The organism is Pseudomonas sp. RGM 3321 (genome assembly GCF_022836805.1).
In the GTDB taxonomy this organism is placed as follows: Bacteria; Pseudomonadota; Gammaproteobacteria; order Pseudomonadales; family Pseudomonadaceae; genus Aquipseudomonas.
Genome location: NZ_JALHBH010000109.1, coordinates 1 through 57,671 on the forward strand (window position 1 = coordinate 1; position 57,671 = coordinate 57,671).

Below are 57,671 nucleotides of genomic sequence, written 5' to 3' on the forward strand. Positions count from 1 at the left end.
GCAGGAAATCCATCGGTTGTGCCGCCCTCTTCGCGGACAAGTCGGCTCCTACAAGGCATCGCAAACTCCAGTAGGAGCGAACTTGTTCGCGAAGGCTATATTCCTGACGCAGGAAATCCATCGGCTGGGCCGCCCTCTTCGCGGACAAGTCCGCTCCTACAAGGCCCCGCAAACTCCAGTAGGAGCGAACTTGTTCGCGAAGGCTATATTCCTGACGCAGGAAATCCATCGGCTGTGCCGCCCTCTTCGCGGACAAGTCCGCTCCTACAAGGCATCGCAAACTCCAGTAGGAGCGAACTTGTTCGCGAAGGCTATATTCCTGACGCAGGAAATCCATCGGCTGGGCCGCCCTCTTCGCGGACAAGTCCGCTCCTACAAGGCCCCGCAAACTCCAGTAGGAGCGAACTTGTTCGCGAAGGCTATATTCCTGACGCAGGAAATCCATCGGCTGTGCCGCCCTCTTCGCGGACAAGTCCGCTCCTACAAGGCATCGCAAACTCCAGTAGGAGCGAACTTGTTCGCGAAGGCTATATTCCTGACGCAGGAAATCCATCGGCTGTGCCGCCCTCTTCGCGGACAAGTCCGCTCCTACAAGGCCCCGCAAACATCCGTGGGAGCGAAGCTGTGCGGATAGAGGATTTGCCCTCTCCGGTCATTCTCGACATAGGTCAGGACGATAAACGCTTGGTCGCACGCCTGTCCGGCGATACCCATCTGCTGCTGGAAATCGGTGCGCCAGAGCTGGATCTGGTGCTGCGCCTGCGCGGCCATGCCTTGATGCTGGCGCTGGAGGCCAAGCAACTGGCGGGCGTGATTGACCTGACGCCAGGTATTCGCTCGCTGCAAGTCCATTACCGCCCCGAGCAACTGCCGCTTCGGCAATTGCTCGACATCGTCGCTGGAGAGTGGGACGCAGTGTGCGCAGCGAAAGACCTGCAAGTGGCGTCGCGCATCGTCCATCTGCCCTTGTCCTGGGATGACCCGGCCTGTCAGCTGGCCATAGAGAAGTACATGACCACCGTGCGCAAGGACGCACCGTGGTGCCCGAGCAACCTGGAGTTCATCCGGCGCATCAACGACCTGCCCAACCTTGACGAGGTGCAGCGTACGGTGTTCGACGCCAGTTATCTGGTCATGGGGCTGGGCGATGTGTACCTCGGCGCACCGGTCGCCACGCCGCTGGACCCGCGTCATCGATTAGTGACCACCAAGTACAACCCGGCGCGCACCTGGACCGCCGAGAATTCAGTCGGCATCGGTGGTGCCTACATGTGCGTGTACGGCATGGAAGGCCCCGGCGGCTATCAATTCGTCGGACGCACGCTGCAGATGTGGAATCGCTACCGCGACGTTGCCGCCTTCGAGGGCAAACCGTGGCTGCTGCGCTTTTTTGACCAGATCCGCTTCTACCCGGTCAGCGCCGACGAATTGCTACGCATCCGTCGCGATTTCCCGCTGGGCCGCTTCGATCTGAACATCGAACACAGCACCTTGAACATGGCCGACTACCAGGCCTTTCTGACCCGCGAAGCCGACGGCATTAAAGCATTCCGTGCTCAGCAAAAGTCCGCGTTCAACGCCGAACGCGAACGCTGGATCGCCAACGGCCAGGCCGACTTCCAGAGCGATGAAGGCGTCGCCCCAAACACCGAAGAATTGCCTCTGAAAACAGGCCAGCAAGGCGTCGACAGCCACATCGCAGGCAATCTCTGGCAGGTCCAGGTGCAACCCGGTGAGCGTGTCGAAGCAGGTGATGTGCTGGTGATTCTGGAGTCCATGAAAATGGAAATCCCCCTGCTCGCACCGGTCGCAGGTGTGGTGCAGGAGGTCCGGGTGCAACCCGGCTCGGCAGTACGCGCCGGACAACGGGTGGTGGTGCTGGCAGCAGGCTGAACCAATCAACTTTTCCAATTTTTCACTTTCAATGGAATCGCGTCATGAACGACACAGCACTGCCCAATGACCTGCGCCTGGATACCGTACGCACCACTTACCTGTCCGGCCAGATTTCCCCACGCCAGCTGATTCTGGCGCTACGTGAAAAAGCCGCAACGCTCAACGCGGATTATCACCTGTTCATTCACCTGCTAAGCCCGGCTGAACTGGAGCCCTATCTGGCCGCGCTGGAAAATCGCGATATTCATAGCCTGCCGCTGTACGGCGTGCCCTTCGCGATCAAGGACAACATTGATCTGGCCGCCATTGCGACCACCGCTGCCTGCCCGGCGTATGCCTACATGCCAGAGCGCTCGGCGACCATCGTCGAGCAATTGATCGCGCTGGGTGCGGTGCCCATGGGCAAGACCAATCTGGACCAGTTCGCCACCGGCCTGAATGGCAGCCGCTCACCCTACGGTGCCTGCCCTAACAGTGTCTTGAAAGAGTACCCGTCCGGCGGCTCAAGCGCTGGTTCGTCACTGGCCGTCGCGCTGGAAGTCAGTAGCTTCTCGCTGGGCACCGACACGGCGGGTTCGGGCCGCGTGCCCGCAGCATTGAACAATCTGGTGGGGCTGAAAGCCAGCAAGGGGCTGATTTCCACCGCAGGTGTCGTACCCGCTTGCCGTACGCAGGATTGCGTGTCGATCTTTACTGCCACAGCAAGGGAAGCCAGCCAACTGCTGGGGCTGGTTGCCACGCTTGATCCACGCGATGAGTACAGCCGATACAACCCGCAGTGGAATGACCTTTCGGCTTTCGGCGCACCTCGGCCGTTTCGCTTCGGCGTACCGCGCGCTGAAGACCTGGAATTCTTTGGTTGTACCGAAGGACAGAGGCTGTTCAGCGCGGCCATCGCCCATCTCACTGCGCTGGGCGGCGAAGCGGTCACGGTAGACCTGTCGCCGTTTCTCGAAGCTGCGCGGCTGTTGTATGAGGGCCCGTGGGTGGCAGAGCGCTACAGCGTAGCCGGGCAATTAATGGAAGAGCATCCCGACGCGGTATTACCGGTGATTCGCGACGTGCTGGCCAAGGCACCCCAGGTCAGCGGGGTCGATACGTTTCGGGCGCAATACCGTCTGCAGGCGCTCAAGGCGATGTGCGATCGGGCGCTTGAGGGGCTGGATTGTGTGGTAACGCCGAGCATCGGCCGCCCGGTAACTTCAGCAGAACTGGCTGCCGAGCCGGTGCTGCGCAATTCGGAGCTGGGCTATTACACGAATTTCGTCAACCTGCTCGACTACGCCGCCATCGCCGTACCCAGCGCCTTCATGAGCAACGGCCTGCCGTGGGGCATTACGTTGTTCGGACGGGCATTCACCGATCAATACCTGCTCAGCCTGGCCGATGCTTTCCAGCGGCACACCGAACTGCCTTTGATCGGCGGTGAAGCACCTCGATTGCCCGCGCCGAAGAGCGCAGCAGGTAACGATATGGCCCGGCTGGTGGTCTGCGGCGCGCACCTGGACGGACTGGCATTGAACAGGCAGCTCAAGCGACGCGGTGCCCGCTTGCTGGAGTCCACACACAGCTCAGCCGACTATAAGTTGTTCGCGCTGGCCGGTGGTCCGCCATTTCGTCCAGGGATGGTACGGGTGGCCGAAGACGGTGTGGCCATTGAGGTGGAAGTCTGGGAGTTGCCCAGTGTCGAGCTGGGGTCGTTTCTGACCGGCATTCCGGCACCGTTGGGCCTGGGTAAGGTGCAACTGGCCGATGGTCGCTGGGAGACCGGGTTTATCTGTGAAGCCTACGGCCTGACAGGTGCTCGCGACATCAGCCACCTCGGCGGCTGGCGTGCCCACTTGCAACAGATGTAAGCGAAAAGGCGGCATGCTCTGACGTGCCGCCCTGTCTGAAACGGCTCTGTTGCTTCAAAAGCCCTGTCACTACTACATAGTTATGTCATGTTCGGACGGCCTTGCCGACATAGTGCGCATCCACTCACTTCGACCGGCCGTCATGAACCACATCTGGAGTCCGCTTCGCCAGGACACCCTCTTTAAAGCCTCATCGTTTCTGCTGGAACAGCCAAGCGTTCTGCTGCCAGAGTACAGTAACAACCGACACGATACGCTCAATGCCTGGGTGCCCTTTGCACTGCCTGCGCTCCAGTTTCCACCCTGTGAACAGCCACTGCCGCCGCTGGCCGAAAAGCACGATACGCAAGATACGACCGCACGCATCGAACGCACGCTCGACGCACTGCGCAAAAGCCCGGGCTTCCATCTGATCGCCAACTCGGCCTTGCTCCTTGAAGCCTGCCAGCTGGATATGGACTTCCCGCCGACTCGAAAACACTATGTCCGCCAACAACTCGTCATGCTGCTCAAACAAAAGACCGGCAAGACGCTGGACCCGGACACGCTGCGGATCACGTTCAGCACGCAGACCCTGCCCGCACTGAACGACGAGGGGCATGAGCGTTACAGCATTGACATGTCGCTGACCAACGTAGCACTGGCGGTCTTCGATCCAGAACAGTTCGTGGCCCTGTATCGCAGTGAAATCATCGACACGCCTTTGTCCGAGGAAGCCCCGTCACTGAGCGCAAGGCAGGTGGTCAAGTGGCTCAGCGAGACACCGCTGGATCGCGACTACAGCATGACTCTGGAGGCTTTCAGGACACGATACACAGTCACCTGCCGCACTTTGTCTCGGTTGGGTTTTCTGGATGCGCTGGCTCGCCAGCTCTTCCACGGGCACATCAGCCGTGACGGCTATTTCCTGACGCTGGACGCCCTGGGGCTCAGCGAATTCCCAAGCGACATAGCGACACTGGAACAGAGCCGCCGCGGTGAGAAATCCGAGGTTCGAGTCTTGTCACTCAACGGCGAAACGGTGCCGGGAATTTTTCAGGTCAGGTCGAAAACCACCTCCCACTGTTTCATTCACATACTGGGTGCCAAGGGCAAAGTCATCGAATACATCAGCGATGATCCGGACCAGATGACCAACAGGCTGCTGGAGGCCCTGAATGCCTCAAGGCTCTATGGCTACGCGTTGCATGCGCTTGATCAGGACACAGGCATCGTTGCCAGTGCGCCGCTGCTCGCGGAAGACGTTTTTACCGAACTGACCCAGGCATTATTCGCCGAGGCACAGCTAAACAGCCAGAACATCGACCTGCTCAAGACTGTGTCGCGCAGCCTCAAGCTGGCCGGGGCGGTAGACCTCTGGCAGACCGCCCCTGACCTTCTGGAATACATCCCCTCGGCCTCCAGAATGGCTGCGCAGGTCATGGCAACTTATCTGCTGGAACATCACGGGCTGACGCTCAACCCCGACCACGTGTTCATCGCCTATCAACCCGGTAAATTGTTCAGCCCTCTGGGCGGAGCCCGCAATCCAGCCACGCATATTCACATGCCCGATGAAAAACCGATCAGCCTGAGCGAAGCGCTGGTGATCAACTACCGGGTGGATGCTCCCCAGGGCTATATTGATCACGACGGTATTACAGAGGTCTTTCTCGACACCACCGGCCAGGGCGTACGCGCTCAGGGCCAGAGTTTGGCGATCACGCCGCAGGCACTTGAAGACTATATCAAGGCATTCGATTTCCTGAGCTGGATGACCACACGTATTCAAGAATTCTGGGGACAACAAAAAGAAGCCATCGAACAGGCACTCAAATCAGCCTTTATCCATCAGGCGCTGATCAGCCTGAAGCGCGGCAGCCTCAAACGTAGCGGCTTCGATCAAGTCGTCGAAGCCCTCGCCCCCTCTGCGCCACATCACTGGCTGGCATTTGGTTTCTTCATTCAGGGCTCGCTGATCGACGGCATGGAACATCAATACACCGGGCTGTTGATTCTTGAGCAACCCGGTAAACCGAAGGTGCTCTACCAGCCAGGGTATCCCGAAGCCTTTATCGAGTTTACGGACGACGATGCACTTGAACGCTATCTGAACCTGAAGACCACCCACACGGACTGGCGTGAAGCCGTGATGCGCTACGTTCCTGTGCGCCATCACCAACGTCTGGACTACCTGTTCAAGCTATGGGGCGGCGTTCAGGCTCCCAGTCCGCCTGCCTCCATTTTGCGCCCGTGGACAGATGCGCTGTACAACCCTGACGCTCGAAAAGCCCTGCACCACTCATTGTGTGAAAAAAAGCTGGAGGGTTCGCCGTTCGGTTATCTGCATCAACTCCTGAAACAGAATTCGCTGGATGATGCAGAGGAGCAGATCGTGACCTCCGCACAGGTTTCGCTGGCGTACTGGACAGACCGCCTACACCACTTACAGCGTTTGTTGGTGCCCATGTCTCTGTTGCTGACACCGGCATTTGTTGCGTCGCTGGCAGCGGAAGTCGGCCTCACTGCACTGAGCGTTGCCTCCGCGCATTTGCCGGGCAGTCGTTACGCAGAAAGGAATCAGGCGCTGCTGGCAACATTATCGCTGGGCTTGTTACAGCTTGGGCCGCAGACACCCAGACTAGTACGCACACTGACTAAAATCGTCAAACCTGCTGGTCATACGGCGGGGGCGTTTTTAGCGTTGTCCGGTGGCTCACGAGGCTCCAGCCGTTTAGGCGCGCGGCCATTAAAACCGCGCCAGACACGACTGGAAAAATTCTTTCATACCGACGCCCTGCTAAAACGCTGGACTATCGCCAGCATAGCGTCGCCCGGTTTGGTGCCGGTTCATGCCTGGAAGCTGGGCCGCCATTTCCTGCTCTGGACGTCGGACAGAGGTCAGGCGCGGACACTGGTGGTCAGCACCCACGGGTACTACACGCCGTGGGCTGCAACAGTGAAGATCCCCAACGGCATAGAGATCCGAACCTACGCGCCGCATGGTTATGAATTGGTCGATCCCAAATTGCACCGTATCGTCAATAAGAATGCCCGGCCGTTTGCCATCTCTAATACAGCGGAAAATATTCTGATGCACTCAGTCGTCGCGCATGAGCCATTGCTGATGACTGACAAGATACTCGCGGGCACGTCGCTGCCTGGCAGGCTGAAAAACTACAGCCTGTCCAAGTTCCAGACAGCCAGTGACGAAACTTATGACGATATTGCACGGGTGGTAGGCAACTCGAACGCATCGCCCCTCAAAGGCTGGTTACCGCCAACACCAATGGATGTACTGACGGTACGCAACCGCTTCGGCAAGACGCCCCCGTCGTTGAGCGACCTGTTCAACAGCCTGTCGACACAGGGCATTCATTACGACAGGGTGCTGCTGGTGCACTGCCGGTGCGCAGCAATATCTGCACTGTTGCGCCGCGCACCGGTTTATCATCCCCCTGCAACATAGCCAATTGGCAGAAGCGCCTGAACCAACTGCCCCTATCATCGAGCAAGACAATCGCCATGAACGACACCCGCCTTTGCCCTCTGTGCGGCTTCAGCAACCAGTGCAGCCTGGCTGACCCGCGTACGGCAGACCAGGCCTGCTGGTGCTTTTCGGAAAGCATCGACCCTGCTTTGCTTGAAGCCTTGTCTGCGGACATTCGCGACAAGGCGTGTCTGTGTCCGCGTTGCGCAGGGATCCAGGAGGCCGCATCCGGCCAGCCTGCCGACCGGATCAACGAGTAAGATGCGCCACCCATCCCCTGCCAGCCACTATCGCCATGCGTCTTGATCGCTTCCTCAGTAACCTGCCAAGCCTCAATCGCAAAAGCGTGCGCCTGGCGCTGGCCAGCGGGCGGGTGCAGGTAGACGGGCAAACATCCAGCGACCCGCACCACGAAGTCCGCGAGTTCAGTTGCGTAGCGCTCGACGGGGAAATACTGCAAGCCGGCAAAGCTGCCCGCTATTTCATGCTGCACAAACCTGAAGGCTGCGTCAGCGCGACAGTTGATACACAGCACCCGACAGTCCTCGACTTGCTGGACGAGCCTGACAGACACGAGCTGCATATCGCCGGGCGACTGGACTTCAACACCACTGGCCTGATGCTGATTACCAACGATGGTCAATGGTCACGACGCATCACCCAGCCGCAGACCAAAATGCCCAAAGTGTATTACGTCGAGACCGAACAACCGATCGACGAACGCTACGCGGCCACCTTCGCTGCTGGAATGTATTTTTCATTTGAGAACATCACCACGCAACCGGCGCAATTAACCCTGCTGGGGCCACGTAGCGCACGCCTGACTATTGTCGAAGGTCGTTATCACCAGGTGAAACGGATGTTCGGTCACTTCGATAACAAAGTGCTGCGCCTGCACCGGGAGAATATTGGCGAGCTGGCGCTGGACTCCACCTTGGCACCCGGCAGCTATCGAGCGTTGCACGCTGCGGAAATCAGCCTGTTCTGAAAAGTCACAACCGTTTGGCGGATTACGCAAACAAGGTACGAATGGCACTTGCGGGTAAACGGATCGACTGCTTGACTGGGATTATCAGTCCTTATGCGACTGATGAGTCAACCCATTATTTCAAGAAACACTTTGTCGTATCGAGCCGCTGGCTCGCGACACATTGCCCGCCAATAACAATACCTGTCGAGCAGCTTATCGGATCGACATGGGCCTTTAATCGGCTATCGCCTGCCTGTCACGAAACTCGTGCAACGTTATGTGCACGCTTACCTGTTTACGCCAGGAGTTACACCTATGTCGCCAGAAAAAGCAGTGCTGGACATACAAGGACAGTTTCGGGTTTATACCGAGTTCTATCACACCGATGCCGCCGCAAAGACCATCATTCTGGTCAACGGCTCACTGGCCACCACCGCGTCATTTGCTCAGACCGTCCGCAACCTTTACCCCACATTCAACGTGGTGCTGTATGACCAGCCTTACTCGGGCAGGTCCAAGCCGCACAACGTGCACGGCGCGCCACTGACCCGGGAAGAGGAAGGTCAGCTTTTGCTGGAACTGATCGACCATTTCAACGCCGAGCACGTTCTGTCCTTCTCCTGGGGCGGCGCAGCTACGCTGGTTGCGCTGGCGCATCAACCAAGACGTATCGAAAGCGCGGTCATCAGCTCGTTCTCACCGGTCATCAACGGTGCCATGCGCGAGTACCTGGACAAAGGCCTCGATTACCTCGGCGCACATAGCCGTTACGACATGGGGCATCTGATCAACAACACTATCGGCAAGCACCTGCCGTCGCTGTTCAAGCGCGTCAACTATCGCCACGTCAGCAGCCTGGACGGTCATGAATATGACCAGATGCACTATCACTTCAGTCAGGTACTGGAGCTTGACCCGGACAACTACCTGACAGCAGGAAAGCGCATCAAGGCCCCGGTTCTGTTCATCAATGGCGCCTGGGACGAGTACACCTCCGCGAACGACGCCGCGCAGTTCTCCCGATACCTGCAGAACTGCAGCTTCAGCACCATCGAAGCCACAGGCCACTTCCTGGACATGGAACACAAGGCCGCCTGCCGCGACTCGAAACAGGCGCTCATGAACTTCCTGCAACCGGCACAAGCCTCATCCAGCGTCTACAACCGGGTTCAGGGCCACCATGCTTTCGCCTTCTGAAACACGTGAACGCCTCTCCGTCAGCCCACACGCATGTGCATCTGGCGGGGGGTGTGCGAGGGTGTGATCAGGAGGGAAATCGCTGCGCGGTGAAATTAGCGCTTCAAATCAAGGCAGGGTTCTGGTACAAAGTCAGCCGCTCAGAGCAGGTCCCAGAGCGGGTATAGTTTAGTGGTAAAACGAAAGCTTCCCAAGCTTTAGTTGAGGGTTCGATTCCCTCTACCCGCTCCATATTTTCTCCTTTATTATTAAGCTGTTAGCCCCACATCAGGGCTCCTTGACCCCGAGTAGGCAGCGCACTTCCCTCCCCAAGAAACACCCTCAAAGCCCACGCTTTCAGCCTTGAATCCCAAGTACGCATTGGCATTCTGATTAGCTGCCAATCCGCACCAAGGTGCAGCTTGAAACCAATTCCTTCCCTCCTCCCCACCAACCTTTGTTGACTAGAACCAACCGCACACTCTCTCTCCCCAAATCGGCGAATACCAATCCAGGTCAATGAGCACGAATCCAGATGATCGAACGCCAATCAAGGCCAGCGAACACAACTATGGTGAGCGCCAATAAACAATAAAAGGAGAGATAAGAGACTGAGCATCCGCGGGATACTCAAGGAGACACGATCAAAGGTCACTCATTGAAAGCCGTCACACGAGGCAAGAATGCTTCCGACGACGCTCCAAAGAGCTCCAAACCCAGACCTCAATCAAAGCCTCACCGCGCGGTGCATCAACCCCATTCGGCATCGACACCGAGGTGCGCTTTAATGCCAAAGAAATACATATTTCCTTTCTTTGTTTGATGCATTTCAGGGTCGCGCTTACCTTCCTTATTCTTGGTCGAGCTCCGCGCATGAATGATCGTCGCATCGACCACGGTGCCTTGGCGCAGCAACAAACCACGGTCGCCCAGGTAGCCATTAATGACCTGCAAAATACCACCCGCTAGCTCATGTTTTTTCAACAGCCAACGGAAGTTGAGGATCGTGGCTTCGTCCGGAATCCGATCCAGGTGCAGCCCGGCAAACTGGCGCAGGATATTGGTTTCATAGAGCTATTCTTCCGTCGTCAGGTCGCTATAACCGAACCAGTTCTACATCAGTGAACCCGCAGCATGGCCATCAACAGATACGCCGGACGACAGCCTTCGCCGTTCGGATAGTGCTGTTCAATCAGTTTGATCAAGCGTGCCCATGGCACGACCTGATCCATCTCGATGAGGAAGCGCCCGCGGCGGGTTTGCTTAAGTTTGTCGACGTATTCGGCATCGGCGAAGGACATTTGCTTCATTAGGCGTCTCGGTGGTTGAGATCAGGCATTCTGCCAAATTTGGAAGTCTTCTTCTGAGTTTCCCTAGGGACTAGGTCACAAGCAACTCTGCCAACACGGCGACAGATCAGATAGTACGACCTCCCCACCCCGTACATACATATATCTGTATTTTCGATTACCGCAGGAGGAAGCCTTCGATCCACGCGCGGTCAAAAGCACCCAACATATTTTTGCCTCTAGCAAAAATCATAACCCAGCGCTAAAATCCTGCAATACGTCAAACCATTCGATGCCAACCAGGTGTTTTAATAACTGCCTTTATCATATATAACTTTCAACAACGCAGGAGATAGTCACGCATGTATAAAAAAACAATCATAGTGAAGAGCCTTAGCGAGTACATCGACGCCATCGTCGAAATAAATAAAGAAACCAATACTGTTCATGGCACTGCTTACAGAGGCCAAGCCAACGCTAATTGGCCTATCATATCATCCCTCGCGAGAAGCCCGAGTACAAGATCCGGCGAGTTAATTGACCGGGCTAGTAAGGCGTTCAGAAAAGTCAATGCTGAACGGCATGCTTACAATTCGATGACATCGCAGACGAATTGGGACACCCTCGCCCTTGCGCAACACTACGGCATGCCAACAAGGCTGGTAGACTGGTCGCTCTCACCTTTAGTCGCATTGTATTTCGCACTGGACAGCGTGAAATATAAGAAACGTTCATTAATTGAAAACCAACACCTAGTAGATGAATTTTCTGACGCTGACACTATCCCTGTAGACACCGACTTTAACATCGGCATTGTGGAGCATGATGCGGCTGTTTTTGTCATACCGCCAGATGAACAAAGAAATGACATTTGGATTGAAGCTGACTCGTTGCCAGAAAACGTATTCGATGAGGTTGAGCAAGCCCGCGAAAATGGTTTTTGCTTCTTTACACCAAACTATTTCAACGATCGCTTAAGAGCGCAGAGCGGAATATTTACCATCGGCACCAAAGCAGATATTATTTTCCCGCAAGAAGTGGCTTACAAGATCATCATAAACAAACGAAGTATCGCCACCATATTCTCACAGTTAATCCTGATGAATGTCGGCTCAAAATTGATCTATGGCGACCTAGAGGGTTTATGCAAAGATTTGACATTCACTAACTTCGGGGGGTACTCAACGCGCTACAGCGACTAAAAACTTGACCCTATTGTCCTCCCATGCAGGACTATTCACTCACACAAGTTACTGGCTGTAAGCCTGCCCTACTTGTCGGTGAGGCAGTGAATTGGTGGTAGGTAAACTTAGTTTTTTGATTTCAAAAGAATCGAAGATGACTATCGAGCTACCGTACAGTGCTGGGGCTGATAGCGAGCGGAGTTCCAAGCCTGACCTGAAATTGACCGGATGCGTTGCCTTACGCCGCCCAGAAGCAGGGAACAACACACATGCGACAGAAACTGTAGCAATGGCTTCAGGCAAAAATTACGAGCTCGTTGATGAGCATGGCATGTGGTAGTGGTACGGGGAGCTTCTACGGCCTGCTCAGCACTGCCGACGCCTCGGCCCAAATCGCCGTGTAGACCCGTAAATAAATTTCGTAGCAGATGTCCACATCTGACAGATAGCGGCGTTTCGGACGCTACAAACTGATCGTATCCTTCGATTTTACAAAATATTGATATGTGCCACTGTAACGCCACTATTTGGTGATAGGATTCGAGCTTTCCCATGGATGGAATAGACAGATGAAGGCGCTGATCGACGTTATACCCACGGCTGAGCAGCTTGCGCTGTTCTCCCGAGTCACCTCTGGTGTTGATGTGATTCGAGGGGCTGCGGGAAGTGGGAAGACGACGACAGCCCTCCTCAAGCTACGCACTAGCGTGGCGTTCTATTTAAATCGCGCGCGGCGGCAAGTCGAACCTCGACCTGTCAAAGTCTTGGTTCTGACATTCAACAGAACGCTTCGGGGCTACATCAACGAACTCACCGAACGGCAACTGGGTCAAGAGCCTCTCATTTCGCTGGAAATTGCCACCTTCAACAAGTGGGCCCAGCGATTGACCGGCGCCCGGAACATTCTCGATCTGGAAGTTGCATCAGCCCATCTCCGACGACTCGCGGCTGCCGCAGGGCTTGAGTCTGAATTCGTTGTTGAGGAAGCTCAGTACGCTCTTGGTCGTTTCCACATTGATGAATTGGACGACTACTTGTCTGCACGTCGAGATGGACGAGGCGTGACGCCTCGGATGGAACGTCCGGCCAGGCAGCAGCTCCTTGAGCTCGTCATCCGACCCTATCTTGAATTCAAAGCAGAGCATGAACGGGTAGATTGGGGGGATCTGGCGTGCGACCTAAGCAACACCCAGCTTGAGCAATATGACGTAATCGTGGTGGACGAGACCCAGGATTTCTCGGCAAATGAGGTACGAGCGGTGCTCAATCAGCGCTCGGCAGACGCCTCAGTGACCTTCGTACTCGATAGTGCTCAGCGCATTTATTCACGCAACTTCACGTGGGTTGAGGTCGGGGTAAACCTGCGCCCGGAAAAGAGCCATACCCTGCAGACCAACTACCGGAACACCCGTCAGATTGCTCAGTTCGCGAGTGCCATGCTCACAGGGCTCCCGATCGACGACAACGGGACGATGCCAAATTACGCCACCGCAAGGGCTGATGGGCCAAAACCGATCGTCTTGAGAGGCTCGTACCCGAATCAGGTACGCGGAGCGATAGAGTTCCTTCGCGACATTGATCTCACCCAACAATCTGTAGCGTTTTTGCACTACAAAGGCTGGTTTCGGGATCTGATACCCGCTCTGAATCGTGCGGGTCTGCCCTTCGTCAATCTGACCGGCTCTCCTATATGGCCAGATGGGCCTGAGAACATTGCATTGTGTACGCTGCACTCCAGTAAGGGCTTGGAGTTCGATCACGTCATCATGATAGGCCTAGACGGTTCTGTTCTTCAGGTAGACATGCCTGATGATGAGGATCAAATCGATGTGGCAGAACACGAACCATCAGCGCGACTGCGCCGCCTGGTCGCAATGGGCGTGGGAAGGGCCAGGGAAAGCGTCCTGATTGGATTCAGGCCATCCGACGCGCCGGACATTATGCATTTCGTAGATGATGATCTGTATGAGGGCCGGGACGTATGACTATTCAGCAGCTTATTGCGGAGCGCGGCATCGAGTCCATCCTCCACTTCACCACCAATCGCGGCTCCCTTGGGCTCTTTGCATCAAGGGCGCTCAAATCTCGCCAGCGCCTTAACGCAGATCAACAGCTCAAGCACATCTTCCAACCTAATGCGCGCTACCGAGACAAGGATCGGGCCTGGCTGGATTATGCCAACCTTTCCGTCAGCCAAATCAATACTGCGTTCTTTAGAACGTGCTCCGGTAGCTGGCACAGGGAGAAGGATTTTTTCTGGTGCATTCTGGATTTCACGCCTGAAATACTGCTTCACGATGATGTCTGGTTCACGACGACGAACAACATCTACACCAACGTCGAGCGTGCAAAGGGCCCTGAAGGGTTGGAAGCCATATTCCAGACCCCAATTCATCAGTACCTAGCAAATTACTCACATCGTCCCGCCAATCATCCGAGTAATCTCCCGACCTGCAACCAAGCCGAGATCCTGTACCCCCAAGAACTGTCGACAGACCATTTGCAACATATCTACGTGCGTTGCGACAATGACAGTGACGAGCTAGCGGGTCAGATGGCTGCAACGGGGCATTCCCCTGTCAACGTAGTGGTTAGGCCAGAGCTGTTTGAAGGGATCAGGTGAGTAGAGCAATGTCAAAAAATAGGCTGCAACGCACAATTTCCTCGGCGCTATGGGCAGCCTACGGCGACGCCATGGGATTCCCGACGGAGCTTGCTTCCGAAAACCTTGTCAGCGAACGACTCGGTCAGCCACGCTCAACCAGAACGGAGCAATGGCAGAGGATCATTGGCGGTAGATTTGGCGCTCAGGTCGTCCTCCCCGCTGGAAGCTATTCAGACGACACTCAACTGCGTCTTTCGACCAGTCGCGCGATCTCAGGTCAAGGATATTTTGATGTAGAGGCATTTGCCAAAATAGAACTGCCTATTTGGCAGGTCTATGCGTTGGGAGCCGGACGAGGAAGCAAGTCAGCAGCGAGCTCACTTTGCAATCGGAGCACGAACTGGTTCAGCAACTTCTTCAACGGGTATGTGAATGGTGGTGGCAACGGTGCAGCGATGCGCATCCAACCTCACGTATGGGCCGCTGCAGACGTTACAAACAAGCCTTCCTATCTGGTTGATGTGATTCGCAACGCCATTTGTACTCATGGCCACATGCGAGGTATCGCGGGGGCTGTTGTGCATGCAGTTTCTCTAGCCCACGTATTCCAACACGGACGTGTGCCTAGTGAAACAGAGTGGTTCCAATTTACATCCGATATTCGGAGTATCCCTTCTCTGATCAAAAGCGATTCGGAGCTCGCAACGTTCTGGGCGCCTACGTGGGAGAAGGCTAGTAACACGTCGCTTCAGATTGCAGTAGATCAGGTTGCGGCTGAATGGGAGGCTTCTGTTGGTAACGCGGTTAACTGCCTGGCCAACAAATCGGCATCACCTGCTGAGCTTTATGTTGAGACAGTCACTAGTGAAAAGGGATTGAGCGCCGAAGAAAGAGGCTCAGGACTCAAGTGTGCCCTCTTCGCGAACGTCGCAGCACTTCTGGGCCAGCGAGTAGGCTCCCAGGAGATCATTGAGCAGGTCGTAAACTTGCTCAACAGCGATACTGATACGATCGCGACCATGGCGGGTGCATTGATAGGCGCAGCACACCCAGACGTCAGATGCTTGGGTGAAATCCAAGATGAAACTTACCTGCGCCAAGAAGCAAAGCGCCTGTACGCTATCAGTCAAGGTGGACGTGCTGAGAGCTTTACCTACCCAGACATGCTCTATTGGCAAGCTCCTAGGGCTGTGGTTGATTCGCTGGAAGTCACGCCAGCAGGCTTTGAACTCATGGGCCTAGGTAAGGTTACCCCGTCTGGCCGAATCTTCTCCGGCAAACAAAAGTCGGCAGTGTGGCAATGGTTTAAGGGGGCTTGGGGGCAGACATTACTCATTCGCTATCGCCCTGCACTATCAGGTAATGAAGAGGCCGTAGTAGAGACTCGGAAGGCATCGCGTCCGGTGAGTAATACAGTCGATATGTTTGATGAGCCCACTATGGTCAGTGAGAAGCAACCAGCCGTTGAAGCGCCTATTGAACGTCATAACGTATCGCCCGAGCTGAGTCCTCCTCCTTTAGAGTCGATACAGCCCTTACAATCGACACCGCCCGTAGAACCAGCACAACCCACGACGCATGCTGAATACGTCGCTCCGCGCGAGACGGGATATCTTGAGCCTGGCAGTCACCATTACAGTGGCCAGCCACAAGAGAGCATCGCCCCGCCCGACCTCGATGCACTGACCAATGAGGCGATCAAGACATTCGATCCAACGGTCATAGGCCAGCACCTGTTAGACCTCTCTGAACTTCCTAACGGAATTTATCTATGCGTGGCCTACTCATCGATCATCGCGAAGGCACGTGTGGCGCGTCTGCGCAGCAAACGCAGAGAGCAAGCCTGACTGACTTGGGAAGAGTCCATCGGGGATCCTCGTCCTTGGGGATCCAGGTCATCCAAGATGCGAAGGCTGAATGACCTGAGCAGGATCTGGAGCGCGCCACGGCTGCACCGTTACGCGTCACAGTTCCTGCGGTTTTAACCCTATCCGGAATGAGTCCTGACAAGTCGAAGCGGGGAAACCGGTATGTTCAGCAAATACCGTCCACTGACCCATTCAGGTGTCAGTCCTGATGCACCGAGCACCTTCTTCCAACTGGTGTAGTCGAGCAAGTCCAAAGCCCGCTGGACGAGCATGGGGGCCTCCAATGGTAGAAGGTCGTCGTATTCCTCAAACTTGGTGAATCCCTTGCGACTGAGGTGGGTAAACCCTGATTTCGCCTGCTCAGCAGTGAGCAGATCAAGCGCCCTACCCCGATAAATCAGCGCTTTGAAACTCACCTTCCAGCGCAACTTGAGTTCCTTCAAGGCATGCCAGTTGAGGTACCGACCTCGCATGGCAGGGAACTCAGAAGCAAAGCTTGCTCGCGGCATCAACAGCGCGCTTGCGAACTGATTCGCCTGGTCTTCTGTGTGCCTGCAGCCAGTCTCAATGCCTTGATGCATCACCAAATGACCGAGCTCATGAGCCAGATCGAAGCGCTGGCGGCCTGGGCTGCTTTTGGCAGTGCTACGAACGATCAAGGGCCGTTTGTTGAACAGTGAAAACGCATCCACGCGCTCGTCGACATCGGCGAGGTTAACGACGAGGACACCCACTTTTTCCGCCAACTTGGTCATGCTAGATATAGGCCCTAGGCCCAGCCCATGGTCGCGGCGAAATTTCTCAGCGATTCTCTCAATCTCATCTGCCGCAGGCGACGGCCCGTCGTAAGGCTTGAAACTTACCGGCGGAAAAGCAACCTCCTGCTCAAGCTCATCGACCAGCAGCTCAAACATCTCCACCTGAGCGGCAACGGTCTTCTTCAGCGTTTGCGATGAGGAACGCACGCTACGAAAATGGCACTGTTCAAGGTCTACTGACCCCCTGCGTGGGGTGAAAAAGAATCTCTCATCAACGCCCAGCAAATCGCTCAGTTGCTTAAGCTGAGTGGAGGAAGGGATCGCATTGATTTCCAGCTTGTGAGCGTACTGCCGGGTGACAGCGAGCAGGTCGCCGATGTCAGCCAGTGAACGGCCCGCAGCGCATCGCGCGAGCCGAAGTTTGTCCGGGGAAAACTCATCCCCAAGCGGCAAAAAGCCATTTCTATCATTCATCGATCTGGTCAGCGTCTATCGGTACATTCCGGTCGGCATCTTTGTCCCTGCGAATAGGGAATTGTTCCGGGATATCCACTTCCTCGGGCAAATCGATCGTACGAACGGACTGAAGAGGTGTGTAGTCATGCATCCACTGGCAAACGACATTTAGGTTGGTATCAAGTCCGAGCACCGTCACCGTCAGCTTTGGGTCTTCCATATTGCCGTCGCTGTCGACATAGAGGCGCCAAGTCAAATTGCTATCGTTCGAAGGGCCCAGCAGACTCGCTTGATACAGCTCGACTCGACTAGCCACCATGCGATGAGCTTTTTTGCGCACATTAGGATCGTCCATAACGACCTGCATCAGCACGCCATTGACGCTCGGGGTGTAATCCATCGTGTTGTTGGCGAGCTGGAACCATGGCATCGACTTATCACGATGCATGGTTTTAAAACGACCATGCACACGCCCGTACAGCAATGTCCCAACCGTCCAGTTCGTATCGTCTTCCGTTGATGCCGCTGCCAGGGCGAGATAGGCCGCTTCCAGTACGTTATGGCATACGATCCCCAGGTATTCAGGGGTCAACTTAGGCTCGAAATCACTTGGATGTTGGGTTTGGGGCATGCATGGCACTCCTAAAAGCGTGCAGATATGGATGGCTGTCAACCGGCATTTTTGTGCAAAATCCCGATTATGTCAACTGCATTGACATCGAATGCTGGAGGCTAATGGTAAGGCGACTGCTATAGCTGGGCTAAGTGCTGCGGAGACTCGGTCGAGCGGACTTAGACGACTGAGCGCTCAGGAGCACTCAATGCACATACCAGCCAGTCGCGACTGACCAGCTAGTGGTTTTAAGTACTCAGGAGAGTTGAGCGAAGGCCCGCGAACCCGACAGGAGCCGCAGCTCGAAATCGCGGCCCACAGTGTCGAGCATCGTGCTGGAGGCACCCCAGGCATGTTTCTGGACGACGCCATCCTAAAGTCGTCAGATATAGCAACTTTCCAGATCGTATATCTGACCCGAAATACCCTCGCCGAAACATGCGAATTTTTGTAACCTGTAGATGCCCAACTCCGCACTTGACACGTCTGCCAACATCAGGACATAAATACTTGACAAGCGGCGACTGATCGCTTCTGCTAAGCTATTAGCACAACGGAGTAATTTTCCAACGAAAAATCTAGGTGATCAATGGAACTGAGAACACACATCGATACCCTGATAGACGCCGAACTTGAAAAAAACATTGCCTTGTTGGGCCCAACGGAAGTAGCTCTAAATTTTTTGTTAGAACTGGTAGAACAGCAATACAGCCATGGAAACTTTGAAGCAGGTGAGAGCTTACGTCCCGCTCTTGATATTTATACGCCAAAAATCATTAATGGCCTCAAACCTGAACTCGCTTCCACGGGCCTTACGACGCTGGATTGGCCTAAGATTTTTTCGTTTTCTTCAGCGTATTATCATATACGCGATCTTATCTATTTGTCGTTCGACAACACAGAAGCTGTTGAATGGTCTAAAATTGACTCTACGATAAGTATAAAACTGCGAGATACTAGTTTCTCTGAGCAAATTGTATATGAGCACCAGCTATTTGCACTCAACTCAGCAGAACTCTTGGACGAAACATCTTTGTCAGAAGACGAGTTCCACGAATTACTCAGCACCACTGGGCGCTGGGACTATCACAACCCCAACATGGAAAAAATACTTACCGAAATCACTTTCAGAACCAACAAGAAAATACAGGGATTTTTCTCTTACATCTCAGAGGATAGCGAAGCCAGCCTGGGGAATTATAGCTACAGCGAATTCCATAAGGTTTATCACAGCCTACTGACATTCGCCATGTACGAAAGATACCACGCTTCAGCTAATAAATTATCATGTGTCATCACCTTGACCGAAGCCGAAATCAGCCACGAAGTAAGCAATATCACCAATGTCTCACTCGAAAAATGCTCAACTATTTTGAAAGACATCGCCATCAGCTCGCGCGGAACTTTCAACCACATACCAAAACAAAATAAATATTTCTTATTACCTTTCAGCTTTTCTTTGAAGGATGGCATTTCGTCGATACTGAAGCACTGTGCTGGCAGAAACGCCGATCATTTCTCTGGTCAATTCGCCGGCATAATCGGCGACGCTTTAGTAGAGGAAGTATCTCAATTATTTTCTCAGTTCAGAAATTTTAAAACTGAAAAAGAAATTCTTCTTCAAAGCTACGACACATCCCTGCCCGACATCGACGTTCTCGCACTATCTTACGAGCCATCGCTGGGGTTTCATGCATTTGCTTGCGAGGTGAAAAACAATCTACCCGCTACGTGGGCCAAAGAGTATTTAAAATCAAAAGGTAAGAAAGGCGCCATAACAAAAGCGCTAGAGCAAACTGAAAAATTAAAGGATTTCTTGCAAACAGCTCCGGGCATTGAGCTTTTGCAAGTGTTAATCCAGAAAAACTTTGCTCATCTCGACTTCAACAGACTCTTCCCAACAGGCTATTGCATCACGGTCGACTTCTTGATAATCACATCCCAAAGCATGGGGGCTTTTTTCCAGGATCGCGCAACCGCCATACTTAACAACACGATGCTGAGACATATCGTATCTCGAAGCGATGGCGATACAAATTTTATTTTGAGCCATCTCTGGGATATGCAGCGCTACATCAGATCTACCTACGAAGAAAAAATTGAGTCAATTGATTTAGAAGCCACCACCATCAAATTTAGCACCCCACGTATCAAAGGTTACATGAAGATTGAGCAGCACAAGTACCTTTCAGACGGAAAACTTGAGAGTCTCGAAGATGAGTCACTAAGTTCAAGCTATCGCTTCATTGACACTCTCGGCCTTACTGACATAGCCGAGCATCAGAAATTCTTTATCACCATTCGTTAGCACGCGAACATACACTGAGGACGAACCAGTAGAGACATTCGGACTCATGAGCTGATTTCTGCTGGTGATGGCGCTGAAATCTGTCCATCTAATGATCAACGGGACAGATCACAGGTTCAATGAGCATGACCCAACCTAACTGGGCTCGCGGCTGAGCCATATCAATGAACGAAATGCCGCTTCCAAGCTGCACCTAAGTTCGCATTGGAAAAAGCGGCTAAAATACCAGTTAAAGAACTTATCTTAATGATTTCAACGGGGCGTAAGACCATTCATCCTTTACACAACTACACACCACTAAGTGATTCCACCGGAGTAAGGGTTCGATTCCCTCTACCCGCTCTACTTCTCCATCGCACTCCTCGCTTAAAAATCCAGCACATTCAATCGACGCCTGATTTCGATCGTATGTCGTATTTCCACTGCTCATCCAATCAACACCTCAAGGACGAAAATGCGTTTTGCCGTCCTGCGACTGTGTTTCCGGTTGTACATCCAGTTCCGATTACTGTGCTTACTCCTCCTTGCCCAACACCTACGGCACGGCCCTTCCCGACCCGGTGGTCGTCTGCATCTGCTTTTTTGCCTCCATAGACGAAGCCGGAGCCAACCGACCATCCCGACGTTGCTTAAGAGAATAACGGATGAGATGAAACTGCGCTGAGCTATGGATGACCATTATGATTACGCTATCTCGGGCTAGCTGCCCACTGACAACCGCAGTTAAATCAGTGTTAAAAAACACGAGCACACTCCACATTCCTGGACAGCCTCTTAAATAACGCATGCGACTTAAGAAAATTAATTCTTGTGCCGTTATCATATCAAGCTGAAATTGAACCCTTCGTAGCGCCATTCTTATACAACACGAAAGCCATGATAGGTCGGCTCATCAATAAGGCCAGAAACACCTCGCCCCTCAAGCAACGGAAAATTTACAATATTGGAAAGAAGCAGTAAGATACACGGCAATGAGCGTGCCACACCACACATAAACATGGCGGTGTTTTTTGAATACTTTTAGAATTCATGCTGTTTTTTTTCCAGGTGACGCAGACACCCCTACGTTATTGCAATTTTCTCCAGACGTTGAAATCAATATCGGTAACACAGGGGCAAGTTCGAAAATCAAACGGACAGTGAATATCGCTCGCTTGCCAAGTGAATCACGTCCTGCAAGTCCTCGCATAGCCTCATTCACAACGCTGTTCGGTGAGAACGGCAGTGGAAAAACAGAGTTACTCTTGGCGCTGTGCCAAGGCATGGCGCGCTGGACGGAAAAATCGAAATTGAGTATTCTCTGGGAAGACGACTCGGGCTTGCGACTGGCCGTTGGAACCTCACTGAAAAATTTCGCTGTAGTGGGTGAAGGCGTTCAAATAACCGATGCCAAGCCACCGAAAGTTGAAACTGCATTCTACACGACATCACCATTTGAGTTTTCACGTCGAGCCCGTCTCGCCGCCAAAGGTGTCAAAGATGTCAGCCCAAAATTTTCAGGCCAGATTAGTTTTGACCCTGTGTCTACATTTTTGGCCTTTCCACACCTCAAAGGCCGAGCCGCTTTTATCTCTAATGCAAAGGTCAGCCTCACAGCATCCATCCCGACAATCTCGGAATTGATAAAGCTCTATGGATCAGAGAAACAGCGCGAGCTAATGAGTCGTCGAGACAACTATTTCAAGCGCAGGGCAGGAGAACTTGACGCTCGACTTTTGCCACACATTAAATTCATGCTAGCGTACTTTATTACTACCAGTGCGACTTACGATACCGCTGATCACCTGTATGACTTTATCGACAGTATGATGCAGACGGATGCGTCCCACAGCCCAGAGGACAATGAACTTAGCAATCAATGGCCTGACATGCCATTCCTGAAAGAAAGCCGAGTGATGAATAGCCAGCGGGCCGAAGCAAGAAAGTGCTTTGAGCTTATTTCAACACTGTTTGATGGCAACACAAAGCGCAGCCTAAAAAAAAGCATATCCTATATAGATGAACATTTCGGAGAAATGATTCGCTGCAATGAGGGTAGTTTTGCTACGCTCACCTCACTGGGCTTTATACGCTGGTCATTCAGGGAGCTAAGCTCTGGGCAAGCCAGCATGATGTCCTTATATTGCGCCATCGCATTGACGTTAGGGCGGTTTGAGCAAAGTTCTGAGGCTTGCGCGCTTATTATCTGTATTGATGAGGGTGAGATGTTCATGCACCCGCGATGGCAGCGAGAATACATCTCCGGGCTCATCTCCTTTATCACTGACTTCTATCAGCTTTCTGAAAAAGTAACAGTGGTCATCTCTACTCACTCATTAATTGTGGCGACAGACACTCCTGCTGGCAGGCTCTTTGATCTAAACGATAAGGTATTAAAAAATGCTTTTGGGTATAGTCCAAAACAGACATTGACTGATGTATTCAACGTCGAAGAATTTACCGGAAAATTCAGCACAGAACTCCTGAAAAAAATATCAGACGTTCTAAAGCAGTCAGCACCTAACCCGGATGACTTAAAGGAAGCTTTTAAAATTGCCGAAACCCTAGCCAATCAAGACGTGCGAGAACATATTGAACGACGGCTTCTTTTGGTTGACGAGGCTAACCGTGCTAAAGACTAACCTCCTAAAGCCTATTGATATTTCTCTCCACCTAAAAACTATGGCAGCGCGTTTTGACGCCGGCGTCAAGGCTTGGCCGACGCCCTACGGCAGCGACTATCCCGCTTTCACCAAGGACCTGATGGAAATTTTAATCAGGCAAAGAGACTCGATCCTCATCGGCGATGCCAAACAACTATGGCACGTGATTGATGAACTTGAAGCTGTCGCGCCAAACTTTCATCTGTACCTAAAGAAAAGACCAGGACCTAAATCCAAGAAACGCTTACCGGAATTTGAAAATCTAATAATCAAACTGGAGTCACTTTTCAATTATAAAAAATTCATTGAAAAAAAAGGTAGTTGGAATGCTTATAAGCTGGTAGACCGTCACAATCTTAGAATCTGCCCCTACTGCCAACTCCACCATATTAACTATCATCACTCTGGCGTTAAAGGTGCATTAGAACTACGCCCCCCTTTAGATCACTTCCTACCGAAATCGCGATATCCCTATCTTGCGGTATCTCTTAAAAATCTTGTTCCCTGCTGCCATCAGTGCAATTCCTCGATTAAACTCGATACCGACCCAGGCAGAGGAATGCCCAATCCATTTGATACATCAACCACACTGAATATTTCGTTTCACGTACACCGATCAACCATTACACCTCAAACGCTCAATATCGAAGATTTGACCCTGCATGTCAAAGGCATAGGTAGCTGGATTAACTACGAGGCTTTTTTTCGTCTAAACGAACGCTACCAATGGTATTTACCTGAGATTTACGACATGTTTAATCGCATCTCTGAATTTTCAGAATATGATGAGACCATGAGATCGTTACTGAATAAAACCCCCTATATTTTAGGTTTCCATCGTACCGATGCGCCAAAGCGCACACTGGGCCTTTGTCTTGTAGCTATTGCCGAGTTTGAAGGCGCAATTTAATCCGTACACGTGCTCCTATGTAGTTTGACACGGCCTGACACTTTGAAATACCTTGCTGAGTTGGTGACACCGATTCTTTCCAGCATGTTGATCATTTGCGTCGGCGTGTACGTGGGTGTCCACGGCTGGAACGGATTGTATTCGTGAGATGACATCGTGTTCGAGCTGACCAGCTATCTGGGCCTCTTTGCCGTGGCATTTGGTGCCGCAACGCTTTTGCCGCTGCAGTCTGAAGCAATGCTGGCCGGTATGCTCCTTTCGGAACGCTACGCGACGACTCTTCTTTTGGTGATGGCAACGACGGGCAATGTTCTGGGGTCGGTCGTGAACTGGTATCTGGGGCGCTCGATTGAACGCTTTCGGCACAAGCGCTGGTTCCCCATCAGCGAGCGACACCTCGACAAAGCACAAATTATTTACAGGCGCCATGGACGCTGGGCATTGTTGCTTAGTTGGGTGCCCATCATCGGTGACCCGATCACCATGATCGCCGGTGTCCTGCGTGAGCCGCTTTGGAGCTTTCTTCTCGTTGTCACTTTTGCAAAAGCTTTACGCTATTTGACGCTGACAGCGATCACGCTGGGGTGGGCGGTATAGAGGAGATCGGCGGTGGTGACTCGAATAGTGGGTAGACACTCCAGATAGAGTGCCCGGTTTCGCTTTGATACATATTTCAATTTTGCAAAAAATTGAAATAAACCCCCAACCTCCGTACTCTCCATCTCAAATTCCTGGAAATTTGAAATCATGGTCAAGTCGCCGCCTTCGCTCATCCAGAATCCGTTCGCCATGATTATCAGCGACCACGCCGATCAGGCAGACGCCTACCTTGAGCTTGCGCAGCCCTTCGATGCGCAGGGACGTTATCTGCATTTCGATAAACTGCGGTTCAGATTTCCGAGATCGCTGGATGCAGCTCTGGCTTGGTCGGTCGTCAGGCAAGCCAGAAATCGCCAGCTAGTCACGGCCATATCTCTGGGTGAACCATCTCGGCCCTGCGGCTTTCTCTATACGCCTGCAATGCAGATGGCTGTGTCTGCCGGTGACCAGAATACGACCACAGCGGCGCTGGAATGGATGTGCTCCAGAATTGGAGAGTCCAGGCAACTGACGTACCTGCTTAACGATCTGGTCGAAGACGAGGCGATCAGCAGCAGCCAGCTTGAGGGAGCTGCAACGACTACCAAAGCAGCAAAGGAACTGCTGAAAAGAAAGCGTAGCGCCCGGACTCCCGACGAAAAGATGATCATCGGTAATTTCCGGATGATGCAACATGCGTGGGAATGCCGGGACCAGGAGCTGTCGCTTGAGCTGATAACCGACCTGCATCAGGTGGGTGTCGAAGGGATAGAAGACGAGCGTTATTGCCCAGGCGAATTACGGTCAGTGGATGACGTTGTTGTCGAGGATGGAAACGGAAACATTGTTCATCAGCCACCGCCCGCTCAAGGCATTCAGAAACGGCTTCTGTCGGTTATTGCGTGGGCAAATAACGAGCACTCGGACCTGGACAGTCCAACCTACATTCATCCGTTGATAAAAGCGGTCATCCTCCATTTCGTCATTGGTTATGAGCACCCATTTCACGATGGCAACGGTCGAGTCGCCAGGTCGTTATTTTATTGGTACCTGTTCAAATGTGGTTTTGGCGGATTCAGGTATATTGCCATCAGCACGCTTCTGAAAATCGCTCCAATCAAGTATGGAAAAAGCTACCTGTACACCGAAACAGATGACATGGACCTGACGTACTTCATCGACTATCAATGCCAGGTCATTGCGCGGGCCATCAAAGAGTTTACGAGAAATCACGAAGCGAACGTAGCTGCAATTGATCGCTTCAACGCGTTCCTTTACGAGTCGGGGCTGTACACGAAGCTGTCCGACAAACAACGAATCATCTTCAACGTGGCCAACTCATCAGACATAAAGTCTTTCACCGTGACCGATGTCAAAAACAAGCTGGGGTGTGCTTACAATACAGCGGCAACTGTACTGAATGGTTTAGTGGACCTGAAACTGTTTCACAAAATGAAGACCGGCAGTGAGTCGGTTTATTCGATGATCGATACGACTCAACTATTGAAATCATCATCGTAAACCAACACCTACCTTCCCCACGCCTGCGTCTTCCGGCACGCGCGCCCTGGCCTCTTGCGCTGAAACCGGCACCACCAGAAACTGCCGATAATCCCTGAAAGCCTCCAGTACAGATACGTCCTGAGGACGATAGTCATCGCCACTCATCTGTTGCTGATTCACCACACACGATCTTCCAATAACACTCATACACGCACCGTTTGCTCCAGTTGAACCCGGCCCAAACAAAGCAAACGCTGTACCCGGCTGATCCGTATCGTTGAACAGTGGGTGGGCTACGTTTTCAAAATCATTCCCTTCCACCAGCAACTGTGAGGACGAGGTCCGCGACATGATTGCGCCCTGGTAGGTCATGCGCTGAAAAACGTTATTGACCAGTTGAGCGCGGACTTGCGCATTATTCATGCCTCCGGAATGCGGCGCTCTTCCCGAGGCGTCGTGTATGTAGTTTTTCGACAGCGTCAGCGTGTCCTGACTGCCGAGGAACAGCCAGACCCAGTAATGATGACCATCGCAGGTCGACGAGTAAGGCGTGCGACCGTCGAACTCATTGCTGGAAATGGTGACGTGTGAAGCAGTGCCCCAGCCTGTCACGATCATTTGCCTGCCGATACGCGCAAAGGTGTTGTGGTCAATCCACACGCCATCGGCCTTGTTCAGAGTGAGTGCATCCCCGCCCCATACGACACTTGGGTTGATGTCTGAAAGCGTCAGATTACGGACAATCACGTTATGTGCGCCGTCACCGATGAACAGTCCCGCACCTTGAATGCCGGCCTTTTTGCCCACGCCTATCAGAGTCTTGTTCGATCCGACTTTCAGTGGCTTTAGCCCTGCATTGTCGTAGGTCACCATGACCGGTGGCCTGGATTGGCAGAAGTTGTTGGGACCATTGAGTGCAAGCTGCTCGCCGCCATGCGGACACTGTTTGACCATGCAACCCGGTTCGGTGGTTTCGGCGCTGCCTTTGGCAACGAGACTCCCGCGAAAGTCGAACAGGTGCTCCAGCACAATGACCCGCGGAGTTTCATCGGTACAGGCACCGCGCGAGTCGTAAGACGCGCACAGTGCAGACCGAAGCTGATCAAGTGACGAAGGGTGTACTGCCGCGGCGGCTCCGCCCCCCGTAACCCCTTTGGCAAAGCCTTCCGGCAAGTCCGCTGCCTTTAAGCACTGCACTCCTGATAAAGCCAGGGACAAAACGGCAGCACAACGAACTATGGAAAGCAGAAGCCTCATCCACATACCTTCAAGGCGAATTCGCGGGTATCGCGAGAACAACCTGTATGTTAAGTGGACAACGTCCCACCTGCCCTTTTTCCGGAGCTTTGGTCAGTTCGCGTTCAGGCTCATTGCAACCAGTTCCATTTGACTGACCCGTCTGTTGCGGCCCATCACATTGCCTGACGAAATATCTCCTGAATCTGCTCAAGATCGGCACGACGCGGATTGGTCAGACCGCACGCATCTTTCAGGGCATTGGTGGCCAGGATCGGGAAATCCTCTTCCTTGACGCCAAGCACTGCCAGCCCCGCCGGGATTTCCACAGCAGCCGACAGTGCACGAATGGCCTCGATCGCGGCCTGAGCGCCTTCTTGCGGAGAAAGGCCGCGAATATTGCAGCCCATCGCATGCGCAACATCAGTCAGGCGCGCAGCGCTGACGCTCGCGTTGAAACCCTGAACGTGAGGCAACAATACGGCGTTGCACACTCCGTGCGGCAAATCATAGAAGCCGCCCAGTTGATGTGCCATGGCGTGTACGTAGCCCAATGATGCGTTGTTGAACGCCATGCCGGCCAGAAACTGTGCGTAGGCCATGTTCTCGCGTGCAGTGATGTTCGCTCCGTTGGTGAAGGCGTCGCGCAGATTGTTGGCAATCAGTGCCATGGCCTGCAACGCGCAGGCATCCGTGATCGGATTGGCAGCCGTCGAGACATAGGCCTCTATCGCGTGAGTCAGGGCATCCATACCGGTGGCGGCGGTCAGTGACTTGGGCATGGCGACCATCATATTCGGGTCGTTTACGGATAACAGTGGCGTCACGTTACGATCAATGATGGCCATTTTTACGTGGCGCGCTTCGTCGGTAATGATGCAGAAGCGGGTCATTTCGCTGGCGGTTCCGGCGGTGGTGTTGATCGCAATCAGCGGCAACTGGGGTTTTGCCGAACGGTCGACGCCTTCATAGTCGCTGATATGCCCACCGTTACTGGCGCACAGGGCAATGCCCTTGGCACAGTCGTGAGGTGAACCGCCGCCCAGAGAAATCACGAAATCGCACTGGCGTTCCCGCAGCAAGGCCAGACCGTTCTCGACGTTGGCGATGGTCGGATTGGGTCTGGCACCGTCATACACCACCGAGTCGATGCCCTGCTCCACCAACAGCCCCGCGACCTGACTGGCCACCCCGACCTTGGCCAGCCCTGCGTCGGTCACGATCAGCGCCTTGAGAAATCCGTATTTGCGAATGGCGAGCATGGCTTCATCAATGCAGCCAGTGCCGATGATGTTCACAGCGGGGATGAAAAAGGTGCTGATCATGACGGACCCTCGTGGGTAGCTCGGATGCTTGGGTGATAGCTCAAGCATCCGCCGTGTACGAGGTACAACCATTGACCTGGCGCAACGAAGCAGCCCGATAGCAGACCGTTGGTCGAAGACTCTTCGGCTTACGTGTGCAGGGCGGCTATTTCAGCCGATGAAGCCGTCTGCCCTCAGCAGCGTTTCAAGGCACTGCTCGCTGATGCCGTAAAACGTCTTCAGCTCCTGGATACGCGCGATCAACAGGTCCGGGTTGACCGGTTCGGCACGCTTGACCGCCAGGATCATCTTGTTCTTGTTAGTGTGCTCCAGAGAGATGAACTCAAAGACCTTGCTTTCGTAACCGCACGCATCCAGCAACAAGGCACGCAGGCTGTCAGTAACCATTTCTGCCTGCTGCCCCATATGCAGGCCGTATTGCAACATCGGTTTCAGCAAGGCCGGACTCTGGATCTGCAGGCGAATCTGTTTGTGGCAGCACGGCGAGCACATGATGATAGAGGCGCCGGAGCGAATGCCCATATGAATGGCATAGTCAGTCGCGATGTCACAGGCGTGCAGCGCAATCATCACATCCAGCGCACTGGGCGCGACAGTACGCACATCGCCGTGCTGGAACGTCAGGCCGGGGTGTTCAAGACCCGCCGCAGCGTTGTTGCACAAGGTGACCATGTCCTCACGCAGCTCGACACCGATCACCTGCCCTTGCGCCTGCAAGGTATTGCACAGGTAGTCATGGATCGCGAAGGTCAGGTAGCCCTTGCCTGAGCCGAAATCTGCCACCTTGATCGGTTGATCGAGCTTGAGTGGCGATGAACTCAAGGCATGGGAAAACACTTCGATGAACTTGTTGATCTGCTTCCACTTGCGCGACATGGCCGGGATCAGCTCATGCTGCCGATTGGTCACACCAAGATCTGCGAGGAACGGGCGGCTCAGCTCCAGATAGCGCTTTTTCTCACGATCATGCCCGGCCGAAGGAGCTTCACGCTCCTGCTGAGCCTTGCTTTTGAACAGCGTGGTCTTGCCCTTCTTGCTGAATTCCAGCTGCACCTCGTCGGTCAGCGACAGCAGATGCGCGTTCTTGAACGATTCAGGTATCAGGCTGGCAATAACGCCCACCGCTTCTGCAAGAGGGAAATTCTTAGTGATATCGCGGGTCTTGTAGCGATACACGAAGGTAAGGCAAGGCTGTTCCTTGACGGTCAGTGGTTTGATGATGACCCGCTGCAATTCCGCCTCGCTGCCCACGTATTTGGCCAGCACAAGCTTGATCAGCGAGTTTTGCGAAAGGCTGGTGTCAAGCAGGCCAAGAAACTGCGCGAGGTGTTCAGGCGCAGCCATGAGTGGCGCGGGTGTGTTGACTGACATTAAGGGGTGCCTCGAACGTCCCTAGCGGGACTTGAAAAAAACATGCGCTTATTTTAGCCCGTGACGGATTGTTGGGCACCCTTATTTTTGCGGGGCCACAGAGGCCGTCCGCACTTGCCTACATTGAATATTGAAATACACATAAACGGTAAAAGTACCACTACCAACTTTCATTATTAAGCCTTGAACCGTGCACACCTTCCTTTATATTGGCCTCGGCTCAGAAAGATTGTTCAACCGATATAAAACAGAAGCATTGGCTTTACCGTACTTATTACACAAGGACCGTGCACCATGACTAATACAGCTGAAATCCTTACTGCCGAGGATATCGCACGCGTTACAACAACGCTGATCGAATATCCGAACTGAAATGGGCACTTGAAGACGGGAGCCAAAAGACATCATGAACACTTACATCACCATCAACCGCCCTGCCAGAAGCTGGTCGCCAATAGAAAGCAATACCAAGTCCAACGGCTTTGATATCGGAATGTTTGCCGCTGACTTCGTCAGACAGGACGGTCAAATTATCACCCATACCGAAGGAATGGACATCATCGAACAGCTGACACAGACGATTGCCGACTTGAGACTCGAAGACATCAGCGGCCTGAAGCCCGCCAACAGAACAAAGCATACGAAGCGCACCTCATCAACATCGCCGCAAGTTTCTTGGCGGGCATCATTCCCATGGCCTTTACCGGAGGAGTACGTAGCAAAACGTTAGAAAAAACAAGCAAGGAAAATACATTCCTCACTTTCATGTTTCATTTTTTGGGGGGGCTCTCCGTGGCGGTAAATCAGGAATATTTCAACTGAGTTACTGAACATCTTTGAACGTGCAATGGCCCCCTTCAATTCCGGCAAGTATACCTACCTGCTCCCTACTGCAGAAGAGCTGACACTGTTGTCGCAAGTCGAGCAGAGCAAAGACGCCTGGGTTCAAGAGGCTAAAAATCTGTGTCGGTTGCTGTATCGCTTTCTGGACAAGAGCGCACAGCAAAACGACTCAACGGTTTCGGTCAGCGAGCATGCTGGACAATAGAAGACCTATCTGAAATCGTTCCACTATATCAATCGCACACTCTGACATACCCCCTATTCAGAAAGGCAAGTGTCGACAAAATCGACGCCTGCCTTTGCTTTTAGCCGAGCACCACCAACCTGTTCGGCAACTCATTCCTGCCGTGGGTCACCGGAACGTGATCGGCAAGCAACTCGCCACAGGCATGGATGCAGCCGAGAAACCCCTGCAAGGTCTGCCCGTCTCTGACCTGCTGGGTAAACACGTCGACCATCGCCTTCCAGGTATCATTGTGAAGACGACTGGCAATGCCATGGTCAACCAGAATTTCGACATACCGTTCGGCCTCGCTGACAAAAACCAGAATGCCGGTTCCGTCATGGGTCTTGTGCAGGTTTTGTTCAAGAAACTGCCGACGCGCCAGGTTTCCGGCTCGCCAGCGCCTAACCGAAAGCGGCACCAGCAAGGCGGACACGTTCGACACGCGGCAGACCAGCGCCACAATAATGAACGTACTCATTTGCGCCAGCATCAGTTCGTCCGCGCTCAGCCACTGAACACAGTAATTGACCGTGCCCGGCAACAGCAGGCCGATCAGCCCGGCCCAGATCAGCGGCATGTATGCATAGTCGTCGGCACGAGCGGCCAGCACCGTAACCAGTTCAGCATCGGTGCGCTGCTCGACGCGATCAATCGCTTCGGCGACCTGCCGCTGTTCATCTCTGTTCAATAACGCCATGCTTCCCTCATTAACGAATCGATCGACTACCAGTTGCCCGAAGCCCCGCCACCGCCGAAGCGACCGCCATTGCGGTCAGCGGCCCTGTCACATGCAGGCCGGGCAGCAGCCCCCCGTTTGATACTGATGATCACGATGCCCAGCACGATGAGGGTCAGAACAATCGCGATCAGCCAGACCTGGTCGTCACTGCTCTGCTCTTCATAGGCGGACATCTGTCTCGTCGGTTCGGGATAATCCGGTATCTGACCGCCCAGAGACGCGATGACCGCCCGTGTACCGCGCTCGATGCCAATAGTAAAACGATTATCGTCAAACTCGGGCGTCATCAACATATCGATGATCAATGAGGCCTGGGCGTCATTGAGACGATTCTTCAGGGCAGCACCGACTTCCATGAATACCTTGCGCTTGTCACGGTAAACCACCAGCAGAACGCTGTCGTCTTCACCGTGCGGTCCAAGGCTCCAGGCATCGCCGAGTCGGGCGCCGAACTCTTCTATGCTGGTCCCCTGCAGATCAGCCAGGGTCACCACTACCACACGCTCGCCGGTGGCCTGCTCGTGGGCACGCAGAAGTCTGGCCAGACGAACCGTGGTCTGGCTGTCGAGCATTTGTGCAGCATCGACCACGCTGCCGGTCATTGGCGGAAAAACCAGCGCGGTGGGTTCCGCCTCGGCACGCAACCCACCTCCCAATAGCATCACCACGTACAACATCCATTGTGAAACAGACTTCAAAATCAGACCTCCGATGCTTTTTTGAATCTATTGAAACGACACGCCTTAGCCAAAACACAAGTTCCCCGGCATAATCGACCGCCAACGCCTGATGCGGTCAATAACTGATCGAACAGGGTTTGTACAAAAATCAATCAAACCGCCCATTTTCGTACACACCTTGGGGAGACTTCGTACAGTGAAGCGGATAGCAACTATTTTTGCGCCCTGTACGAACCATAACGCCAAAGGTCCATAACCCAAAAACTGGCTGTCGAACATTAAACGCGAGTTGCTGACAAAAGCCTTGAGAAATCATTCATGAATAAGCTGTGTTTATTAGGTTTGCTGGTCGGGATGGCCAGTCAGTCGGTGATGGCCCAGAGCGCCGCCGTCACGGACAATACAACGCTTCAAGCCAAGAATGCCTTCATCGGCAAACTCATGAAACAAATGACCCTGGACGAAAAGATCGGCCAGTTGCGTTTGATCAGCATCAGCGCCGAAATGCCACAGCCGCAAATTCTCAAGGAAATTGCTGCAGGAAGAATCGGCGGCACGTTCAACTCCATTACCCGTTCGGAAAATCGTCCGCTGCAAGAAGCCGCTGTCGCCAAAAGCCGTCTGAAAATTCCGATGTTTTTTGCCTACGACGTGGTTCATGGTCATCGTACGATTTTCCCGATCAGCCTGGGTATGGCCGCCAGCTGGGACATGGACGCCGTCGCACTGATGGGTCGGGTCTCGGCTAAAGAGGCGAGTGCCGACAGTATCGACATGACCTTCGCGCCCATGGTGGATATTTCCCGCGACCCTCGCTGGGGCCGCAGCTCCGAAGGCTTCGGTGAAGACACCTACCTGGTGTCACGCATTTCCGACGTGATGGTCAGGTCCTTCCAGGGCAAGAACGTCGCAGCCAATGACAGCATCATGGCCGCCGTCAAACACTTCGCCCTGTATGGCGCGGTAGAAGGCGGGCGCGACTACAACACCGTGGACATGAGCATGACGCGCATGTACCAGGACTACCTGCCGCCGTACAAGGCCGGCATCGATGCCGGCGCCGGCGGCATCATGGTCGCGCTCAACTCGATCAACGGCGTCCCGTCGACCTCCAACAAATGGTTGATGCAGGACCTGTTGCGCAAGGACTGGGGCTTCAAGGGCGTGACCATCAGTGACCACGGCGCGCTCAAGGAACTGATCGACCACGGCGTGGCCAAGGACTTCCGCGAGGCCGCCAAGCTGGCGATCAAGGCGGGCGTCGACCTGAGCATGAACGACGCGGCCTATGGCGAGCAGTTGCCCGGGCTGGTGAAAGACGGTGAGGTTTCCATGAAGGAAATCGACAACGCCGTGCGTGAAGTGCTGGGGGCCAAATACGACATGGGCCTGTTCGCCTCTCCTTACGGCCGAATCGGCGTTGCCGCCGAAGATCCAGCCGACACCTATTCCGATGACCGCCTGCACCGTGCCGAAGCTCGCGATGTAGCGCGCAAGACGCTGGTCCTGCTGAAGAACCAGAACGACACGCTGCCGCTGAAGAAACAAGGCACCATCGCGGTGATTGGCGGACTGGCGCAAAGTCATCTCGACATGCTCGGCAGCTGGTCGGCAGCGGGCCGTGCCAATCAGTCGGTCACTGTATATGAAGGGCTGGCCAACGCGGTCGGCAACAAGGCCAAACTGGTTTACGCCCGTGGTGCCAACGTCAGTGACAACGAGCACATCCTTAACTATCTGAACTTCATCGAGAAGGAAGTCGAGGTTGACCCGCGTCCCGCGCAGGAAATGATCGACGAAGCGGTCAAGGTCGCCGAGCAGGCCGATGTGATCGTTGCCGTGGTAGGCGAGTCGCGCGGCATGTCTCATGAGTCGGCCAGCCGCAGCAGCCTGAACATTCCGGGCAAGCAGCGTGATCTGATCAAGGCACTCAAGGCCACAGGCAAACCCTTGGTACTTGTGCTGATGAATGGCCGTCCGCTGGTACTGGTCGACGAGCAGGAACAGGCCGATGCCATGCTCGAAACCTGGTTCCCGGGCACCGAAGGCGGCAACGCGGTGGCGGATGTACTGTTCGGCGACTACAACCCGTCGGGCAAGCTGGCCATGTCGTTCCCGCGCTCGATCGGTCAGCTGCCGGTCTACTATGCGCACTTGAACACCGGTCGTCCGTATCATGAAGGCAAGCCGGGCAACTACACATCGCACTATTTCGAGGAGCCCAATGGCCCGCTGTTCCCGTTCGGTTACGGTCTGAGCTACACGCAGTTCGACGTCTCGGACATCAAGCTGTCGGACGCCAGCATGGCACGCAAAGGCAAGCTCACTGCCAGCGTAACCGTGAAGAACACCGGCAAGGTTGCAGGCGCTACGGTGGTGCAGTTGTATCTGCATGATGTGGCTGCGTCGATCAGTCGCCCGGTAAAAGAACTGAAGAACTTCGAAAAAGTGATGCTTGAGCCTGGCGAGGAAAAAGTCGTTAACTTCACGCTCAGTGAAAACGACCTGAAGTTCTACAATAGCGAGCTCAAGTTTGCTGCGGAATCTGGCGAATTCAAGGTCATGATCGGCCTGGACTCGCAGACCGTGAAAGAAGCGACCTTCAATCTGTTGTAACGCCCGCCCGTGGCGCGTTCGCAGGCAATGGTCTGCAAACGCGCCAGTGGAGTCCGATCAGGCCGCAACATGACGCTCAAGCATCGTTACTGGCGCATTACCCTGTATGTGCTGCTGATTATGGCCGGTGCGGTGCTGTGCGTCGGGCTTGCGATGCGTCAGGCCCAGCGTCACGCGCTGTCAGAAGATGCGGTGCGTGCCGAAGGGCAACTGACACTGTATGCCAATACTCTGCATACCCTCATCGAACGTTATCGCGCCCTGCCCTCTGTTCTGGCACTTGACCCGGAGATTCGTGCGGCGTTGAGCGGTCCGGTAGCCGCCGACGTGCAGAACGCACTCAATCTCAAGCTGGAAAAAATCAACAACACGGCGCATTCATCGACGCTTGAATTGCTCGACCTGCACGGTCTGGTGATCAGCGCGAGCAATTGGCGCGCACCCAACAGCTATGTCGGCCACAACTACGGCTTTCGCCCCTACTTCCTGCAAACCCGGGCGCAGGGTACCGGACGCTTTTACGCGGTCGGTGTGACCAGCGGAATCCCTGGGTACTTCTTGTCCAGTGCGGTGGTGAGCGATACAGGTGCCTTCATCGGTGCGATGGTCGTGAAGCTGGAGTTTCCGGACCTTGAGCAGGAGTGGGGTCAGGGTGACGATCTGCTATTGGTCAGCGATGAAAAAGGCATCGTCTTCATTGCCAATCAATCGGGTTGGCGCTATCGCGAGCTGCTGCCTATTTCTGTGGAGGACCGCGCCGACCTGCTGCGCACGCGCCAATATGACAAGAAAGTATTGTCCCCGCTGCGCAGCCGGGTCATCGACAGCTTTGGCGAAAACAGTCATTTAAGCCGTGTCGAAGGCCCGGATGGCACCACGGATTATCTCTGGCAGTCGCTGCCGCTGCCCGATGAAAACTGGACCATGCACCTGTTGCGCAAGCCACCCACGTCCAGCGAGGACATTCGCAATGCGGGCCTCGCCGCAGCGGGCATCTGGCTAGCACTGGTATTTCTGCTCTGTTTCTCTATCAACGCTGGCGACTGGCGCGATTACGGGAGCGCAACCGGGACGAACTGGAGCACCTGGTGCAAGAGCGCACCCGTGATCTGCAAACCGCGCAGGACGGTCTGGTGCAGTCGGCCAAACTGGCGGCGCTGGGGCAGATGTCGGCAGCGCTGGCCCACGAAATCAACCAGCCGCTGACTGCCCAGCGCATGCAACTGGCAACCCTGCGGCTGCTGCTGGATCAGGGCCGAATCGATGAAGCCTGCAAAGCGTTGGCTCCAGTCGATCAACAATTGACACGCATGGCCGCCTTGACCAGCCATCTGAAAACCTTTGCCCGCAAGAGCCCCAGCGGTTTGCGCGAGAGGCTGGACCTGGCCACGGTAGTCGATCAGGCCTTGCTGTTGCTCGATCCGCGCCTGCGCGAGGAGCACATCGACTGCGTGCTGCATCTGTCACGTCCCGCGTGGGTGCGTGGCGATGCCATACGTCTGGAGCAGGTGCTGATAAACCTGCTGCGCAATGCACTGGACGCCGTGCGCGAGCGCCCGTCCAGACGCCTTGAAGTGCGTATCGACGCCATCGACAAGCAATGGCGGCTCAGCGTCAAAGACAACGGAACGGGGATCGCCGAGGAAAACCTGGCCAGTATTTTCGATCCGTTTTTCACCACCAAACCTGTGGGCGATGGTCTGGGCCTTGGCTTGGCCGTGTCATATGCCATCATTCACGAACTGGGCGGGCAACTGAAGGCGCAAAACCATGCCGAAGGTGCTGTGTTCTGGTTCAGCCTGCCCAATGACTTTCTGGAGGCCTGACCCGGCATGTTGAACTCGGTCATCGTGGTAGACGACGAGGCACCCATTCGGCAAGCCGTCGAGCAATGGCTGACGCTGTCGGGGTTTGAGGTGCAAGTCTTCGCCCCTGCAGAGGAGTGCCTGGCACAGCTGCCGGAACACTTCCCTGGTGTGGTGCTGACCGACGTGCGCATGCCGGGCATGAGCGGTCTGGAACTGCTGAGCCGACTGCAAGGCATGGACACGGACCTGCCGGTCATCCTCCTCACCGGCAATGGCGATGTGCCGATGGCTGTAGAGGCGATGCGCGAAGGTGCTTATGATTTTCTGGAAAAGCCCTTCAGCCCCGAAACTCTGATCAGCAACCTGCGGCGCGCTGGAGAAACGCCAACTGGTACTGGAAAGCCGCCATCTGCATGAACAGGCCGATGCAAGAACTCGACTGGACGCCACGCTGCTCGGCGTGTCGCCCGGCCTGCAGACCTTGCGCCGCCAGGTGCTTGAGCTCGCGCAACTGCCGGTCAATGTAATCATTCGAGGGGAAACCGGCAGCGGCAAGGAATTGGTCGCTCGCTGCCTGCACGATTTCGGTCCACGCGCCGGCAAACCTTTTGTCGCGCTCAATTGCGCGGCCATCCCCGAGCATCTGTTCGAAGCCGAGTTGTTCGGGCACGAAAGCGGCGCATTTACCGGTGCACAGGGCAAACGTATCGGCAGACTGGAATATGCCGACGGCGGCACCGTGTTTCTTGACGAAATCGAGAGCATGCCCATGGCGCAACAGGTCAAACTGCTGCGCGTTCTGCAAGACAAGCGCCTTGAACGGCTGGGTTCGAATCAGAGTATCGATGTCAACTTGCGGATCATTGCTGCGACCAAACCGGACCTGCTTGAAGAGGCCCGCGCCGGGCGCTTCCGTGAAGATCTGGCCTATCGCCTGAACGTTGCCGAACTGCGCCTGCCGCCGTTGCGCGAACGCCTTGAAGACATCGCGCAACTGTTCAGCCACTTCGCCCGAGCCGCCGCCGAACGCATGGGCCGTGAAGTGCCGCACTCAGCGCCACGCGCCTGACCCAGTTGCTCAGCCATGACTGGCCCGGCAACGTACGCGAGCTGGCCAATGCGGCCGAGCGGCAGGCGCTGGGCCTAGAACTCACCCCGACGCAGCCCGATATCCAATTGCAGGGGCACTCTCTGGCAGCACGCCAGGAAGCCTTCGAAGCACAATGCCTGCGCGCTTCGCTGACCCGTCACAAAGGTGATATCAAGGCTGAGCTCAACGAACTACAACTGCCGCGACGGACGCTGAACGAGAAAATGCAGCGCCATGCTCTGGTACGGGAAATGTTCCTGAGCTGATGGCTGCGGACCTCCTGTATGGCTTCTTCCGGCGATAACCGAACATTTTCCGCGCTGCCGGGTCTGCATACTGTCCCGGCTATGTAAGGTCGTGATGGCTGGATAGTTTCAAGGCATAATGACATCATACCCGCCTGGCTATTAAGCTCACATTGGCAGTCCGAAAGTTGGGGCATTTTCTACCGTGAATACTCCCCTCGACCTCCCACTGGGAGGCGGCGATATGGGCCGGCTTATCCGAGAGACAGACTGGTCGACGTCTGCGCTGGGACCCAAGCAAGCATGGCCAGCAGCGCTACTGTCATCAATGAACCTGATGCTCAGTTGCCCCGACAGCATGTATCTGCTTTGGGGGCCGGACTTTGTCCTGTTTTTCAATGACGCCTATGCCCAGGTTTTGCCCGTTGCAGCAGAGCAGGCACAAGGACAACCCATTGCCTCGGTGTGGGGTGATGCCTGGGAGGCCGTGCGCCCGCTGGCCGAGCAGGCGCTTGGTGGACACAGCCGCCGGTCTGACAATATTCAGCGCACCATCGTCCGCAACGGCAAGCCCGAGCAGACCTGGTGGTCGCTTTCCTATTCGCCGCTGTACGGCGATAGCGGCCTGATCGAGGGCGTGTTCTGCCGGGTCAATGAAACTACGTCCCAGGTCATTGCCCAGGCCCGACAAAGTGAAAACGAAGCGTTTACCGACCGTGTTTTGTCGAGCATCAATGATTGCATCAAAGTGCTGGACCTCGATTCGCGCCTGACCTTCATGAGCGAAGGCGGCCAGCAGATCATGGAAGTCAGCGATTTCAATGCGATTCGCGGCTGCCCCTGGCCCGATTTCTGGCAGGACCAAGGTAATCTGGACGCCATCGCGGCTGTCGAAGCGGCCCGCGCGGGTCAGAACGCCAGTTTCATGGGCTCGGCGCGAACCCTGGCGGGCACCGTCAAATGGTGGCATGTGCAAGTCAGTCCGATCTTCGGCAAGGACGGCAAGCCGGAGAAAATTCTGTGCGTGTCTCGCGACATGACCCAGCTTCGAGACGCGGAACAAGCGCTGATATCTCTCAACGAAACGCTTGAGCAGCGTGTGATCGAGCGCACCCGTGACCGTGACCGCATCTGGCGCCTGTCGACTGACCTGATGCTGGTGGCGCAGTTCGACGGAATCATCTGCGCGGTCAATCCGGCCTGGACTCAGGCTCTGGGCTGGTCGGAAGAACAACTGCTCGACAGCCAGTTCCTGGGGCTGGTGCATCCTGAAGACGTGGACATTACGCTGGCCGCCATGAGCGGGCTGGAAAACGGCCAGACCATTCCTCACTTCAAGAATCGCTATCGTCATCTGGACGGTTCGTACCGGACCATCTCGTGGACTGCCGTGCCGGACCAGCAATTCATCCATGCCGTCGGCCGTGACATTCAGGCCGAGGAAGAGGCCAATGAAGCGTTGCGGCTGTCCCAGGACGCCCTGCATCAAGCGCAGAAACTGGAGGCTATCGGCCAACTGACCGGCGGTGTGGCGCATGACTTCAATAATCTATTGACGGTGATTCGCTCCTGCAGCGACCTGTTGAAATCGCCGAACCTTGAAGAGCATCGCCGTGTGAAGTATGTCCAGGCCATTTCCAGTACGGTAGACCGGGCGGCTCGTCTGACCGGTCAGTTGCTGGCCTTCGCCCGCCGTCAGGCCTTGCAGCCGGAAGTGTTCGATGTCTGCAAGAGTGTGGCGCGTATTGGTGAGATGATGGATACCCTCACCGGCGCACGCATTCAGGTGAACATCGACCTGCCTGCCGAGCCGTGCTTTATCTTCGCCGACGGTAGCCAGTTCGATACTGCGCTGGTCAATATGGTGGTCAACGCCCGCGATGCAATGTCGGGCGCGGGCCGACTCAGCATAAGCGTTGAATGCGCTGCCTGTCCCACTGCCGATCAGCCTGCCTCACTCAGCGATGGCGATTATGTGAAGGTGTCGCTGACCGATACCGGCGCAGGGATCGCCAAGGAAAAACTGGGCCTGATCTTTGAACCGTTCTACACCACCAAAAGCGTGGGACAGGGTACAGGGCTGGGCTTGTCGCAGGTATTCGGCTTTGCCAAACAATCGGGCGGCGAAGTGCTGGTTGAAAGCGAACTGGGCAGAGGCAGCTGCTTCACGCTATGTCTGCCAAGTGCAAAAAATCACGAAGTCGTCGCGCAGGACAAGCACTGCACGCCTGCCGCATTGCCCGGTCTGTGCGTTTTGATGGTCGAGGATAATCAGGACATCGGTACTTTTACCCGACCGATGCTTGAGCAGCTTGGTTTTCAGGTGCTTTGGGTCAAGAGTGCCACCGAGGCGCTGCATGAGTTGTCCGGTAACCCGGAAAACTTTCATGTGGTGTTCTCGGACATCGCGATGCCCGGCATGAGCGGGCTGGAACTGTATGCCGAAATCGAAGCTCGTTATCCCTGGATGCCGGTCGTCCTCACCTCCGGCTACAGCACTGAATTTGCAACGATCGCTCAGGACGAAACACACCGCTTCGACCTGTTGCAAAAACCCTACTCCAGAGAAGATCTGGCAGCGATCCTGCACAGGGCGGTGAGTCGCACTGGAGAATAATAATGCTGCAAAGGCATCCTGACGCGGGGTGCCAGCAGGCATTCCCGACGCATAAAACGAAGACAACAGCGGTCGCCTTGATTCAGAATCACGCAAAACATTGCAACAATCCTTGAGCAGGGAGCATTTTAGAGATGATCGTCGGTATTGACCTGGGCACCACCAACAGCCTGGTGGCTGTCTGGCGCGACGGCAGCAGCGAGCTGGTTACCAATGCGTTGGGAGAAACACTGACTCCAAGTGTGGTCGGACTGGACGACGAGGGGCAGATTCTGGTCGGCAAGGCGGCGCGCGAACGTCTGCAAACTCACCCGGACAAAACCACGGCGCTCTTCAAACGTTACATGGGCAGCGCTCAGGAGATTCGCCTGGGATCTGCCACCTATCGCCCGGAAGAGTTGTCTTCGCTGGTACTCAAGAGTCTTAAAGCCGACGTCGAGCGTGCGTTTGGCGAGCCTGTCACCGAGGCGGTGATCAGCGTTCCGGCGTACTTCAGTGACGCTCAGCGTAAAGCGACGCGCATTGCCGGGGAGCTGGCCGGCCTCAAGGTCGAGAAGCTCATCAACGAGCCGACAGCAGCAGCCCTGGCCTACGGACTTCACCAGAAGGAAGGCGAAACCTCGTTTCTGGTCTTCGACCTGGGCGGCGGCACGTTCGACATCTCGATCCTCGAACTCTTCGACGGCGTGATGGAGGTGCGTGCCAGCGCAGGCGACAACTTCCTGGGAGGTGAAGATTTCGACCGTCTGCTGGTGGAGCACTTTCTGACCCTGCACCGAGATGAGCAGAACTTCCCCGGCAAGGAACTGGTAACGCCCTCGCTACGACGTGAAGCCGAGCGCGTGCGCAAGGCGCTGGGCCAGGAAAACAGTGTCGATTTCGTGCTGCGCCATGCAGACCGCGAATGGCGCAAGACAATCACGCAAGAGCAGATGAACGATCTGTTTTCGCCTCTGCTGGCCCGCCTGCGCGCACCCATCGAGCGGGCCTTGCGCGATGCGAAAATTCGCGTCGCAGATCTGGACGAGATCCTGCTGGTGGGCGGCACTACACGCATGCCGCTGATCCGCAAACTGGCTGCGGGGATGTTCGGGCGTTTTCCGGCCATCACGCTCAACCCGGATGAGGTCGTCGCGCAGGGTGCTGCGATTCAGGCAGCACTCAAGCAGCGCGATGCGGCGCTGGAAGAAGTCGTTTTGACCGATGTGTGCCCCTACACCCTGGGTATCGAAACCACACAATATGTGTTCAACGGCTATCAGTCCGGGCATTACCTTCCGATCATCGAGCGCAACAGCGTGGTGCCGGTCAGCCGGGTGCGTACCGTGAACACGGTTGCCGACAACCAGGAGCACGTTCTGCTGCGGATCTTTCAAGGTGAAAGCCGCCTGGTCAAAGACAACATCGCGCTGGGCGAACTGAATATTCCCGTGCCGAAAGCCAAGGCTGGCGAGGTCGAACTGGACGTGCGCTTCACGTACGACAACAACGGCCTGCTGGAGGCCGACGTGCGGATCCAGATGACCGGCGAAAATCACAAGCTGGTTATCGAGAATAACCCCGGGGTCATGACACCCGCAGAAATCCGTGAACGACTCAAGGTGCTGGAAGCACTCAAGGTTCATCCTCGCGAACAACAGGTCAACACTCACCTGACAGCACGTCTGGAACGGCTCTATCAGGAGTATCTGGGCGAGGCACGTGAAACCATCGGGGTCTGGGCTGCACAGTTCCAGCGCGTGCTGGAAACCCAGGATGACCGGCAGATCAATGAACTGCGCAAACAACTCGAACAGGAAGCAGACCGTTTCGAACGAGGTGAATGGTGACGGCAATGGATTGCTGGAGCGTACTGGATCTGGGCCATGATGCCGACGAGCGCAGCATCAAGCGTCAATACGCCAGGCTCTTGAAAATCACGCGCCCCGACGACGACCCGGTTGCCTTTCAGGCTCTGCGCGATGCTTACGAGCAGGCGCTGGACTGGGCAAGAAATCGTGGCGAAGACGACGATGAGGGCAGTGACGTGTGGTCAGCTGCTGGCCAATTCCCCGAATCGCTGCCCCTTGATGAGCCTGCGCTGGTAGTCCGGCCGGACCATCGACAGGTACACTCGGCATTCGACATGACCGAGCCTCCTGCCCGCCCGGCAGTAGAGTTGAGCTGGTATGAGCAAGCGTGTCAGACCACACCGGAAAATTTGCATTCACAACGTCAGATCGCGCAGGACCAGGGCTGCGATGAGCTCTTCCAGCAACATCTGGCCCGGCGTTGCCTGCTGGACCCGGAGGACAATCAGGCGCTGATCAAGGCCGCCGTCGAACAACTGCACTGGCTGACACCTTGGCAAAAAGTGCAGCTCAGGACTCATCAGTCGCATCGGCTGACCCAGGCACTGCTGGACAGCTCGCTAGAGTCATTTCATGCAATGCTCGAAAACAACGAGGAACGTGCCTTTCTCGATGCGCTCAAGGCACTCCGGCAGCAGCCATGGCTAACATCATTTGATCGCCAGGAGCAACTTGAGCAGTGGACCATGACACTGCTGCTCAACAACCATGACTGGTCGCCTGCCCTGTTCGAACGCTTGAGCAGCCTTTTTGCCTGGGATCAGAAACATGACGTGTATGCAGGGCCGCTTTCCCTGTGGATGAATTTGGTCCAGCGCTGTGAAAAGAAGGCATTCGTCGCCCGCCAGCAGCAACTGCTCGCAGCCTCACAAGACAGTCCCGAGGCCATTGCTGCGCGTCTTCTTCTGCAACCGCCACCCCTGGATGAAAGGCTGCGACTGGCAAGGCACGGCAATCAAGAGCTGTGGCAAGCCTGCGAAAAACTGGCGTCCGACCTGACTCACCGGTTCCCGGATGCCATGCAAGAGTTCCCGGACGCCGACGTACAATCCTGGCGTAAATTGCCTGAGCAGGTGTCATTCAATCCCAACCTCAGAGCCTATTTTTTCGGCGCATTGACAATCTTCACGACGGCATCACTGGACCCTTCCAGCAGCAAAGCCACCTGGTACGAAATAGCTGGCATTGCGCTGACCGCGCCGGTTTTCCTCTTGCTTGTCATCCACATATTCATGTCGTTCTGGCGCCCTTTCGCTGAACGTATCAAGCCGGTGGATATGCGCTGGAGTGCGCGCTTGCTGCCCGACTACCTGAGCTGGCCCGGTTATCAGGCGCTGGCGCTGCGCCACGGTATTCCGATCGTCACGCTAGGCTATGTCTGTGTACAGAAAGGGCCCGTACTGGCAGCGCTGTATGGCGCTATCCTGCTGCTATGGATCGTGCTGTCGCCGTACCGGATTTCAGGTTTTCAGGACGCCATCTCCGTCAGGACCGGAGGCTGGGATAGCGTGAAGGCCTTCTGCGTCAGAAATACCTTCAAGGCAATCATGATCGTTCTGGGTCTGATGCTCGCCTTCGTGGTAGGCGTGATTGTGTTCGGGCCTGCACGCGGTCACTAACCTCGCTTGAGCACTTATCGGCAAGAATCCGCTTATCTATTTTGTACAGACAAGCGGATTCTTGCTCATCAAACGGCTCGACCGCTCTGGAACAAGCCCCTATGGTGTGGCACAGCTCCTGCTATGGAACTGGTCAGGGCAGCGCATGCCCCTTTCTAAAAATAAATAATGAAATCAAGGAACACCATGGAAACTTCCAATCCCGCCTCCAACGGGCCGGCTGCCAGCATCGCCAGCCAAAAACCACTTCCAGCCGTTTAAAATCCATTTTCAGTGGCTCGGTCGGCAACATGGTCGAGCGGTACGAATGGTACGTCTACGCCGCTTTCTCGCGGTACTTCGCCAAAGCGTTCTTCCCCAAGGGCGACACTACCGCACAGTTGCTCAACATCGCTGCGATTTTTGCCGAAGGAACGTCGCGGCTTCTTTTCCAGCTTCCAGTACGTCACGCTGATTTCCGGCCAACTCATCGCGCTGGGCGTGTTGATCGTGCTGCAGCAGACGCTGACCACCGAGCAACTGTATGCCTGGGGCTGGCGTATCCCGTTTGTCATCGGTGCCCTGTGTGCAGTCGTCGCGCTGTTTCTGCGTCGTGGCATGGAAGAAACCGAGTCGTTCACCCGCAAGGAAAAGGCCAAGGAAAGCCTGATGCGCACATAGATGCGTCATCCCAAGGAACTGATGACCGTAGTCGGTCTGACGATGGGCGGGACCCTGGCTTTCTATACCTACACCACATACATGCAGAAGTATCTGGTCAACACCGTCGGCATGAGCATCACCGACTCGACCTCGATATCAGCGGCGACGCTGTTTCTGTTCATGCTGTTGCAGCCGGTGATTGGCGCCCTGTCCGACAAGGTCGGGCGGCGTCCGATCCTGATTGCGTGCGCTGGGTGTCGGCCTGCCGTATGCACTCACGGTGTCGATTTTCGGCGGTACTGCGGAATACATCGCACTGTGATTCAAGAGCATCGGCATGGAAACCGGCTACTACTGGTACGTAACCGTGTGCATCGCCTGTTCGCTACTGGTGTATGTCTTCATGAAAGACACGCGCCAACATTCGCGCATCGAGACAGATTGATCGCCCTTGATTAACGACCCTGACTGGCATGCCAACGCCTGAGTTGGCATGCCGCTCCCATGCCAGTGTGAGGAACATCAATATCGGCTACATCGATACAACCGCCATCACCATCCCCTTAAACGATGTGGGCACTTGCTACAAAGTGTTTCAATACAGTGCGCAATTTTGGGATTTTCCAGCGATAAGACATTGAAAAAAATAAGCTTCTATTTTGTCAAGAGGGTTTATTACAAGATTTTTCAAAATATGCACTCCAATAATGCAATATCGCCTGCGAGGCCCGAAATCAGAGCATCACAGCCAACTATCATTTTCAGCGATGGTCGCTAGCAATCCGATTAACTTCTTAATAATCCGCTGGCGCGTAGCATTGCCTCCATACCGGGATGACAACTCACCCGACACTCATTGGAGACATCATCATGAAAACCACTAAATTGATCTTCGGCCTGGCTTTCTCTGTTCTGGCTTCAAGCGCCTTTGCACTTCCAGTCACAACTGTTCAAAGCGATATGTCCAGCTCGACCATCGTTGCTGAAGGCGGCACCAAACACACTAATGTCGGTTCAATTCGCGTCGCTGCTGACGGCGCAGACCGTGTCGGTGCAAACCGTCAGGCTGCCGATGGTGCAGACCACGTCGGTGCCAACCGTCTGGCCGCTGATGGCGCGGACCGTGTCGGTGCAAACCGTCAGGCTGCCGATGGCGCAGACCGTGTAGGTGCCAATCGTCTGGGCTGATAACCCACGCAACACCCCAAGCCCGGCCGATGTCGGGCTTCTTCATGTCTGGCAGGCGTGAAATACACGCTGCTCTGGCATCCTCCGCAAATGCGCAGCACTATGTCCGCATTCTCTAGAGCCCATCAGGAATCGAGCATGTCAGACGCTATTTACTCCTACGAGCCTTCCAAGGGTCACGGCCTGCCGCATGACCCGTTCAACGCGATTGTAGGCCCACGCCCGATCGGCTGGATTTCATCGCAGGATGCCAACGGCAAATTGAATCTGGCACCCTACAGTTTCTTCAATGCGTTCAACTATGTGCCCCCCATCATTGGGTTCTGCAGCGTCGGTCGCAAGGACAGCCTCAATAACATCGAGCAGACCGGTGAGTTTGTCTGGAATCTTGCGACCCGCTCGCTGGCTGAAGCCATGAACCAGAGCTGTGCCCCCGTAGCGCCGGATGTCAGCGAGTTCGAACTGGCCAACCTCACGCCGCTGGCCTCCCATATCGTATCGGTCCCACGTGTGCTTGAAACGCCGGTGTCGTTCGAATGCAAAGTCACGCAGATCATTCAATTGCAACGCGCCGACAAGGAACTGGTGCCCAGCTGGCTGATTCTGGGCGAAGTGGTAGCCGTACACATCGAGAAATCCCTGCTCAAGGACGGCGTTTATGACACCGCAGCCGCCGAGCCGATCCTGCGTGGCGGCGGTCCTGCAGATTACTTCCAGCTTGGGCCGGAAGCGCTGTTCAAGATGTTCCGCCCAGGCGCCTGATCAGGAATCGCCCCATACCGGTTCGCCCTCGGCATCAATGTCGATCAGCCGCTGCAGTTCCTGTACAGCGGCCAGGTCGGCGTCATCGGCAGTCTTGAACTTCTGGTCCGGCAGCAGCGCATGAAAGCGCGGCGCTCCGCCGGCACCCAGCGCCTTGATGGCAATTGCCGCGTTGTACCCCTGCTCGGAAGGCATCACTGCCGACACCACTTCAAACCCGTTGTATTCCTTGCGTGCCATGCGTCTGGACCCTGCTCATAAATCAAAGCGCGAATTCTAGCGCGTCTTCCAGCGCATTCGTCACGCAGCAAGCTACAGATGATGACTACCGACGCAAGCTCCAACCTTGTCCTACACTTTAATCAGTTCTTTCAAACTGCTCTGTAGCCGAGGTAAGGAGTGCGTCATGAAAGTCAGAACAAGAAAATGCATGGTTGTCATAGGTGCTCTCGCGGTCCTGGCGGTATATACCGCAGGGGCCTATCGTAACGAACTGGCTCGTCAGGCCCCACAGGTCGCCAGTTGCACCTTTGGCCATTGCGTGCCGACCGACGCAACCTTCAGCGCCTTGCGATGACGCTTGCGGAGCATGAATTGCGTCATCGTTCAGCAAAGGCAGCTATCGATTAGCAAGCTATCGGATTAGACTGGCCAGACTCTCCCGCCACACTTGCGGCGGGTCAACACTGCCATCAGGTTTTGCCTTGACCAGTCTTACTCAAACGCCTCCGGCCATTCGCAGCATTCTGTTTGCGTTGATGATGGCGGTATTGCTCAGCGCGCTGGATCAGACCATCGTTGCCGTTTCGATGCCTGCCATTTCCGCCCAGTTCAGGGACATCGATCTGCTGGCGTGGGTCATTTCCGCGTATATGGTTTCCCTGACCGTTGCAGTGCCGATCTACGGCAAGCTGGGCGATCTTTACGGGCGGCGTAAACTGATGCTGTTCGGCCTGGGGCTTTTCACCCTCGCCTCTTTATTCTGTGGCATGGCGCAGAGCATGGAACAGCTGGTGCTGGCGCGCGTCCTTCAAGGCATCGGTGCAGGCGGCATGGTTTCGGTAAGCCAGGCAATCATCGCCGACATTGTTCCGCCTCGTGAGCGGGGCCGCTATCAGGGTTACTTCAGCAGCATGTACGCCTTGGCCAGCGTTGCGGGCCCGGTGTTGGGCGGTTTGATGACCGAATACCTTTCCTGGCGCTGGGTGTTCCTGATCAATCTGCCCTTGGGGGCCGCCGCGCTGATCGTTGCATATCGAACCCTGGTCGGCCTGCCGGTGCCGCAGCGCAAACCGATTATCGACTACCTGGGTACGGTGCTGATGATCATCGGCCTGACCGCGCTGCTGCTGGGAATTACCGAAATTGGTCAGGGGCATGGTCTGGGCGATTTCGAGGTTCAGCTGTTACTGGGCACCGCCCTGCTGACGCTGGGCATTTTCGTCTGGTACGAACGCCGCACCGCCGAGCCCCTGTTGCCCATGCACCTGTTCACCAATAAAAGTGCCGTGCTTTGCTGGTGCACGGTGTTCTTTACCAGCTTTCAGGCTATTTCCCTGATTGTCCTGATGCCGTTGCGTTACCAGACCGTCACCGGCGGAGGTGCAGACAGTGCCGCTCTGCACCTGCTTCCGCTGGCGATCGGCATGCCGATGGGTGCCTATTTCGCCGGGCGACGCACTGCGCAAACCGGGCGCTACAAACCACTTATCCTGACCGGGGCGTTGCTGATGCCCATCGCGATTCTGGGCATGGCCTTCACGCCTCCCCAATCGCTGATAGCGATGAGCCTGTTCATGATCCTTACCGGCATCGCCACCGGCATGCAGTTCCCCACCTCATTGGTCGGCACACAGAACTCGGTTCAGCCGAGGGATATGGGCGTAGCCACCAGCACAACCAATCTGTTCCGCTCGCTGGGTGGTGCAGTAGGCGTAGCATTGATGTCGGCGCTGCTGCTGGCCATGTTGCAGCATACCGGTGTCGGTCTGCCCGGCTCGGGAGCGTTGGGTGGCGAAGGCAGTTCCGGTAATGTCCTGCTCGACAGTCTTAATGCAGCAACCGGACCGGCGCTGGAAACACTACGAGCCGAACTGGCGCTGACCTTCAGAAATCTGCTGATCACCAGTGCGGCCATTTCGCTGCTCGGCCTTGCCGCAGCCGTAGCAATGCCCAATACGCTATTGCGAGGCCGGGATTAGCTCGACGCGCAGGCTCAGGACGGCATACCGGCCCAAAACCACTGGGTTTTCTTGCTTTTTATATGGGCGAACGCTGGCATGAGTTCACCTTCGTCGAAATGTCGACGAGAGCCAAACTGTGCGCTGCTGAACCAGCAGCCTGATCGAGGGCATACCTGCCCCGCATCAACCGGCGGCAGCGGCTTTTCATCAAATCGCGCATACCATTGCGCAGTGGTTTCCTCGGTAAAGCCGATTCCGGGAGCAAGGTAGGGATGAAGGTTGCCGGTGTCCTGCAGGCGAACCGGTTTGATCATCCGGTTGACCGTCACATAGGGTTGCGGCGGCGGCAGGCCTCGACCACCCAACTCAGGCACCGCACCGGCCCGAATAATCAACCCGTTGCGATAGCTATGAAACACGATGTCGCTGTGCGCGCTCATCTCGCCCCGCAATCTGTCGCTACCTCCCAGCTGCCTGACAAACCCTTCGCCCAGCACCGTGTACCAGCTGACACCCTTTATACGGTCCAGCAAACGCAGGCTTTCAATGTGCGGGCCGGGATCGACCATCAGCCCGATGTAGTCCTGAGCCAGTCGATACTCCCAGGGTAAATACTGGTGCCCATCGCAAGGCAGTACACAGGCGAGCCCGCCAAAACCATGCTCGGCCTGCACTTCGCTGCTTAGATAGCGGAGCCAGTCCTCGTAGTTCTTCAAACCGTCAGGCTCGGTCAGGCAGGACCAGGGCAATACCATTTTCAGGCAAGAGCGATCGTTGTCGGCCTGCCCCTGTGGGGTGTTCATGACAAACAGGCTGTACATGGCGACCTCGGCCTGGGTCGCACTGGCGATAGACCAGATGAACTGCTCATCCGGGGGGCTCTCGATAACCTGACGCCGGGTCGTCGCAAACCCCGATGCGCTCAAGCGGCGCATGCGCTTGAACAGCTGCCATTTGAGTTTCGGCTTGAATGCGTCATAGAAGCGCGAAAAGCAGGCTTCGACCCGACGCTTCATCTCCAGCGTGTGACCATTGCGGAAATACAGCGTGGTGATCAACCCAAGTCGAATGACGGGCGTCCCCAATTCAGAATCCATGGCAACCCGTTCGGATTGCTGCATGACTCCGGCCAGTAGCCTCACAGCATCAGTTGTAGTGTCCGACATGCTCTGCCCTCCCCTTGATCGAGAGAGCCAGATTTACGCTTATGCCTGCATGCCCTTTGCATGTTTCGATCACGCCCGACACAGACCTGCGCTCGTGCAAGCCACGCTCCTGTCCACGCTCGTACACTTCAGCGGATCTGGCGCTGACTTCAAGGCACATAGGCGCAAGATTCGGCAAAAACATGCAACCTTCCTCTCTTCTGATCTTTTCGGAGCCGAAGAGTGAAGGGAGTTTTCCCGCGGGGCAATACTCGGAAATTACTTTGGGAAATCAGCTACATGTATCAGGAAATGTCCTACCCGCTTCCTACAATATTTTGTCGGATCAATACCCGGTCGACAGCAATCGGTGAGTGCAATAGATCAGGACGGGTAAACAGTCGGTAAACACACTGTATAAAAAACACGAATTGGAGTTAGGCTTTGTATGAGAGATAACGGCCCGACTGAACCGGCATGCTCCAAGGCCTGTCATCTTCAGTCAGGAAGCCTTACTGATTCTTAGCGTAGGGCTAAAGTGCAGCATGTCCAGACACACATCAACCAGTTGCTCGGCCTCTGCCGGCAATGAAAAGCTGTCTGGAACCAGCAGCCATTGATAAATAATGCCATTGACGTAAGAAAACAGGGCGACTGCGGCCCGGGCAGTGTCGAGCTCTTTGGGAAGTTGCCCCTGGCGCACGGCATTGTTCAGCCCCAGAGTGATCTGGTCGTGGCACTGTATGGCGTTGTCCTGGCGCTGACGACGAAAATCACACATCTCGTCAGTAAACTCGCACTTGTGAAACAGGATTTCATTGATGCGACGGGTTTTCGGGTCCAGTGCGAGCTCATGAAACAAATGAATCAAAAGATTTCTCATACAGCCCAGTGGGTCTTCTTCCTCTTCGCTCTGACTGGCCTGCGCCATTTCATCGAGCGGTTCCTGAAGGCTGTCGAGCATTGCCTGAACCAGATCGGCCTTGTTGTTGAAGTGCCAGTAAATAGCTCCTCGCGTCACACCGGCAAGCGTTGCAATGTCAGCCAGCGTGGTGCGGGCGACGCCTCGCTCATAAAAAGCCTGCTCGGCAGCCTCCAGAATCTGGCTGCGAGTGATCTGAGCTTCCTCTTTGGTGCGACGAACCATGGCAATAAAACCTCAAAAAATTCACCTCAGGCATGCGTCTGGCGGCAGACCTGGAGATATGACCGGGCGGCATTTGTCTCGCCTTGTCCCGAATTGGCGGTCGGCACTGTGAATAGTGGCCGAATGCGCACCGCGGGTGTTTACAAACAGCCGCGAATGTAAGTATATTCCTTAGCATGCTACTTATCTAGCCGAAATATTTTTTAACACTTCAACGTACTGTTGAGACAACAGGCTCCTGCCCCGAGGATCTTCATGCAATTCAAGCCAGCTGTTACCGTTCTGGTCACTGCCGTCGCCCTGGCAACCCTGCTCAGTGGCTGTAGCAAGAAGGAACAGGCGGCCCCGCCTGCGCAAACCCCTCAGGTCGGCGTCGTTACCCTCAAAGCACAGCCCTATACCCTGACCACCGAGCTGCCAGGCCGGACCACTGCATTCCGCGTCGCCGAGGTACGCCCTCAGGTCAACGGCATCATTCTCAAACGTCTGTTTACCGAAGGTGGCGACGTCAAAGCCGGTCAGCAGCTTTATCAGATTGACCCGGCTGTCTATGAGGCCAATGCCAACAGCGCCAAGGCGACTCTGCAGTCCGCCAAGTCGATGTCTGACCGCTACAAGCAACTGGTCAGCGAGCAAGCGGTAAGCCGTCAGGAATACGACACCGCCCAAGCATCCACGCAGGAAGCTCAGGCCGCCTTGCAGACCGCCCAGATCAACCTGCGCTACACCAAGGTGCTGGCACCTATTTCCGGTCGTATCGGCCGCTCCGCAGTGACCGAAGGCGCACTGGTCAGCAGCGCCCAGACCGATGCGATGGCAACCATCCAGCAGCTCGATCCGATCTACGTGGATGTGGTTCAGTCGTCTGCCGACATGCTCAAACTGCGCAATGACCTGGAAAGCGGCAAGCTGCAGAAAGCTGGCGACAACGCGGCCAAGGTCAAGCTGACGCTGGAAGACAACAGTGTCTACGGCCAGGAAGGCAAGCTGGAATTCTCCGAAGTATCGGTTGACCAGACCACAGGCTCGGTAACCTTGCGCGCCGTGTTCCCGAACCCGGAACATCGCCTGCTGCCTGGCATGTTCGTCCACGCGCAATTGCAGGCTGGCGTCAGTGCGAAAGCCATTCTGGCGCCGCAACAAGGCGTGACCCGCGACCTGAAAGGCACGCCGACCGCCATGATCGTCAACCAGGACAACAAGGTTGAAATGCGTACGCTGGTGGCCAACCGCACCGTGGGCAGCGACTGGCTGATCGAAGACGGCCTTAAAGAAGGTGATCGGGTCATTACCGAAGGCTTGCAGTACGTCAAACCAGGCGCCGAAGTGAAAGTCGCCGAAGCGACCAACGTCAAAGGAGCAAACCCGGCACCTGCCCCGGCCACTGAAAAAGCCGCAGGCAGCAAAGGGGAGTAACCCATGTCGAAATTCTTTATTGATCGACCCATTTTTGCCTGGGTTATTGCCCTCGTGATCATGCTGGTCGGTGCGCTGTCGATTTCCAGCCTGCCGATCAACCAGTACCCGAGCATCGCACCGCCAGCCATCGGTATCCAGGTCACCTATCCGGGCGCTTCTGCCCAGACGGTGCAGGACACTGTGGTGCAGGTGATCGAGCAACAGCTCAACGGTATCGACAACCTGCGTTATGTGAGCTCGGAAAGTAACTCCGACGGCAGCATGACTATTACCGCGACCTTCAATCAGGGCACCAACCCCGATACGGCGCAGGTTCAGGTGCAGAACAAGCTCAACCTCGCGACCCCGCTGTTGCCACAGGAAGTGCAGCAACAGGGTATCCGCGTGACCAAGGCAGTGAAGAATTTCCTGATGGTCATCGGCCTGGTGTCCGAAGACGGCAGCATGGGCAAGGAAGACCTGGCCAACTACATCGTGTCGAACATGCAGGACCCGATTTCCCGGACCTCCGGTGTGGGTGACTTCCAGGTCTTCGGTTCACAGTACGCGATGCGTATCTGGCTGGACCCGGCCAAGCTGAACAACTTCCAGTTGACTCCGGTGGACGTGAAAAACGCGATCACTGCGCAGAACGTTCAGGTATCGTCCGGCCAGTTGGGTGGTCTGCCGTCCATCAGCGGCCAGCAACTGAACGCCACGATCATCGGCAAGACGCGCCTGCAGACCGCCGAGCAGTTCGGCAACATCTTCCTCAAGGTCAACACCGACGGCTCGCAGGTTCGCCTCAAGGACGTCGCGACTGTCGGCCTGGGCGCAGAGAACTACAGCACCGACTCGCAGTTCGACGGTAAACCGGCATCGGGTCTGGCGATCAAACTCGCGACCGGCGCCAACGCACTGGATACCGCCAAGGCTATCCGTGCGACCGTTTCGTCGCTGGAGCCGTTCTTCCCGCCGGGCATGAAAGTGGTGTACCCGTATGACACCACGCCAGTGGTCAGCGAATCGATCAACGGTGTGGTTCACACCCTGATCGAAGCGATCGTGCTGGTGTTCCTGGTGATGTACCTGTTCCTGCAAAACTTCCGCGCCACGGTCATCACGACCATGACCGTACCGGTGGTATTGCTGGGAACGTTCGGCATCCTCGCGGCATTCGGCTTCACCATCAACACCCTGACCATGTTCGGTATGGTGCTGGCCATCGGCTTGCTGGTGGACGATGCGATTGTGGTGGTAGAAAACGTCGAGCGGGTCATGGAGGAGGAAAAGCTCTCCCCGCGCGACGCCACGATCAAATCCATGACTCAGATCCAGGGTGCGCTGGTCGGTATTGCGCTGGTGCTGTCGGCGGTTCTGCTGCCCATGGCGTTCTTCGGCGGCTCTACCGGTGTGATCTACAAACAGTTCTCGATCACCATCGTCTCGGCCATGGCCCTGTCGGTGGTTGTCGCCCTGATCTTCACCCCGGCGCTGTGCGCCACCATGCTCAAGCCTATCGACGAGAAGACCCACGGCCAGCCAAAACGTGGTTTCTTCGGCTGGTTCAACCGCACCTTCGACCGCAGCGTTCTGAGCTACGAACGTGGCGTCGGCAACATGCTCAAGCACAAATGGCCGGCTTATCTGGGCTATATCCTGATCTGCGCAGGCATGGTCTGGATGTTCATGCGTATCCCGGCCGCATTCCTTCCGGAAGAAGATCAGGGCGTCATCTTTGCCCAGATTCAGACCCCGGCAGGCTCCTCGACCGAGCGTACGCAGGAAGTCATCGACAACATGCGTGAATACCTGCTGACCAAGGAAAGCGGCGCAGTGAAGTCGGTGTTCTCGGTAAACGGCTTCAACTTTGCGGGCCGCGGCCAAAGCTCGGCGATTGCGTTCGTCATGCTCAAGCCGTGGGAAGAACGTGACTCCAACAACAGCGTCTTTGAACTGGCCAAGCGCGCTCAGGGCTATTTCTTCAGCCTGCGCGACGCAATGGTGTTCGCGGTCGTTCCACCGTCTGTTCTCGAGCTGGGTAACGCCACAGGTTTCGACGTTTACCTGCAGGATCAGGGCGGCGTGGGTCACGACAAACTGATGGAAGCGCGTAACCAGTTCCTCGGCATGGCAGCGCAGAGCAAGATTCTCGCAGGCGTGCGCCCGAACGGGCTGAACGACGAGCCGCAATACCAGTTGATCATCGACGACGAACGCGCCAGTGCGCTGGGCATTACCCTGTCGGACATCAACAACACACTGTCCATCGCGTTGGGTGGCAGCTACGTCAATGACTTCATCGACCGTGGCCGTGTGAAGAAGGTGTACATCCAGGGCGATGCGGGTGCCCGTATGACGCCTGAAGACCTCAAGAAGTGGTACGTGCGCAACAGCTCGGGTGAAATGGTGCCGTTCTCGGCCTTCGCCAGCGGCAAATGGTCCTACGGCTCGCCGAAACTGTCACGCTACAACGGCGTGGCGGCAGAGGAAGTACTCGGTACTCCAGCCCCTGGCTACAGCAGCGGCGACGCGATGAACGAAGTCGAGGCGCTGGCCAAGAAGCTGCCGCAAGGTATCGGCATCTCGTGGACCGGTCTGTCCTACGAGGAACGTCTGTCCGGTTCACAGGCCCCTGCCCTCTACGCGCTGTCGTTGCTGGTGGTATTCCTGTGTCTGGCGGCGCTGTATGAAAGCTGGTCGATTCCGATCGCGGTCATCCTCGTGGTGCCGCTGGGGGTTATCGGTGCACTAATGGCGACCAGCCTGCGCGGCCTGTCCAACGACGTGTTCTTCCAGGTCGGGTTGCTGGTGACGGTGGGGCTGGCGGCGAAGAACGCCATTCTGATTGTCGAGTTCGCCAAAGAGCTGCACGAGCAGGGCAAGAGCCTGGTCGACTCGGCAATCGAGGCGTGCCGTATGCGTCTGCGCCCGATTATCATGACGTCCATGGCGTTTATCCTCGGCGTTGTGCCGCTGGCAATCTCCACGGGCGCAGGTTCAGGTAGTCAACATTCGATCGGTACTGGTGTAATTGGCGGTATGATCACGGCCGTTATCCTGGCGATCTTCTGGGTGCCCCTGTTCTTTGTCTCGGTTTCAGGGCTCTTCAAGAGCAAGAAGAAACATATTTCACACGATGAGGCTGGCCAATGAGCAAGTCATTGATCTCTCTTGCAGTTACCGCGTTCATTCTCGGCGGCTGCTCTTTGATCCCCGAGTACAAGCAGCCGCAAGCACCGGTCGCCGCTCAATACCCGCAAGGGCCGGCTTACTCGCCGGTCGAAGGCGCCAAAATGGCCGCTGCGGAGCAAGGCTGGCGGCACTTCTTCAATGATCCGGCGCTGCAACAGCTGATTCAGACTGCACTGCTCAACAACCGTGACCTGCGGGTCGCGGCGCTGAACATTGACGCCTACCGTGCCCAGTACCGTATTCAGCGCTCGGACCTGTTCCCTGCTGTTTCGGCGACAGGTAGCGGTACTCGTCAACGCGTGCCAGCCGAACAGTCGCAGACCGGTCAGGCAGGCATCACCAGCAGCTATTCGGCAACGCTGGGTGTCAGCTCGTACGAGCTGGACCTCTTTGGCCGGGTGCGCAGCCTCAGCGAGCAGGCGCTGGAGACCTACTTCTCCAGCGAAGAAGCGCGTCGCAGCACCCAGATCAGTCTGGTGGCCAGCGTCGCCAATGCCTACATGACCTGGCAGGCCGACAAGGAACTGCTCAAGCTAACGCAGGACACCCTGAAGACCTACGAAGAAAGCTTCCGTCTGACCTCGCGCGCCAGCGAAGTCGGCGTTTCTTCGGCACTGGACCTGAGCCAGTCGCGCACCGCCGTCGAAAGCGCGCGTGCCAAACTGGCTCAGTACGAGCGTCTGGTTGCACAGGATCAGAACAGTCTGGTGCTGCTGCTCGGCACCGGGCTGCCCGACAACCTGCCAGCCAGCCAATTGCTGGATTCCGACATGCTAACCGAAATGCCGGCTGGCCTGCCGTCCGACCTGCTGCAGCGTCGTCCGGACATTCTGCAAGCCGAGCACTCGCTCAAGGCCGCCAACGCCAACATTGGCGCAGCACGCGCAGCGTTCTTCCCGAGCATTAGCTTGACGGCCAGTGCCGGGACCAGCAGCACTGAGTTGTCCGGCCTGTTCAAGGGAGGCTCGGGAACCTGGCTGTTCCAGCCGAGCATCAATATCCCGATCTTCAACGCCGGCAACCTGCGCGCCAGCCTGGACTACTCGAAGATCCAGAAAGAAATCAGCGTCGCCAACTACGAGAAGGCGATTCAAACCGCCTTCCAGGAAGTGTCTGACGGCCTGGCTTCGCGCAAGACCTACGACGAGCAGCTCCAGGCGCAACGAGACTTCGTCGCGGCCAACCAGGACTACTACCGTCTGGCCGAGCGTCGCTACCGGATCGGTATCGACAGCAACCTGACCTTCCTCGACGCCCAGCGCTCGTTGTTCAGTGCGCAACAAACGCTGATCACCGATCGCCTGTCGCAGCTGACCAGCGAGGTCAACCTGTACAAGGCCCTCGGCGGCGGCTGGTACGAAAGGACCGGGCAGACCGAAACCATCTCCAAAGAGAAGCCTTCGGTTCAACTGTTCTGATTTAAAACGGCACACAAAAAAACCACCTGATCAGGTGGTTTTTTTGTGGCCGAAACACACTTGCGATCAATGATCCTGATGCAGGTACTTGGGCTCTTTGGGCAAACGCAGACTGAACAGGAATGCTACCGCCATCATCGCCGTCACGTACCAGTAAAAGCTGTTTTCCATTCCGGCACTCTTGAGCTTCAGTGCAACCCACTCAGCGGAGCCGCCGAACATTGCGTTGGCCACTGCATACGCGAG

General features: G+C 55.5%; 39 protein-coding genes, 1 tRNA gene and 4 pseudogenes (1 of these 44 running past the window's edge). 32 read left to right on the forward strand and 12 right to left on the reverse strand.

Annotation, left to right across the window (positions count from 1 at the left end; genetic code table 11):
- The 7 genes from RGM3321_RS13385 to RGM3321_RS13415 form a co-directional block, all read left to right on the forward strand.
- Positions 1–1,893 (forward strand): carboxyltransferase domain-containing protein (locus RGM3321_RS13385; protein WP_244393407.1); only part of this gene is annotated, 1,893 nt, incomplete at its 5' end.
- Positions 1,894–1,937: 44 nt separating this feature from the next.
- Positions 1,938–3,752 carry an allophanate hydrolase gene (gene atzF / locus RGM3321_RS13390; protein ID WP_244393409.1) on the forward strand — a complete coding sequence of 605 codons (1,815 nt, stop codon included), beginning with the start codon at positions 1,938–1,940 and terminating at the stop codon, positions 3,750–3,752.
- 142 nt (positions 3,753–3,894) lie between these two features.
- A complete protein-coding gene (locus tag RGM3321_RS13395) occupies positions 3,895–7,200 on the forward strand; it encodes a DUF6543 domain-containing protein (protein ID WP_244393411.1) in 3,306 nt (1,101 codons plus the stop codon).
- Between the two features lie 56 nt (positions 7,201–7,256).
- On the forward strand, positions 7,257–7,481 hold the full coding sequence (locus tag RGM3321_RS13400) for a cysteine-rich CWC family protein (RefSeq protein WP_244393412.1): 225 nt from the start codon (positions 7,257–7,259) through the stop codon (positions 7,479–7,481).
- Between the two features lie 35 nt (positions 7,482–7,516).
- Positions 7,517–8,209, forward strand: a complete 693-nt coding sequence (locus RGM3321_RS13405; RefSeq protein ID WP_244393413.1) for a 16S rRNA pseudouridine(516) synthase — start codon at positions 7,517–7,519, stop codon at positions 8,207–8,209.
- Between the two features lie 297 nt (positions 8,210–8,506).
- Entirely contained in the window at positions 8,507–9,388 is an 882-nt protein-coding gene (locus RGM3321_RS13410; RefSeq protein WP_057402904.1) for an alpha/beta hydrolase, read from the forward strand.
- A gap of 157 nt (positions 9,389–9,545) precedes the next feature.
- Positions 9,546–9,619: transfer RNA gene (locus RGM3321_RS13415), tRNA-Gly, on the forward strand.
- 513 nt (positions 9,620–10,132) lie between these two features.
- On the opposite strand, the pseudogene RGM3321_RS13420 reads toward RGM3321_RS13415, so the two are convergent.
- Positions 10,133–10,677: pseudogene (locus tag RGM3321_RS13420) on the reverse strand (IS5 family transposase); the annotation flags it as partial.
- Positions 10,678–11,018: 341 nt separating this feature from the next.
- Between RGM3321_RS13420 and RGM3321_RS13425 the strand changes: the two are divergent.
- From RGM3321_RS13425 to RGM3321_RS13440, 4 genes are all read left to right on the forward strand, one after another.
- Entirely contained in the window at positions 11,019–11,858 is an 840-nt protein-coding gene (locus tag RGM3321_RS13425) for an FRG domain-containing protein (RefSeq protein ID WP_244393415.1), read from the forward strand.
- 551 nt (positions 11,859–12,409) lie between these two features.
- On the forward strand, positions 12,410–13,825 hold the full coding sequence (locus tag RGM3321_RS13430; RefSeq protein WP_244393417.1) for an AAA family ATPase: 1,416 nt from the start codon (positions 12,410–12,412) through the stop codon (positions 13,823–13,825).
- Positions 13,822–14,463 carry a DarT ssDNA thymidine ADP-ribosyltransferase family protein gene (locus tag RGM3321_RS13435; protein WP_244393418.1) on the forward strand — a complete coding sequence of 214 codons (642 nt, stop codon included), beginning with the start codon at positions 13,822–13,824 and terminating at the stop codon, positions 14,461–14,463. The genes RGM3321_RS13430 and RGM3321_RS13435 overlap by 4 nt, the downstream gene beginning before the upstream one ends.
- A gap of 8 nt (positions 14,464–14,471) precedes the next feature.
- The gene (locus tag RGM3321_RS13440) at positions 14,472–16,292 is read left to right on the forward strand and encodes an ADP-ribosylglycohydrolase family protein (protein ID WP_244393420.1); all 1,821 of its coding nucleotides are present in this window, start codon (positions 14,472–14,474) and stop codon (positions 16,290–16,292) included.
- 140 nt (positions 16,293–16,432) lie between these two features.
- On the opposite strand, the gene RGM3321_RS13445 is transcribed toward RGM3321_RS13440, so the two are convergent.
- On the reverse strand, positions 16,433–17,545 hold the full coding sequence (locus tag RGM3321_RS13445) for an XRE family transcriptional regulator (RefSeq protein WP_244393422.1): 1,113 nt from the start codon (positions 17,543–17,545) through the stop codon (positions 16,433–16,435).
- Complete coding sequence (locus tag RGM3321_RS13450; RefSeq protein WP_244393424.1) at positions 17,538–18,158, reverse strand: hypothetical protein; 621 nt, start codon at positions 18,156–18,158, stop codon at positions 17,538–17,540. Before RGM3321_RS13450 ends, RGM3321_RS13445 begins: the two co-directional genes overlap by 8 nt.
- A gap of 571 nt (positions 18,159–18,729) precedes the next feature.
- Between RGM3321_RS13450 and RGM3321_RS13455 the strand changes: the two genes are divergently transcribed.
- From RGM3321_RS13455 to RGM3321_RS13475, 5 genes are all read left to right on the forward strand, one after another.
- A complete protein-coding gene (locus RGM3321_RS13455; RefSeq protein ID WP_244393426.1) occupies positions 18,730–20,448 on the forward strand; it encodes a hypothetical protein in 1,719 nt (572 codons plus the stop codon).
- A gap of 1,010 nt (positions 20,449–21,458) precedes the next feature.
- A complete protein-coding gene (locus RGM3321_RS13460) occupies positions 21,459–23,069 on the forward strand; it encodes an ATP-binding protein (RefSeq protein WP_244393427.1) in 1,611 nt (536 codons plus the stop codon).
- The gene (locus tag RGM3321_RS13465) at positions 23,056–24,000 is read left to right on the forward strand and encodes a hypothetical protein (RefSeq protein ID WP_244393429.1); all 945 of its coding nucleotides are present in this window, start codon (positions 23,056–23,058) and stop codon (positions 23,998–24,000) included. Before RGM3321_RS13460 ends, RGM3321_RS13465 begins: the two co-directional genes overlap by 14 nt.
- A 156-nt stretch (positions 24,001–24,156) precedes the next feature.
- On the forward strand, positions 24,157–24,597 hold the full coding sequence (locus RGM3321_RS13470; protein ID WP_244393431.1) for a YqaA family protein: 441 nt from the start codon (positions 24,157–24,159) through the stop codon (positions 24,595–24,597).
- Positions 24,598–24,747: 150 nt separating this feature from the next.
- The gene (locus RGM3321_RS13475; RefSeq protein WP_244393433.1) at positions 24,748–26,100 is read left to right on the forward strand and encodes a Fic family protein; all 1,353 of its coding nucleotides are present in this window, start codon (positions 24,748–24,750) and stop codon (positions 26,098–26,100) included.
- On the opposite strand, the gene RGM3321_RS13480 is transcribed toward RGM3321_RS13475, so the two are convergent.
- The 3 genes from RGM3321_RS13480 to RGM3321_RS13490 form a co-directional block, all read right to left on the reverse strand.
- A complete protein-coding gene (locus tag RGM3321_RS13480) occupies positions 26,092–27,339 on the reverse strand; it encodes a polysaccharide lyase family 1 protein (RefSeq protein ID WP_244393435.1) in 1,248 nt (415 codons plus the stop codon). The two genes, RGM3321_RS13475 and RGM3321_RS13480, sit on opposite strands and share 9 nt — an antisense overlap.
- Positions 27,340–27,494: 155 nt before the next feature.
- Complete coding sequence (yiaY, locus tag RGM3321_RS13485; RefSeq protein WP_244393436.1) at positions 27,495–28,643, reverse strand: L-threonine dehydrogenase; 1,149 nt, start codon at positions 28,641–28,643, stop codon at positions 27,495–27,497.
- Positions 28,644–28,793: 150 nt separating this feature from the next.
- Positions 28,794–30,014 carry an SAM-dependent methyltransferase gene (locus RGM3321_RS13490; protein WP_244393438.1) on the reverse strand — a complete coding sequence of 407 codons (1,221 nt, stop codon included), beginning with the start codon at positions 30,012–30,014 and terminating at the stop codon, positions 28,794–28,796.
- Between the two features lie 406 nt (positions 30,015–30,420).
- On the opposite strand from RGM3321_RS13490, the gene RGM3321_RS13495 reads away from it, so the two are divergent.
- On the forward strand, positions 30,421–30,744 hold the full coding sequence (locus tag RGM3321_RS13495) for a hypothetical protein (RefSeq protein ID WP_244393439.1): 324 nt from the start codon (positions 30,421–30,423) through the stop codon (positions 30,742–30,744).
- Between the two features lie 117 nt (positions 30,745–30,861).
- Positions 30,862–31,062 (forward strand): hypothetical protein, encoded by a 201-nt coding sequence (locus tag RGM3321_RS13500; protein WP_244393441.1) that lies wholly within the window; start codon positions 30,862–30,864, stop codon positions 31,060–31,062.
- A 100-nt stretch (positions 31,063–31,162) separates the two neighbouring features.
- Here RGM3321_RS13500 and RGM3321_RS13505 read toward each other — a convergent pair whose 3' ends face one another.
- Positions 31,163–31,780: a TPM domain-containing protein gene (locus RGM3321_RS13505; RefSeq protein ID WP_244393443.1), complete on the reverse strand. Its 618-nt coding sequence runs from the start codon at positions 31,778–31,780 to the stop codon at positions 31,163–31,165.
- A gap of 26 nt (positions 31,781–31,806) precedes the next feature.
- Positions 31,807–32,499 (reverse strand): TPM domain-containing protein, encoded by a 693-nt coding sequence (locus tag RGM3321_RS13510; RefSeq protein ID WP_244393553.1) that lies wholly within the window; start codon positions 32,497–32,499, stop codon positions 31,807–31,809.
- A gap of 321 nt (positions 32,500–32,820) precedes the next feature.
- On the opposite strand from RGM3321_RS13510, the gene bglX reads away from it, so the two are divergent.
- From bglX to RGM3321_RS13555, 9 genes and pseudogenes are all read left to right on the forward strand, one after another.
- Entirely contained in the window at positions 32,821–35,118 is a 2,298-nt protein-coding gene (gene bglX, locus RGM3321_RS13515; protein WP_244393445.1) for a beta-glucosidase BglX, read from the forward strand.
- Positions 35,119–35,187: 69 nt separating this feature from the next.
- A pseudogene (locus RGM3321_RS13520) lies at positions 35,188–36,944 on the forward strand (ATP-binding protein).
- A gap of 6 nt (positions 36,945–36,950) precedes the next feature.
- Positions 36,951–38,282 (forward strand): annotated as a pseudogene (locus RGM3321_RS13525) (sigma-54 dependent transcriptional regulator).
- Positions 38,283–38,505: 223 nt separating this feature from the next.
- Positions 38,506–40,878 (forward strand): PAS domain-containing protein, encoded by a 2,373-nt coding sequence (locus RGM3321_RS13530; RefSeq protein ID WP_244393446.1) that lies wholly within the window; start codon positions 38,506–38,508, stop codon positions 40,876–40,878.
- Between the two features lie 134 nt (positions 40,879–41,012).
- Complete coding sequence (locus tag RGM3321_RS13535) at positions 41,013–42,707, forward strand: molecular chaperone HscC (RefSeq protein WP_244393447.1); 1,695 nt, start codon at positions 41,013–41,015, stop codon at positions 42,705–42,707.
- Between the two features lie 5 nt (positions 42,708–42,712).
- Positions 42,713–44,347 carry a J domain-containing protein gene (locus tag RGM3321_RS13540; RefSeq protein WP_244393448.1) on the forward strand — a complete coding sequence of 545 codons (1,635 nt, stop codon included), beginning with the start codon at positions 42,713–42,715 and terminating at the stop codon, positions 44,345–44,347.
- 173 nt (positions 44,348–44,520) lie between these two features.
- Positions 44,521–45,434, forward strand: a pseudogene (locus tag RGM3321_RS13545) (MFS transporter).
- Positions 45,435–45,859: 425 nt separating this feature from the next.
- Complete coding sequence (locus RGM3321_RS13550) at positions 45,860–46,177, forward strand: hypothetical protein (RefSeq protein ID WP_244393449.1); 318 nt, start codon at positions 45,860–45,862, stop codon at positions 46,175–46,177.
- Positions 46,178–46,315: 138 nt separating this feature from the next.
- Positions 46,316–46,939 carry a flavin reductase family protein gene (locus RGM3321_RS13555; RefSeq protein ID WP_244393451.1) on the forward strand — a complete coding sequence of 208 codons (624 nt, stop codon included), beginning with the start codon at positions 46,316–46,318 and terminating at the stop codon, positions 46,937–46,939.
- Here the strand turns inward: RGM3321_RS13555 and RGM3321_RS13560 are convergent, their stop codons facing one another.
- Positions 46,940–47,179, reverse strand: a complete 240-nt coding sequence (locus RGM3321_RS13560; RefSeq protein ID WP_057404449.1) for a hypothetical protein — start codon at positions 47,177–47,179, stop codon at positions 46,940–46,942.
- A gap of 166 nt (positions 47,180–47,345) precedes the next feature.
- On the opposite strand from RGM3321_RS13560, the gene RGM3321_RS13565 reads away from it, so the two are divergent.
- Positions 47,346–47,516 carry a hypothetical protein gene (locus RGM3321_RS13565; protein ID WP_244393453.1) on the forward strand — a complete coding sequence of 57 codons (171 nt, stop codon included), beginning with the start codon at positions 47,346–47,348 and terminating at the stop codon, positions 47,514–47,516.
- 127 nt (positions 47,517–47,643) lie between these two features.
- A complete protein-coding gene (locus RGM3321_RS13570; RefSeq protein ID WP_244393455.1) occupies positions 47,644–49,140 on the forward strand; it encodes an MDR family MFS transporter in 1,497 nt (498 codons plus the stop codon).
- Between the two features lie 14 nt (positions 49,141–49,154).
- Here RGM3321_RS13570 and RGM3321_RS13575 read toward each other — a convergent pair whose 3' ends face one another.
- Both RGM3321_RS13575 and RGM3321_RS13580 read right to left on the reverse strand, forming a co-directional pair.
- Positions 49,155–50,288 carry a DUF3396 domain-containing protein gene (locus RGM3321_RS13575; protein ID WP_244393456.1) on the reverse strand — a complete coding sequence of 378 codons (1,134 nt, stop codon included), beginning with the start codon at positions 50,286–50,288 and terminating at the stop codon, positions 49,155–49,157.
- Between the two features lie 481 nt (positions 50,289–50,769).
- Positions 50,770–51,414, reverse strand: coding sequence for a TetR family transcriptional regulator (locus RGM3321_RS13580; protein WP_244393457.1), 645 nt, complete (start codon positions 51,412–51,414; stop codon positions 50,770–50,772).
- 255 nt (positions 51,415–51,669) lie between these two features.
- Here RGM3321_RS13580 and RGM3321_RS13585 point away from each other — a divergent pair, with 255 nt between their 5' ends.
- From RGM3321_RS13585 to RGM3321_RS13595, 3 genes are read left to right on the forward strand one after another with little or no spacing between them, the layout of a single operon-like run.
- Positions 51,670–52,830, forward strand: a complete 1,161-nt coding sequence (locus RGM3321_RS13585) for an efflux RND transporter periplasmic adaptor subunit (RefSeq protein ID WP_244393458.1) — start codon at positions 51,670–51,672, stop codon at positions 52,828–52,830.
- 3 nt (positions 52,831–52,833) lie between these two features.
- A complete protein-coding gene (locus RGM3321_RS13590; protein WP_244393460.1) occupies positions 52,834–55,968 on the forward strand; it encodes an efflux RND transporter permease subunit in 3,135 nt (1,044 codons plus the stop codon).
- Entirely contained in the window at positions 55,965–57,425 is a 1,461-nt protein-coding gene (locus tag RGM3321_RS13595; RefSeq protein ID WP_244393461.1) for an AdeC/AdeK/OprM family multidrug efflux complex outer membrane factor, read from the forward strand. The genes RGM3321_RS13590 and RGM3321_RS13595 overlap by 4 nt, the downstream gene beginning before the upstream one ends.
- Before the next feature lie 66 nt (positions 57,426–57,491).
- On the opposite strand, the gene RGM3321_RS13600 is transcribed toward RGM3321_RS13595, so the two are convergent.
- Positions 57,492–57,671 carry the end of an MFS family transporter gene (locus RGM3321_RS13600; protein ID WP_244393463.1) on the reverse strand. It continues 1,122 nt past the right edge of the window, so 180 of the gene's 1,302 nt are visible here — the last part of the coding sequence; the start codon falls outside the window, past its right edge; the stop codon is at positions 57,492–57,494.

What these genes read in the sequence shown, in the direction of transcription:
- RGM3321_RS13505 (WP_244393443.1), bottom strand. Translation starts at nt 31,780, where the DNA reads ATGGCGTTATTGAACAGAGATGAACAGCGGCAGGTCGCCGAAGCGATT.
- RGM3321_RS13560 (WP_057404449.1), bottom strand. Translation starts at nt 47,179, where the DNA reads ATGGCACGCAAGGAATACAACGGGTTTGAAGTGGTGTCGGCAGTGATG.
- RGM3321_RS13445 (WP_244393422.1), bottom strand. Translation starts at nt 17,545, where the DNA reads ATGAATGATAGAAATGGCTTTTTGCCGCTTGGGGATGAGTTTTCCCCG.
- RGM3321_RS13565 (WP_244393453.1), top strand. Translation starts at nt 47,346, where the DNA reads ATGAAAGTCAGAACAAGAAAATGCATGGTTGTCATAGGTGCTCTCGCG.
- RGM3321_RS13580 (WP_244393457.1), bottom strand. Translation starts at nt 51,414, where the DNA reads ATGGTTCGTCGCACCAAAGAGGAAGCTCAGATCACTCGCAGCCAGATT.
- RGM3321_RS13425 (WP_244393415.1), top strand. Translation starts at nt 11,019, where the DNA reads ATGTATAAAAAAACAATCATAGTGAAGAGCCTTAGCGAGTACATCGAC.
- RGM3321_RS13555 (WP_244393451.1), top strand. Translation starts at nt 46,316, where the DNA reads ATGTCAGACGCTATTTACTCCTACGAGCCTTCCAAGGGTCACGGCCTG.
- RGM3321_RS13500 (WP_244393441.1), top strand. Translation starts at nt 30,862, where the DNA reads ATGGCCCCCTTCAATTCCGGCAAGTATACCTACCTGCTCCCTACTGCA.
- RGM3321_RS13440 (WP_244393420.1), top strand. Translation starts at nt 14,472, where the DNA reads ATGTCAAAAAATAGGCTGCAACGCACAATTTCCTCGGCGCTATGGGCA.
- RGM3321_RS13395 (WP_244393411.1), top strand. Translation starts at nt 3,895, where the DNA reads ATGAACCACATCTGGAGTCCGCTTCGCCAGGACACCCTCTTTAAAGCC.
- RGM3321_RS13595 (WP_244393461.1), top strand. Translation starts at nt 55,965, where the DNA reads ATGAGCAAGTCATTGATCTCTCTTGCAGTTACCGCGTTCATTCTCGGC.
- RGM3321_RS13410 (WP_057402904.1), top strand. Translation starts at nt 8,507, where the DNA reads ATGTCGCCAGAAAAAGCAGTGCTGGACATACAAGGACAGTTTCGGGTT.
- RGM3321_RS13430 (WP_244393417.1), top strand. Translation starts at nt 12,410, where the DNA reads ATGAAGGCGCTGATCGACGTTATACCCACGGCTGAGCAGCTTGCGCTG.
- RGM3321_RS13575 (WP_244393456.1), bottom strand. Translation starts at nt 50,288, where the DNA reads ATGTCGGACACTACAACTGATGCTGTGAGGCTACTGGCCGGAGTCATG.
- yiaY (WP_244393436.1), bottom strand. Translation starts at nt 28,643, where the DNA reads ATGATCAGCACCTTTTTCATCCCCGCTGTGAACATCATCGGCACTGGC.
- RGM3321_RS13435 (WP_244393418.1), top strand. Translation starts at nt 13,822, where the DNA reads ATGACTATTCAGCAGCTTATTGCGGAGCGCGGCATCGAGTCCATCCTC.
- atzF (WP_244393409.1), top strand. Translation starts at nt 1,938, where the DNA reads ATGAACGACACAGCACTGCCCAATGACCTGCGCCTGGATACCGTACGC.
- RGM3321_RS13510 (WP_244393553.1), bottom strand. Translation starts at nt 32,499, where the DNA reads ATGTTGTACGTGGTGATGCTATTGGGAGGTGGGTTGCGTGCCGAGGCG.
- RGM3321_RS13405 (WP_244393413.1), top strand. Translation starts at nt 7,517, where the DNA reads ATGCGTCTTGATCGCTTCCTCAGTAACCTGCCAAGCCTCAATCGCAAA.
- RGM3321_RS13550 (WP_244393449.1), top strand. Translation starts at nt 45,860, where the DNA reads ATGAAAACCACTAAATTGATCTTCGGCCTGGCTTTCTCTGTTCTGGCT.
- RGM3321_RS13585 (WP_244393458.1), top strand. Translation starts at nt 51,670, where the DNA reads ATGCAATTCAAGCCAGCTGTTACCGTTCTGGTCACTGCCGTCGCCCTG.
- RGM3321_RS13400 (WP_244393412.1), top strand. Translation starts at nt 7,257, where the DNA reads ATGAACGACACCCGCCTTTGCCCTCTGTGCGGCTTCAGCAACCAGTGC.
- RGM3321_RS13495 (WP_244393439.1), top strand. Translation starts at nt 30,421, where the DNA reads ATGAACACTTACATCACCATCAACCGCCCTGCCAGAAGCTGGTCGCCA.
- RGM3321_RS13475 (WP_244393433.1), top strand. Translation starts at nt 24,748, where the DNA reads ATGGTCAAGTCGCCGCCTTCGCTCATCCAGAATCCGTTCGCCATGATT.
- RGM3321_RS13530 (WP_244393446.1), top strand. Translation starts at nt 38,506, where the DNA reads ATGGGCCGGCTTATCCGAGAGACAGACTGGTCGACGTCTGCGCTGGGA.
- bglX (WP_244393445.1), top strand. Translation starts at nt 32,821, where the DNA reads ATGAATAAGCTGTGTTTATTAGGTTTGCTGGTCGGGATGGCCAGTCAG.
- RGM3321_RS13540 (WP_244393448.1), top strand. Translation starts at nt 42,713, where the DNA reads ATGGATTGCTGGAGCGTACTGGATCTGGGCCATGATGCCGACGAGCGC.
- RGM3321_RS13450 (WP_244393424.1), bottom strand. Translation starts at nt 18,158, where the DNA reads ATGCCCCAAACCCAACATCCAAGTGATTTCGAGCCTAAGTTGACCCCT.
- RGM3321_RS13480 (WP_244393435.1), bottom strand. Translation starts at nt 27,339, where the DNA reads ATGAGGCTTCTGCTTTCCATAGTTCGTTGTGCTGCCGTTTTGTCCCTG.
- RGM3321_RS13455 (WP_244393426.1), top strand. Translation starts at nt 18,730, where the DNA reads ATGGAACTGAGAACACACATCGATACCCTGATAGACGCCGAACTTGAA.
- RGM3321_RS13590 (WP_244393460.1), top strand. Translation starts at nt 52,834, where the DNA reads ATGTCGAAATTCTTTATTGATCGACCCATTTTTGCCTGGGTTATTGCC.
- RGM3321_RS13535 (WP_244393447.1), top strand. Translation starts at nt 41,013, where the DNA reads ATGATCGTCGGTATTGACCTGGGCACCACCAACAGCCTGGTGGCTGTC.
- RGM3321_RS13490 (WP_244393438.1), bottom strand. Translation starts at nt 30,014, where the DNA reads ATGTCAGTCAACACACCCGCGCCACTCATGGCTGCGCCTGAACACCTC.